Raw genomic sequence first — 51,602 nt, forward strand, 5'->3', positions numbered from 1 at the left:
CGCCAGGTCGGCCCGGTCGCGCCACATGGCGTGCCAGCCGTCCGCGCCCAGCAGCGGCAGCCGGTCGGTGGCGCTCGGGCGGGTGCCCGGCAGCCGCCGCGCCGCCCGGTCGACCACGTCCTGCGCCATCACGCGATAGGTGGTGAATTTGCCGCCCGCCACCAGGAGCAGGCCCAGCAGCGGCTCGACCACGGCGTGCTCGCGCGACAGGGCGGACGTCTCGTCGCGCTCGCCCGAGAGCAGCGGGCGGAGGCCTGCGTACACCCCCTCGATATCCCCAGCGGAAAGCGGTCGTTCGAGAACAAGATTGACCTGATCGAGCAGATATTCGATGTCCGCGGCGGACGCGGCCGGGTGGGCGCGGTCCAGTGCCCACTCGGTGTCGGTGGTCCCGATGATCCAGTGCCCGCCCCATGGGATCACGAACAGCACGCTCTTGGGCGTGCGCAGAATCAGCCCGGCCTCGCCCGTGATCGCCGAGCGCGGCACGACCAGGTGCACGCCCTTCGAAGCCCGCACCCGCAGGCCCACCCGCGCATCGGGCAGCCACGACGACACGTCGTCGCTCCACACCCCGGTCGCAGCGATCACCGTGCGGGCCCGGATGGTAAAACCCTGATCCACCACCACTCCGGTCACCTCGCGCGCGTCGCGGGCAAGCCCGACCGCCTGCACACCGGTGACCACGGCGGCGCCGAGGCTCGCGGCCGTGCGCGCCAGCGTCACCACGAACCGCGCGTCATCGACCTGCCCGTCGTGGTAACGGATCGCGCCCGACACCGCGCTTTCCTTCAGCGACGGGAACAGCCGACGCGCCCCGGCCGCGGTCAGGTGCTTGTGCAAGGGCATGCCCCGCCCATGGCCTGCCACGCCCGCGAACGCGTCATAGAGCGCAACCCCGGCGCCGTAGTAGGCTCGATGCCACGCCTTGCTCAGCGGGCCGTCCTCGGGCAGCGGCACCAGAAACGGCACGGGCCGCACGAGATGTGGAGCCAGCAGCGTCGCGAGCAGGCCGCGCTCCCGCAACGCCTCGTGCACCAGCGGAAACTCCAGCTGCTCCAGGTAACGAAGGCCGCCATGGATGAGTTTGGACGATCGCGACGACGTGCCGCTGGCCAGGTCGCGCGCCTCGATCAGGGCGACCCGCAGCCCACGCGAGGCGGCGTCGAGCGCCGCGCCGGCACCGGTCACCCCGCCACCCACGATGAGGACGTCGAACTCCTCCTCACGCAGCCGGCGCAGGTCGGCTTCCGCCCGCCGGGGAGACAGGGCGCCCGCGGCGTAGCGGGACTCGCTGCGGTCTCGCATGCAGCCACGGTACCGTGCGGACGTGACCGATCCGACCTGGTATCAATCGCCGCGCAGTCCCTCGCATACCGGTGCCATCGTCTCGGCCGTATTCCTGGGGATCTGGCTGGTCTTTCTGGCCGTCGCCGGCCAGGCGACCGGGTGGTTCGCGGCCCAGATCATGATGGCCGTCGGGGTGGAGATGCCCGCGCTCGTGTGGCCGATCGGGGGGCTTGTTCTCGCCATTTTCGCAGGGGTACCTTCCGTGCTCCTCGCCACGCTGACGAAGCACACGCCGTCGCGGTCGGCGGGTCGGGCGTGGGCGATCGGCAGCGGGCTGCTGGCCGCGGGGACGGCCCTGCGCGCGCTGCCCGGCACGCAGAACGTGTGGTTCCTGGCCGCCTTCACAGTGATCGTCGCGATCGCGGCGTTCGTGCTGCGCCGTGGTCCGTGGGGATTCTCGGGCTGGGGCGTGGTGGCCGGTTTGCTGGCGCTGGCCCCGTTTCTGTGGGTGGGCGGGCTCGGCGGCTGGCTGGAGACGTTCTTCGCGCTGACCGCGTCGGCGGGGCTCGGCCTGCTCGCCGCGTCCACTGTGGACGATGGCTTCTGGGCGGTCTACGACAGGTCCAAAGCCCAGCGCGTGGTGGTCGGCGGGCTGGTGGCGGGCGTCGCGCTGACGCTGTTGGCCGCCGCAGCGGGCGGCAACGGGGCGCAGGTCCTGCTCATCCTCGTGCTGCCGCCGCTGGCGTTCGCCGCGGCCGCGCTCAGGCGGGCCTGGCCGATGATCGGGGTCGCGGCGTTCGGGCCGCTGGGGTTCGTCGACCCGGTCGAGGTCAACCTGTTCCTACTCGAAAACGAGATCACCTATTGGGCAGCGCTCGCGGCGGGCGCGTCCCTGGTGATCGGCCTGCTGGTGGGCGTGGTTTATCTGCTCCCGCTCAACCCGAGGGCCGGTGTGGCGGCGGCGATCGTCGCGACGCTCGGCGCGGGCACGCTATATGCGGTTGGCGGCCAGCCGGGCTTCTACGGCGACCAGTTGTTCGTGGTCATGAAGGAGCAGGCGTCGCTGGCCGGCCTGCCCACGACCACCGGGGTCGGCGCGGGCCGCGACGCCCGGGTGACGGCCGTCTATCAACAGCTGGTCGAGCACGCCAACCGCACGCAAAAAGACCTGCGCGGCGAACTCGACCGGTTCCGCCTGCGCTACCGGCCGTACTATCTGGTCAATGGCATCATGGTGACCGGCGGCCCGGAGACACGGGCGTGGCTTGCGCTGCGCGACGACGTCGACCGTGTGCTGCTCGACCAGCGCCTGCGCCCCCTGCCCCGGCCGATCCCGGCCTCGCGCGGCGACGTGACCGCACCACCCGACCGTCCACAGTGGAACGTCCAGATGGTCGGCGCTACGCAGGCGTGGGATCAGGGCCACACCGGCCGTGGCATTGTCGTCGGCGGTTCCGACTCCGGCGCGGACCTGGAGCATCCCGCGCTGCGCGGCAACTTCCGGGGCGGCGACGACTCCTGGTTTGACGCGTGGAACAACAGCAGGACCCCGAGCGACCGCAACGGCCACGGCACGCACACCCTCGCCACGGCCGTGGGCAGGCAAAACGTCGGGGTCGCGCCCGACGCCCAGTGGATCGCGTGCGCCAACCTGGACCGTGGGCTCGGCAGTCCCTCGCTGTATCTGGACTGCCTGCAATTCATGCTCGCGCCGTTCCCGCACGGCGGCGACCCGTTCACCGACGGGCGCCCCGCACGGGCACCGCATGTGCTGACCAACTCGTGGGGGTGCCCGCCGGTCGAGGGGTGCGACTACGAGACCATGCGCCCGGCGACCGACGCGCTCGCGGCGGCCGGGATCGCGTTCGTCGCCGCGGCGGGCAACGAGGGCGACCGGTGTGGCTCCATCAACGACCCGCCCGCGCCCGACCCGGCCGCCTTCACGGTCGCGGCGGTCAACGAGGCGGGCCAGGTGGCGCCGTTCTCCAGCCGTGGTCAGCCTGCGTCGGGCAAGCCCGACATCTCCGCGCCCGGCGACGAGGTGCTCTCCGCCATGCCCGGCGGCACGTACGCCAGACAGAGCGGCACGTCGATGGCCACGCCCCACGTGGCGGGAGTGATCGCGCTGCTGTGGTCGGCCCGGCCCGCCCTCGTGGGCGACCTGGATGCCACCTATCGCCTGCTCGAAGACACCGCGGAGCCGGTGGTGGGCACACCGACGTGCGGCGATGACGAGGACGCGGGCGCCGGGATCGTGAACGCGATGGCCGCCATCGGGTAGCCCGCCCGCGCAAGAGGGCGCGACTCGCGAACACCGCGCCGCCATCGGGTAGTCTCGCCAGCCGTGTACACACCCGCGCACCGAGCAGCAGTCATCGAGCTCGCCAAACGCTGCCTTTTGCCGCAAGACGCCGCGGAGGCGGAGGCGATCGTCGACATCCTGACCCGCGCCACATTCGGCGCCGTGTCCGAAGTGGACGGCAAGCTGCAGGGCGTCGCGCTCGCCAGCGCGGGACACAAGGACGAGGCCGTCGCGCATCTGGACCTGCTGCTGGTCGACCCGGCCGTGCGCAGGCAGGGCATCGCCCGCGGGCTGCTCGCCGACGTCGAGCGGCAGGCCAAGAAGCGCGGGCTCGGCACGATCAAGGTGGCGGGCAATGCGCCCGATTACGCGTGGCCGGGGGTGGACGTGCACTACACGGCCGCGATCTGCGCGCTGACCGCGGCCGGGTACACCCACGAGCGCACCGCCTGGAACATGACCGCGCAGCTGCCGGTCAAGCCGCGGCCCGCGCGCCCGGCGCCGGAGGGCGTGGTGATCCGGCGCGTGGCAGAGGCCGACCTGGAGCTGTTACTGCCCATGGTGCACGAGCAGTGGGGTCCGGCTTGGACGGTCGAGGTGGAGCGCGCCTTCTCCAAGGGTGGGGTGCACGCGGCTTTCCGGGGCGAGCATCCCATCGCGTTCGCGGCGTGGGGCGGGTGCAGGCCGAGCTGGTTCGGGCCCATGGGCACGCTGCCGGCCGCCTCGGGGACCGGCCTCGGGAGCGTGCTGCTTCGGCTGTGCCTCGACGATCAGGCCGCGCTCGGGCTCACCAGCGCCCAAATCGGCTGGGTCGGCCCGGTGCCGTTCTACGCCAACGCCGCCGACGCCATCATCGACCGGGTCTTCTTCCTCTTCACCAAACAGCTTTAGCAGAGTTTTCGCGCATTGGTGCGTTTTTCATCGCTTAGCTCTCAAAGGCGGCTTCGTCCGAGACGATAGTGAAATGCTGGACGAACGGCCGGCTGAAACCCGCCACCACGCGGGCGCCGCTATCATGATCGCCGCTGCGGCCGCCGTGGGTGGTTTCCTTTTCGGGTACGACACGTCCGTCATCAACGGCACGGTCGACGCCCTGAAGCGGGAGTTCGCGCTCGGCAGCGTGGTGCTCGGGTTCGTCGTGTCGTCGGCGCTGCTCGGCTGCGCGGTGGGCGCCTGGTTCGCCGGCCCGGTCGCCGACCGGGTGGGGCGCGTACGGGTCATGCTCATCGCGGCCGCCATGTTCATCGCCAGCGCGATCGGCTCGGGCCTCGCGTTCGCGGCGTGGGACCTCACCATCTGGCGTGTCGTCGGCGGGCTGGGCGTCGGTGCGGCCAGCGTGATCGCGCCCGCGTACATCGCCGAGATCTCCCCCGCGCACATGCGCGGACGGCTGGGATCGTTGCAGCAGTTGGCCATCGTGCTGGGCATCTTCGTCGCGCTGCTGGTCGACTACCTGCTCGCACAGGCCGCGGGCGGCGACCCGGGCGCATCCGTGCCGTGGGGCGGCGCGGCATGGCGGTGGATGTTCGCGTCCGCCGCGATTCCGGCGATCGCCTACGCCGTGCTCGCTTTGAAAATCCCCGAATCTCCGCGGTACCTCGTGCGGCGCGGCAAGGACGAGCTGGCCCGTGCCGTCTTGAGCAAGGTCGTGGGTGGCGATGTCGATCTGCGCATCCGCGAGATCAAGCGGACGCTCGCCGGTGCGGCCGATCAGATCCGGATGTCCGTCCTGAAAGGACCCCGCCTCGGGCTGCTGCCCATCGTGTGGGTGGGCATCCTGCTATCGATGTTCCAGCAGTTCGTCGGCATCAACGTCATCTTCTACTACTCCGCGTCGCTGTGGGCGTCGGTCGGGTTCAGCCAATCCCACGCGCTGCTCATCACCGTAATCACGAGCGTCACCAACATCGTCACCACGCTGATCGCCATCGCGCTCGTCGACCGGATCGGCCGGAAACCCTTGCTGCTCATAGGCGCGGCCGGCATGGTGCTCACCCTGGGCGTGATGGCCTGGTGCTTCTCGCACGCCACACAGACCGTCAACGTCCTTGGCGAGACGGTCACGAAACTCCCGCCCGGCATCGACAAGGTCGCGCTCGTCGCCGCCAACCTCTATGTGGTGGCATTCGGCATGAGCTGGGGCCCGGTCGTGTGGGTGCTGCTCGGCGAGATGTTCAACAACGTCATCCGCGTCACGGCCCTGGCCGTCGCCGCCTCCGCCCAATGGGTCTCCAACTGGCTGATCACCGTGACCTTCCCGGCGCTGTCCGACATCGGGCTCACCCTCGCCTACGGCCTCTACGCTTCGTTTGCCTTGCTGGCCTTCATCTTCGTGGCACGGGCAGTCCGCGAGACCAAAGGCCGCGAACTCGAAACCATGTAGCCGTCACCCGTGCTCCAACGGGCGCAGGTGCTCGATCGTGACACGGTGCTGCTCGGTCAACCGCTGGGCGATCAACGAGCGGTGGCAAGCCTCAGGATCGCGCTCAACGCAGAACAGCGCCGCGATCCCGCTACTGGGTAGCGCCGACACGATCGGCGTGAGGTCGGCGCGGTCGAGGATCTCGGTGGTGTAGCGGCGGGTGTACTCGGCGGCGAGCTCGCGGCGCGAGCGCTTGCCGACCCCGTGGCGGTCGTCCTCGGCGTACTGGAGCTGACGTAGCTCGGTGGTCGGGGCGAGCTCAGGGTGGTGCTCGTAGGCGATCCGGGCCTGGGCGAGGGCCGCCTGCAGCCGACGTGAGTTCGCCCAGGCGTACTCGGGTCCGCGGACGCCACGGCGCTGACGTACGTCGAGCAGCAGGCGGACGTTCGCCTCCCGCAGTCGTTGGAGGAAGGACTCGCCGTCGAAGCCATAGACGCCGATTGTCGTCATCCTGAGCACCGAATCACCCACCTGCCTGCTGCTCCTGCCGGTTCATGGCAGCTCTGGGCGGCGTCAGATGATGCCGCCCAGAGCAATGACGCTAGGGCCGGGCGGCGACGGCTTCGACCTCGAACAGCACGTCGGGCGTTGCCAGGCTCGCGACCCCGATCAGGGTTTGCGTGGGTGGCTTCGAACCCCAGACCTCCTGCACCGCACCGGCTATTGGCCCGAGCTTGCTGACGTCGTGGTTCACCACATACGTCCTGAGCTGGACGACGTGGCTGAGGTCGAGCCCATGCGCGGCAAGAGCGACGCCGATGTTGCGGAAGGTCTGCCGCACCTGCTCGGCGAAGTCGGCCGAGACGACCGCGCCGTCCGCGCTCGATCCGTACTGGCCCGCGACGAGCACCAGCTCCGTGCCGGCCGGGATGGCGGCGGTGTGGCTGTAGCCGTACGGAACCGGGTCGTGCAAACCGTCCGGGTTGACGATGGTATGGGACAACTGGGTCACCTCTCCTGTGTGATGGGCGCGCTTCTTGCGCCCGGTTAATGGCCGTCCCGTGGCGTTCACGAGACGTGGTCGGGATCTATTGCCGCACCACGGACATTGATCGATATCAACCCTGACTGGGCGCAGGCGGGCTGTCGTCCGTGCTTGCCGAGAGCGCGAAGGCGAGCTGGGCGAGGACGACATCGCGATAGTCCATGTCCTGCGGTGCTTGTTGGCCCAGGACGACCGGGTAGAGCTGACCGACAATGGTCGCCACGACGACCTCGACAATCGCAGCGACTTCGAAGCGCGGCGTGAAGGCGCCGCCTTCGACGCCTCGCCGCACCGCGTCAATGAACGGTTCCCGGTACTGCTTCGCCAGTTCGGCGGCATGTTCCTGCAACTCGGCGTCATGGGCGGCGGCGGTCCAGAACTCCATGAGCATCCGCCAGGTCACGACGCTCGTGGACAGGCCCCGATCGACCATCGCCACCAACTGCTGCCATGGGTCGTCGAACCGTGCCGCAAGCTCATGCATGGCAGCGACGGCAACGGAAGTGGCGCGCCGCATTGCCTCGATCAGCATGTCCTCGCGCGAACCGAAATAGCCCTGCAAGGTGCTGACCGCCACCCCCGATGCCTCGGAGACGTCAATGAACCGAGTGCCTGCGTAGCCGCGGTCGGCGATGACCGCGATCACCTGGTCGAGCACGAGCGTGCGCCTGGCACCGCCCGCGCGGCGCGTGCGACTGGAACCCGAACCGCTCATGTCCATACCGTATCACGATACGGTATGGACATGAGCGCTGCGGGCACGCGCGCCATCGCAGCCGGATCAGGCGCGATGCGGCTGCGCCGCGTTTCCCACACTGGCGCGTCGCTCAATCGGCTCGTTCGCCCTACCGATGGGGCGAACGAGCCGGAGTCGTCGTTCAGGCCGCGTAGGTGAAGAATCCGTTGACCGGGGCCGCGATCGTGCTCAGGTTGCTGACCCGGTCGAGGACGACGACCGGCAGTGTGCGGTTGGTGTTGCTACCGTCGCCCAGCTGCCCGTCGCCGTTCTGGCCCCATGCGTGGACTACGCCGTCGGAGCGCAGCGCGATGGCATACTCCGCACCGCTGGCGATCTTTACGATGCCGGTGAGGTTGTGTACCTGGACGGGGATGTTGTGCTGGTTGGTGGTTCCGTCACCGAGCTGGCCCTCGCCGTTCCAGCCCCAGGCACGGACCGTGCCGTCCGTGGCGAGTGCGTAGCTGCTGCGGTTGGCGGTGTCGATCGCTTTGATTCCGGACAGCCCAGTCACCGTGACCGGGAGGTTGCGGTCGGCGGTTGTGCCGTCGCCGAGCTGCCCGGTGGCGTTCCAGCCCCAGGCGCGGACGGTGCCGTCGGCGAGCACCGCCATGCTGTGCGCGTATCCGCCCACGACATTGCGCGCGTTGTTGATGCCGGCCACCGCTACCGGGTTGTTGCGGTTGGTGTTGCTGCCGTCGCCGAGTTCGCCGTTGCTGTTGAGGCCCCACGCGCGCACCGTTCCGTCGGTCAGCACCGCCAGGCTGTGGTATCGGCCCGCCGAGATGGCCACGACGCCGGTCAGGCCCTCGACTGGGACGGGGGTGTAGCGGGTGGTGTAGCTGCCGTCTCCGAGCTGCCCGTATCCGTTGTGGCCCCAGGCCCACACCGTGCCGTCGGCCGCCAGCGCGAGATTGTGCAATCCACCGGCCGCGATCGCGATGATATCTTTCAGTTCCGAGACCACGGCCGGGACGGCACGGTTGGCGTTCATGCCGTCGCCGAGCTGGCCCCAATAGTTCCAGCCCCACGCCACGACCGTGCGGTTGGCCAGCAGCGCGAGGCCGTGCCCGTGGCCGTCAGCGCCCGCGGCCAGGTCAACGATGTCCGCGTCGGTCAGACCGGCCATCTTTGAGGGCCGCCAATGGTCGGCCGTGTCGGTGTCGCCGAGTTGCCAGGTGTCGTTGGTGCCCCACCCCAACACCTGATCGAATTTCGCGTGGGCAGGCGAGACCGGCAGCATCATTGCCATGGCCGTCGCTGCGCCGATCACGAGACCGCTCAGGGCTTTGCGGGTTGGCAGTCCGGCTAGGTTCAGCTTCATGGGGGTGCTCCTTGGCTAGTAGCCACATCGGGGTAGGCGAAAAGGCGTGCAGCCTCTTGCGCATAAGGAGCATATCGGGCATTTCGACTAAAGGCGTCCCCCGTCAGGGGGCCTCCGAGGCTTCTGAAGTGTTTATGGCGAACGAAAAAGTCCGGCGCCCCCAATGGGACGCCGGACTCTTGTCTTGCGTGCGGAACTTCTTAGAAGTCCATGTCTCCGCCGCCGGGGCTGGCCGGGGCGGCCGCAGCCTTCTCCGGCTTGTCCGCGACGACGGCCTCGGTGGTGAGGAACAGGCCCGCGATCGAGGCCGCGTTTTGCAGCGCCGAACGGGTCACCTTGGCCGGGTCGATGATGCCGACCTTGATCATGTCAACGTACTCGCCGGTCGCCGCGTCGAGGCCGTGCCCGATCTCCAGGCTGCGCACCTTCTCCGCGACGACGCCGCCCTCGAGGCCCGCGTTGACGGCGATCTGCCGCAGCGGGGCGTCGAGCGCCACCTTCACGATGTTGGCGCCGGTCGCCTCGTCGCCCGAGAGGTCGAGCTTCTCGAACGCGGTCTTGCCGGCCTGCACCAGCGCAACGCCGCCACCCGCGACGATGCCCTCCTCGACGGCCGCCTTCGCGTTGCGAACGGCGTCCTCGATGCGGTGCTTGCGCTCCTTGAGCTCCACCTCGGTGGCCGCGCCGACCTTGATCACCGCAACGCCGCCGGCCAGCTTGGCCAGGCGCTCCTGCAGCTTCTCGCGGTCGTAGTCGGAGTCCGACTTCTCGATCTCGGCACGGATCTGGTTGACCCGGCCGTTGATCTGGTCGACGTCGCCCGCGCCCTCGACGATGGTGGTCTCGTCCTTGGTGACCACGACCTTGCGGGCGCGGCCCAGCATGTCGAGCCCGACCGAGTCGAGCTTGAGGCCGACCTCCTCGGAGACGACCTGGCCACCGGTCAGGATCGCGATGTCCTGCAGCATGGCCTTGCGGCGGTCGCCGAAGCCCGGAGCCTTGACGGCGACGGACTTGAAGGTGCCACGGATCTTGTTGACGATCAGGGTGGCCAGCGCCTCGCCCTCGACGTCCTCCGCGATCATCACCAACGGCTTGCCGGACTGCATGACCTTCTCGAGGATGGGCAGCATGTCCTTGACGTTGGAGATCTTGTTGTTAACGATCAGCAGGTAGGGGTCCTCAAGGACCGTCTCCATGCGCTCGGTGTCGGTGATGAAGTAGGCCGAGATGTAGCCCTTGTCGAAGCGCATACCCTCGGTGAGCTCAAGCTCAAGGCCGAAGGTGTTGCTCTCCTCGACGGTGATCACGCCTTCCTTGCCGACCTTGTCCATCGCCTCGGCGATGATCTCGCCGACCGTGGTGTCCGCGGCGGAGATCGACGCGGTGGACGCGATCTGCTCCTTGGTCTCCACGTCCTTGGCGAGCTTGGAAAGCTCCTCGGCCACGGACGCAACCGCGGCCTCGATGCCGCGCTTGAGCGACATCGGGTTTGCTCCGGCCGCGACATTGCGCAGGCCCTCGCGAACCAGCGCCTGGGCCAGGACGGTCGCCGTCGTCGTGCCATCACCGGCAACGTCGTCGGTCTTCTTCGCGACCTCCTTGACCAGCTCAGCGCCGATCTTCTCGTACGGGTCTTCGAGCTCGATCTCCTTGGCGATGCTCACACCATCGTTGGTGATGGTGGGGGCACCCCACTTCTTCTCGAGCACGACGTTGCGGCCCTTCGGGCCCAGCGTCACCTTCACGGCATCGGCGAGGATGTTCATCCCCCGCTCGAGGCCGCGGCGCGCCTCTTCGTCGAACGCGATCATCTTGGCCATAACGGCGTTGTCCTCCTGGACAAATCGCAAGGTCGGACGGCTGGCCCGCGACGACCGACTGCCACCATTCGGCAGCCCCACCGCCCCGACTCTGGTCTTGTTCATTGGCACTCACCCAAGGCGAGTGCCAATACCCTGTTTAGCACTCTCCCCACCCGAGTGCAAGCCGATCGCGCTAGAGCCGCCTGATCAAATGTCCACCAGTGAGGGCAGCACCAGGCACGAAGTGGGTGACCAGAAGGATGATGAGCAGCAGGCACGCCGACGGCGCCGCACGACCGCGCCCGCACTGTGGACCATCCGGCCACGCCCAGGCCGGGAATCTTGACCAACGGGTCATTCTCCAGCGTGAATGCCGGATCGACGCCTCACAGGCCGACTCCGGTGGCAGAATCCCTGCGGCACACCAGATGGCGGTTCGGGCGATGAGTATGGATTCAAGTGGGTCGCTCCCGTGAGCGGCAAAAGCGAGAGGCGGCCTCGTCGTGAGGCTCGCCTCTCGCTCTGCGTCAGAAGTCTTTAAGTCTTAAAGTATTTCGGCTCGTCAGCCGATAACCCGGACCTGCTCCGCCTGCGGGCCTTTTTGGCCCTGTGCGATATCGAACTCGACGCGCTGTCCGTCCTCAAGCGTCTTGTAGCCGTCGGCCTGGATCGCCGAGAAGTGGACGAAGACGTCCGGACCTCCATCGACGGCGATGAAGCCGTAGCCCTTCTCGCTGTTGAACCACTTGACGCTGCCCTGTGCCACTGTGCACTTCCTCACTTCGTTTGTGCTGGGCCGGGTGCGATCCCGTCCCTCGGCCGCAATACGACCGTTCCCGCACGCTACACGAAGGGGTGGCCCCTCGCACAGACCCAAAATTGATAACGGCCGGAGCGGAGGAGCCTGACCAGGCCTTATGCAGGGGTCGGCCGTCGAGACTGGACGATCCGGAAGCGCGATGCCACAAATGCCCCATCTGTGAGCGTGGCATTCGCGGCCGGGTTGGCGCCTGAGGCGTGGAAGTCGGAGAACGCCGCCGACTGGTTGACGAAGACCCCGCCGGTGAGGTTTTCGGAAAGGTGGACGCCGACGTCTACCGCGGCCTTTTCCATTTCCTCCAGTACCGCGTCGGACGTGCTGTAGACGGCCGCGGTCAGTGCTCCCTTCTCGCCGATGGTCTCGCGGAAGATGCGCACGCTGTCCTGAGTGGACTCGGTGGGCACGGCGAAGCTGACCGGGCCGAAGCACTCGCTGGCATACCCGTCGGTCGCCTTCACAATCAGTGGGGTCCGCACGACGGCGTCCGGATAGGACGGATGCGCGATCGGCGCCGAGTCGAGCATGACCTCGCCCATGCCGCGCGCCCGGTCGATCCGCCCCGGAATCTCGTCGTTGACGATCGCGCCGGTGAGCTCGACCGCCTTGGCCGGATCGGCGAGCATCGACGAGACGGCCGCGCCGATCGCTCGTACCACATCGTCAAAGTTTTTATGGCCTTGATCGGTCTGGATGCCCTGCGCCGGGATGAGCAGGTTTTGCGGCGTGGTGCACATCTGCCCGCTGTAGAGGATCAGCGAGAACGCCAGGTTGCGCGCCATCCCGTCGAGGTTGTCGGTCGAGTCGATGACGACGGTGTTGACCCCGGCCTTCTCGGTGTAGACCTGCGCCTGGCGAGCGTTTTGCTCCAGCCAGTCGCCGAACGCGGTCGAGCCGGTGAAGTCGATCAGTTTGACCTCGGGCCGCAGCGCGAGCTCCTTGGTCACGGGCGCGTCGACGGTGTCGACGGCCAGCTGCACGGTGTTGGGGTCGAGGCCGGCCTCGGCCAGGACCTCCCGCGCCACCTGCACGCTGATCGCGAGGGGCAGCACGGCGCGCGGGTGCGGCTTGACGATCACCGGGTTGCCGGTGATCAGCGATGCGAACATGCCCGGCCACGAGTTCCAGGTCGGGAACGTGTTGCAGCCGATCACGAGCCCGATGCCGCGCGGCGCGAGGTGGTAGGTCTTGTCCAGGCTGTCGGCCTTCTTGACCCAGGTCACCGAGCCGACCTGGCGCGTCTGCTCGGCGTAGCCGTAGGCGATCGCCTCCAGCGCGCGGTCCAGCGCGTGCGGCCCGCCCGCCTGGAACGCCATGACAAACGGCTGCCCGGTGGTCGCGTGCACGGCGTTGGCCAGCTCGAAGACGCGCTTGTGCAGGCGCGCGAGGATCTCCAGGCACACCCCGGCGCGTCCCTGCGGCCCGGCGTCGCGCCAGCCCGGCAGCGCCTGCCGGGCGTGGGCGATCAGCGTGTCCACAGGGGTCTGTGGATAACTCACGCCGAGCGCGATCCCCAGCGGCGACTTCTCGGGCGCGACCCGCTGCGCGGCGGGCTGGTCAAGCGGGAAGTCCTTGCCCAGCAGGGCCTGGAACGCCGCCCTGCCCTCGGGGACGGCGGTCTCGCCGTAGACCTTGGGGCTCGGCGACTCGGAATAGGCCGACCAGTACGAACGCTCGGAGATCGCCCGGAGCGCGGTGGTCAGAAGCTCCTCATGGGTGGAGAAGAAGTCCATGTACACATCATGCCGGACCGGTGACCGAGCGCACACTTGAACGTGTTCAAGTCATGTCCTACGCTCCACTTGAACACGTTCAAGAAAGAGGGACACATGGACGCCAAGCTCTGGATGTACCTGGCTTACCTGGCCATCACCGTCCTGTTGACCATCTGGGTGGCGCGCACGCTGTTCGCCAATGGACAGATCTTCCTGCGCGACGCCTTCGCCAGCGAGGAGATCGCCACCGCCGTCAACAAGCTCCTGCAGGTGGGCTTCTATTTGATCAATTTGGGGTACGTGGCCCTGTTCATGCAGACGTCGGAGCGCATCATCACGCCCACCGACGCGATGGAGACCGGAGCGTGGAAGCTCGGCCTCATCATGCTCGCGCTCGGTCTCATGCACGTGCTCAACATCCTCGTGCTCAGCCGGTTCCGTAAGCGGTTCCAGCAACAGAACCTCGCGCAACTCGCGCCGCCCCCGCCGCACCGCGCGCCCCGCTTCGCGCCGGACGCGCCCGGCCTAGCCGCACCTCAGTAGCCACCAACCAACGGGGGAACGGGGCCCACCCCGGTTGGGCCCCGTTCGGCCGAAGCGGAGGAACCCATGAGAACCGCATTGATCGTCATGGCACTGGGGCCAATGACCGTGATGTTCCTGATCGCCCTCGCCCGCCTGCTTACCGACAAGGCGGATAAGGTTGACGATCGATAACCGAGGGCTTGCCCGAGGGGAATCAACAGGCATGCGCCGCGGAGCGAAGCGGAGGGACGCCATTGAGTGAACTTGGGCGCGGCGAGCAGACCCGCAAGCTGATCGTGGACACGGCCGTGCGGCTCTTCGGCGAGCTCGGCTACGAAAAAACCACGATGCGGGCCATCGCGAGCGCCGCAGGCGTATCGGTCGGCAACGCCTATTACTACTTCCCGTCCAAGGAATCGCTGGTGCAGGAGTTCTACCTGCAGATACAGCGGGCGCACCTGGCCGCCGTGGAGCCGATCCTCGCCTCCGGCGGCGGGTTCGCCGACCAGCTCAAGGCGATCCTGCACGCCGCGGTCGACGTGTGGGCGCCACACCACCAGTTCGCGGGCAAGGCGATCGGCCTGGCGGCCGTGCCCGGCTCGCCGATCAGCCCGTTCAGCAAGGAATCCGAGCCGTCGCGCGAGATGGCACTGGACGTGTTCCGGCGGCTCGTGGCCGGCACGAGCCAGAAGATGGACCCGCGGCTGCGCGAGGAGCTGCCCGAGATCCTCTGGCTCGGGCAGATCGGGCTCGTCGTCTTCTGGGTGCACGACTCTTCCCGCGGGCAGTCGCGCACCCGGATGGTCATCGACCGGGCGGTGCCCTACCTGGACGACCTGATCGGGCTGTCCCGGATGAAGGTCCTCCGGCCGATGACCAATCGCGCGCTGGAGCTGATGCGCCTGCTGGTCACAGCTCTCGTTGCCAGTTCTGGAACGCGAACAGCGGGCGGAAGCCCATCTCCTCGTTGATCGAGATCATGTAGCTGTTCTCGGCCGCGTTGAACGTGTCGATGACCCGCACGCTCGGTTCGTGGGCCAGGAAGTAGCGCAGGTTTTCCACCTTGACCAGTGCGCCGAGGCGGTGGCCGCGGTGGCGCGGCTCCACGATGGTGATCTGCTGCCAGCCGTGCCAGTCGAGGTCGTCCGTGGCCAGCGTGGTCCAGGCGACCAGGGCGTCGGACTCCTCGTGCACGACGCCGGTGTGGTAGCTGGTCCGGCCGCGCGCCATCGCCACCCGCTCGATCTCGCGGACCCGTTGCGCGTCAACCTTTTCCGGCTCCATGACGACGTCGCCCATTGGCGCGTCCTCGATCAGGCGCGAGTCGAGGTAGGCGATATCGTCCACGTATTCCTCGGGCGCGGTGTCCTTCCACTGCACGAGGCGGTAACCGGATGCCTTGGCCTTTGCGGCTTCCAGGAGTGCGTCGAGCTTCGCATTGTCCAGAGTGGACAGGTCGAAGCGGCGCATGACCTCGGGCAGGTTGGCACTCTGCAGGCCCAGCGCCTGGACGAAGGCCGGGCCCGCGCCGCCGTCGTGCGCCTGGATGCCCGGCAGCGCCCACACCGTGTTGGTCAGGAGGTGCCCGCGATCGTTGGCGCGCGCCCGCTCCAACGCCTTTTCATACAGCGCACGGCCGATGCCGCGGCGGCGCATCGCTGGTACCACCTCGATGTGAACGGAAATGTTGTTGAGGTTTTCCAGCGTCGGGAAGTTCAGCTCCATCCGGGCGACGGGCTCGCCGTCGAGATAGGCGACATAGCCCTCCACCCGCCGGCCCACCCACCCATATTTATGCCACCCGTGGGCCATGCGTTCCGTGAGCTGCGGGAAGCCGGGCAGGTCGTGCCCGGCGGCGGCCTCCGAGACCTTGATGGTGGCCTTGATGGAGTCCGGGTCGAGGTGCGAACTCTGGACAATCGAGAGCGTCATTTTTGCAATCCTTAGATTTCGCGCTGCCAGTTTTGGAAGGCGTAGAGCGGGCGGAAGCCCAGCTCCTCATTTATGGAGATCATGTACCGGTTTTCGTCCGCGTTGAACGTGTCGATGGCCCGGATGCCGGGCTGGGCGGCGCGGAGGTGGCGCAGGTTTTCCACCTTGATCAGCGCGCCGAGCCGACGGCCGCGGTGATCCGGATCCACGACCGTGATCTGCTGGAACGCGTGCCAGTCCAGCGTGCCGTCCTTGCTGAACGCGGTCCACGCGACCATCCGGCCGGACGCCTCGTGCACCGCGCCCGTGTGGTAGCCGATCTGGTCGCGCGCCCGGTTGGCCGCTTGGAAGGCCAGCATGCGGTCCGGGTCGACCCGCGCCTCCTCCAGCTGGAGACTGCCGTGCGGTGCGTCGGCCGTCAGGCGCGCGAAGAGCCGGGCCAGATCGTGGACATGCTCCGCCGGGTGTGGGTCGGTCCAGCTCACGAGGCGGTAACCGTCGGCTTTGGACCGTGCTGCGGCGGCCACGGCATCGAGCGCGGCGTCGTCCACGGCGGACAGGTCGAGCCGCCGCACGACATCGACGAGCGCGGTGGAATAGCCCAGCGACTCGGCGAAGCGGGCCCCGTCGAGGTTGGGCGCCGGGATGCCGGGCAGGTCCCACAGCGTCCAGCCCAGCATGCGCTTGCGGCCAAGCTCGGCCGCACGCCGCAGGGCGAATTCGTGCATCCGGCGGCCGATGCCCTGACGGCGCGCGGACGGTGCCACCCAGAGGTCTAGATGGATGTTATCGAGGTTCTCCATGGTCGGGATCTCGAACACGATGCGCCCGACCGGTTGGCCCGCGCGCCACGCGAGATAGCCCTCGACGTCCTGATCCGGGAACGTCACGGTGAGGAACCCGCGCGCCATGTCGGGCGTGGTGTCACGCCACAGCGGCAGGTCGTGATCGCGAACCTGCCGCATGACGTCACACCACGCGTCAATGGCCGCGTGGTCGTCGCCGGAAACGCGGGTGAAGTCGAGCTGCATACCCGCCAGAGTGCCGGGCGCGGCAGCCGGGCGCACCCGAATTACGAGCCCGGCTACGAGACCAGGCCGGCCTCGCGGGCGGCGCGCAGGGACGGCTTCACGCGATAGGTCGGGCCGGCCTGACCGGCGACCGCGTCGAGAGTCTTCAATCCGTCACCCGTGTTGTAGATCACGGTCTCCAGCTGCGGGTCGAGTTTGCCGCTCGCGATGAGCTTGGCGGCCACGGCGGTGGTCACGCCGCCCGCCGTCTCGGCGAAGACACCCGTGGTGCGGGCCAGCAGCCCGATGCCGTCGCGGATCTCGTCGTCGTTGGCGTAGTCCATCCAGCCGCCTGTGCGCCGCACGGACTCCAGCGCGTAGATGCCCGCCGCCGGGTCGCCGATATTGAGCGACTTGGCGATGCCGGTCGGCTTCACCGGCACGATCTCGTCGGACCCGCGGTGCAGCGCGGTCGCGATCGGGTTGCAGCCCTCGGACTGCGCGCCGAACACGCGCCAGCCACCCTCGGGCGCCACGGCCAGACCGCCCGCGACCAGCTCCTCGAACGCCTTGTCGATCTTTGTGAGCAGCTCGCCGGAGGCCATCGGGATCACCACCTGGGCCGGGATCCGCCAGCCGAGCTGCTCGGCCACCTCATAGCCCAGCGTCTTGGAGCCCTCGGCGTAGTACGGCCGGACGTTGACGTTGACGAAGGCCGTGTCCTCGAAGTCGTCGGTCTCGACGAGCTCGGAGCAGAGGCGGTTGACATCGTCGTATGAGCCTTCGATCGCGACCAGATCGCCACCGTAGACCGCGGTCATCACGACCTTGCCGGGCTCGAGATCGTACGGGATGAAGACGATGGAGGGAGCACCGGCACGGGCGGCATGCGCGGCCACCGAGTTGGCCAGGTTGCCGGTGGAGGCGCAGGCATAGCGGGTGAAGCCGAGCGCCTTGGCCGCGGTGAGGGCGACCGACACGACCCGGTCCTTGAACGAGTGGGTCGGGTTGGCCGAATCGTCCTTCACCCACAGCGGGGCGCGCAGGCCGATCTCGGCCGCCAGCGCGTCGGCCTTGACCAGCGGCGTGAACCCCGGGTTGAGCGTCACGCGCTGGGCCTCATCCTGGCCGGCGGGCAGCAGGCCGGCGTAACGCCAGATGTTTTTCGGGCCCGCCTCGATCTGCTCGCGGGTGACCGTGGCCAGCGCCTCGCGGTCGTAGAAGACCTCCAGCGGGCCGAAACACTCGAAACAGGCATGCTGCGCGGCGATCGGGAAGCGGGCGCCGCAGCCGCGACACTCCAGCCCGAGCGCGGGCGAGTTGAGGCCGAGCGGGGAGGAGACAGCAAGCGACATGAAGATTCCTCTCATCTTTCCGGACAAACGCCGTCCGGTCGGAATTGGCACCAGCCCTATGAAAAAGGTGGTTGCCGGAGCTTCAACGGGCCGTTCCCTCAGCTCCTCTGGATGAGGCAGTATTCGGTTGTGCCGCTCACTTTACACACGCGAGATCACCATGTGGGGCCGGCTCCCATGGTGTGAGACCAGCCCCACACAGCCCTGTGGGGAGGGGACGGACCTGTCGCCTCCGCTCAGAGGGGGCGGCCCGCGAGTGAGGCTCGAGGTCCGGTTGAACGACTCGCTCGATGAGGGTCGTCCCGGACGGTAAGGCCGGCAATTGCGTGACGTAAGAATCGTGTAAACGGGCGACGGTCCAATCTGGACTCTCGTCGGCACGGCGCGCGGCCACCGGTACCGGCTGAACCACACCAGAGCAAGCGCACACATGCAGCAGCAGCGCAGCTTGGAGGCCATCCGCCAGGCGTGGGACGAGGCGGAACGGGGCATGCCGATACATCGGCGTGATCTGCTCGTCCCCGGCGGTGATCCGCTCGCGCGTGGTGCCGTGTCTCAGCTGGTGACGTCCTTGCGGGTGAAGCGCCAGTACGCGATGCCCCAGAACAGGGTGGCGTAACAGATCGCCGAGATGGCGCCCTTGACGATGCCGTCGAACTGCACCGGCGAGCTGAGCAGGCCGAGGTAGGCCCGCACGAAGTGGGTGGGAAGGAAGTTGCGCAGCTCGCCAAGCGCCGTGATCTGGTCGAGAATGCTGGACACGATGAACAGCAGCACGGCGCCGCCGACCGCGCCCAGCGGGGCATCGGTGAGCACGGACAGCAGGAAGGCGATGCCCGCCACCACGAGCAGCGTCACCGACAGGTAGCCCACGACACCGAGCAGCCGCAGCACCCCTTCGCCCGTGGGCACGTCGGCCGAGACCCCCGACTGCAGGGGATTCCAGCCGTAGCGCAGCGTGCCGAGCGCCAGCGCGGTGCCGGTGAGCGTGATGACAGCCAGCAGCGAATAGGTGAGCGCCACGGCGAGTTTGATGCTCAGCAGGCGCCCACGCGGCACCGGGATCGCGAGCAGATATCGCAGGCTCCCCCAGCTGGCCTCGGACGCGATCGTGTCGCCGTGGAACAGCGCGAAGATGACCACGAGCAGGAACGACGACGACACGAACACGGTGAACAGGGCGAAGTTGAGCCCGCCGACGACCGCCACATCAATGATGGACGCGAACGCCCCGTTGCCGTTGTCGTCGTCCCCTTCGCCGCCGATCTCGAACGCGATCAGCAGCACGACCGGCAGCAGCACCATGAAGCCGAGGGCCAGCTGGGTGCGCCGCCGTCGCCACTGCCGCACGAACTCACTCGCGAACGACAGTGTCCTGGTTGGACTGTAACCCTGCGCAGCGCCGTTCATCGGTCTCCACTTCCCGCCGTCGAGGTGCCCACCAGGGCCAGGAACGCGTCTTCCAGCCGCCGCCGCGGTGTCACCCGGTCGATCCCGACACCGGCCTGCACCAGCGACGCGATCGCCTCGGCCCGGCTGAGCTCGCCGAGCTCGACCACCAGCGAGCGGCTGCCGTCGAGCGCGTAGGTCACGCCGTCGAACCGGTCCAGCGTCTTCTGCGCCAGGTCCACATCGGACACGTCGAACACCGTCGTCGGCGTGTCCCCGACAATCTCGTCGACCCGCCCGGACGCGACAACCACGCCCTTGTGCATCACCACCACGTGGGTGCACGTCTGCTCGACCTCGGCCAGCAGGTGGCTGGACACCAGCACCGCTCGCCCGTCGGTCGCGTAGCGCTGCAACACCCGCCGCATCTCCGCGATCTGCGGCGGATCGAGCCCGTCCGTGGGCTCGTCGAGCACGAGCAACTCGGGTAGCCCGAGCATGGCCTGTGCCACCGCGAGCCGCTGCTTCATGCCGTGGCTGTAATCCTTGACGCGCCGCCCGATGGCGTCGCCCAGCCCGGCAATCTCCAGCGCCTGCTCGAACTTGGCGTCTTGCCACGGCCGGCCGGTCGCCTTCCAGTAGGCCCGCAGGTTTTGCTCGCCGGTGAGGTGGGGCAGGAACCCGGGCCCCTCCACGAGCGCGCCGATGCGCGACAGCACGGGCGCGCCGGGCGCCAGCCGCTGCCCGAAGATGAGCACATCGCCCGCTGTCGCCTGGGTCAGGCCCATGAGCACACGCAGGCTCGTCGTCTTGCCCGCACCGTTGGGCCCGAGCAGCCCGACCACCTGTCCACGTTGGACAGTGAAGTCGATCCGCTCGACCGCCACGAAGCTGCCGTAGGTCTTGCGCAGCCCGCGCACGTGCAGCGGCGTGTCGGCGTGCTCGGCCACAACCGTCCTATCCCGACGGCGCAGGCGCATGCGGGCCAGCACGACGCCCACGATCGCCCCGACCGCGAGCAGCGCGACCAGACCTATGAGCAGATAGAGCCAGAACGCGTCGGCCGTCGCGATGGGCACAGGCGGCACGATGGGCAGCGTGACCGCGCCATCGGCCGCCACCGTGTAGACCATCGGCTGCGCCGGACCCAGATAGGACTGGTCGGACGTGGCGATCACGACCCGCAACCGGTGCCCGTCTTCGATGTTGCGCACGATCGCGGGCAGCGTGACGGTCACCGGCTGGGCCTGCGCGATATCTGCCGGCAGCCCGGTCAGCCGGACCGGCGCGATCAGCCCGTTGCTCAGCGAGGGCTGATTGTTTTGGTCGACGACATAAAGCTTGACGAACAGCACCGCCTCGCCCGTGGGCGATGCCGCCCGGATGTGCACGGTCGGCGAGCCGACGACGTTGTGGCTGCCGCGCAACGGTTCGGAGACCCAGTTGCCGTGCTGGCCGGGCAGGTCGGCGGTCACGCCGTTGAGCACCGACGACAGCGCGCCCGCCTGCGGCAGCGACGAGATGGCGGCCGGCGTGCCGTTGGGCGGGTTGGCGATCGCCTGCGGCGGACCGGCGATCGGCACGCTTGCCGTGTCGACGCCGCCAAGCCCCGGGTAATCGTCGTAGGAAAAGCCGGTCGCCAGGCTGCCCCGCTCCAGCGGGTCGAGCCCGGCGATGCTGGAGTAGGTGAAGCTGCCCGACGGCGCCTCACCCGCGCCCTTCACGTAGTGGTCAAACCATTGCAGCGTAAGGAACTTTACCCGGTTTTGGTCTGAGGTCGGGCCCGTGCCGCCGTCGTGGCCGCCGGTGAACCACGCGACGCGCACGTTGGCCCCGGTGATGCCCTTGGCGTTGGCATCGGCCTCGGACAGCGGGAACAGCGAGTCGGCCTCGCCCTGCACGAGCAGCGTGGGAGCCTTGATCCGGCTCAGCGTGCCGGCCGGGCTGCGCGTGGCAAGCAGTGCCTTGGCCGTGTCGTCGAGCGTGCCCGACTCGGCAACGCGCAAATAGGTCTCGCAGATGTCGCGCGCCCATCGTCCACATTGGGGATTGCCGGGCACCGGTTGCTCCGCGGCACCGCGCGCCAGCAGGCCACCACCACCGGCCGGCAGACCGCGCGAGATGCCGGCGCTGAAGAAGATGCCCGCCCACGACTTCTTGAACACGCCGCCGGTAAACAGCGAGTTGCCCAGGTCGTTCCACGTGATCATCGGCACGATCGCGTCGACTCGCTGGTCCTGCCCGGCGAGCAGCAGGGCGAGGGCGCCACCGTAGGACCCGCCCATCACGCCCACGCGCGGGTCGCCCGAGCCGTCGAGCCGCACCTCCGGCCGGGTCGCCAGCCAGTCGAGCAGCCCCTGCGCGTCGCGCACCTCGTGCTCGGGCGAGTTGAGGTGGATCTGTCCGGTGCTCGCTCCGAAACCCCGGGCCGTCCAGGTCAGGACCGCATAGCCCCGGCCGGCGAACTCCTTCGCATCCTCCGCGACGCTTTCTTTGGTACCCCCGAAACCATGGCCGAGCAGGAGGGCCGGCACCTTTTCGGAGGTCTTGGGCAGGTAGAGCCGGGTGTCCAGGGTGACGCCGTTGACGCTGAGGCGCTCGTCATGCGACGTGTAACCGGGGTCGGCGGGCCACAGAGCCCAGGTCACGACGCCCGCGAGCACCGCGACCGCCACAAGCAGAGAAACCCACCGCCGTTTGCGCATGATGGCAACAGTACGACGCCCCTACGTCACTTCCCTCCAAGGAAATCCCTGTTTCAGCCAACTTTCAGCTATCCCGCGTCGAGCGCTGCCCACCCATCGCGGCCCCGAACAGAGCTCCGTTTAGGCCAAGCCGTGCTCGTGGCGCGGTTGTGGTCGGCCGCGGAGCGGTCCGCGCACAACCGCGGCAGGGATTATCTGCGGCTGCGGGCTCGGGCCCGGCTGCCGCGCAGCCGGCGCAACCGCCCGACGAGGACCGGCTCGTGCTCCAGCGCCAGCGGATTGTCCAGCAGCGCGTTGAGCAGCTGGTAGTAGCGCGTCGCGGACAGGTCGAACCGGTCGCGGATGGCCTGCTCCTTGGCGCCGGCGTGCCGCCACGACTGCTTCTCGAACGCCAGGATCTCCAGCTCGCGATCTGTCAACGAGGGAGGCGCAGGAGCGTCGGCGACCTCGTCGGGCGACACGACCTCGTCGGGCGAAAGGTCGCTATCGACGTCGTCGTCGACCTCCCGCCGAGGCGAGGGGATCCCATGACGAAGCGCCTTGTCCACGTTAAACGAGTCTATTGGCCTTCATCAGATCAATGAACCCCCGTGACGAGGTTGAGGCTTTGTTCTGCGACACAGATCGACACCCGCTGGCCCCAGGCCGGCGTGAGCCGGTCGGTCTCGATGCCGTCGGCGAAGCAGACCAGCTGCTCGCCCTCGCTCACCAGTTCAAGCGACTGTCCCTCGGCCAGCAGGCCCGCCGTCAGGCTCGCCCCCGTCGCGGGCGATGGCCAGGCCTCCCGCACAAACCAGCACAGCTGAGCCGCCGTCGGCGCGGGCAACTCCGGCGGCCCCATCCGCTCCCGCGAAATGGAGGCGCACCAACCGGTCGCGCCCGTGCCCGTCCCGACAACCACGCCCGAAGACGAATGCCGCTCGCGCCGTCCCTCCGGTGTGGACAGCGAGTACCGCGCGGACTGATGCGAGCCGTGCCCGAAGTAGATCTCGTTGAGCCCGATCAATCGCTGCCCGTCGTCGAGCGTGGCCGCGGCCATCGTGCGCCGCTCGTGAGCTGCCCGTCCCGCCGCGACCGCCGCGAGCACCTTGCCTATCGAAGCGGCCGTCACACGCACGAGCACACCGGCGTTGCGACCCGGCTCGGGATCGACGCCGATCACCGGCTGGCCGGACAGGTACTTCGCGGCGTTCGCGACGAGCCCGTCCTGCCCGACCGCCACCACGATGTCCTCCGGGCCGAACAGGAAACGCGGAAGGTCATCCCGGTCGACGCCGCCGCGCCGCCAGTTCGCCGGAATGGCCGCGCTGGCCTGTGTCAGAGCATTTTCAAGAGCGTCATGCCTTTCTTGTACCTCCTCCAGCCCGCGATTTCGCTGACGAAGGAAATACGCGGCCGCACCGCGCGTCCCGTGCCGGTCGAGCAGCTCGCTGAGCTCGCTGCGCCGGGACACGACCACCACCCGCGGCGCGAGCGTGCTACTCATCGGGCGTGCGCGCCCCGGCCAGCTTCGCCAGCAGCTGGCTCAGCACATCGGGCGTGATGGTCAGCGCCTGGATGTCGGGCAGCCGCCCCGCGAACCGCTGCACCGTGAGCGCCTGCAGCACACCCGGCGGCAGATCGCGATAGGCGCCCACCCGCGCGACCTCCTTGTCGGCCTCGGCGAGGCCGATGACGCGCACGCCGTTGGCCTTGGCGTCGGCGAGCACCCGCTCCCGCTCGGCCTCGCCCTGGGCGGTCGCCAGCTGCGCGGCCGCGTCGAGCTCGGCCTGCCTGCGCGTGTTCGTGCCATGCTGTTCGACCAGCTGCTGCTCCCGCCGCGCCAGCTCGATCTTGTTTTGCAGCTCGTTTTCGGCGATGGCCCGCTCCTGCTCGACCGCCTGCGCGCGCCGGGCATAGGTGGCCCGGTCGGCCTCGGCCTGCACGGACTCGCGCGTCGGGGTTTGCAGCGCCCGTTCGAGCTCCGGCTCCGGCCGGATCGCCACGACCCGCGCGCTGACCACGGCCACGCCCAGGTCGGTCAGGCGGGCGTCGGCGGCGAGCGCGGCGGAGACCGCTTCCCGTACCGGAGAAATTCCAGCGGTGAGCGCCTCGGCGAGCGGCAATCTGGCCAGCAGGTCGAGCGCCGGTTGCTGGGCCAGCTCGGCAAGTAGGGAGGCAATCTGGTCCAGCGGGCGGGCGCGGGCGGCGCCCGTGTGGGGATGGATGGAGAAGTCCAATCTGGACGACGCCTGCTCGGGCGACGCGATCCTATACGTGACAGTCGCTTGCACGGTCACGTCGGTGAAATCGCTGGTGCGCGCGTGAAACAGCAGTGGCAGTTCCCGGTCGTCCACCGGGACCTCGCTGAGCACCGCGGTCAGCGGGCGGTACCAGAACGACAGCCCCACGCCCTCGCGCTTGACCTGCCCACGCACGTGATGGCGCACCCAACTGGTGGGCGTGCTGCGCAGGTGCCGCAGAAAGAACCGTCTCGAAATATCGGCCATGGGGGTAGCGCCTTTCAAGACCAAAGTTGACCATGAACTTGCGGACACGACACGCCGTCGAGAATGGACTTGAGTTCATGATCGGCGCGGCGGGTGGGGACGGCCCCGGACGATGTCCGGGGCCGCGTCCAATCTAGACAGCCGGCTATGCGATGTCGCGCCGACGGATCGACCAGAACGCGATGGCGGCGATGACCAGCGCCAGGCCGAGGCCGAGCAGTCCGGAGTCGGTGTAGGTCAGGACCTTCTGCGGCGCGTCACACCCGTTCGGCCCGCACGAGACGCTTCCGGAATAGTCGGTCAGCGTGATCTGCTTGTTGAGCCAGGCGGTCATGTGCACCGGGATGAGGTATTGCTCGGCGTATGCCACCCGCGCGATCTGCAGCACGATGCTCAGGCCGATCTGCCCGACCACGATGACACCGATGGCAAGACCCATCGCCAGCGCCGTGTGCCGGCCGATCGAGGCGATCGTGAAGCCGAGCGTGGCGAACAACAGGATCATCCCGATGCCGCGCAACCCGGACAGCCCGAACGATTGCCACGTCCCGCTCGTCATGCCGTTGGTGTCGCCGCGATACTGCCCGGTGAGCCACAGCCCGCCGGTCCACAGCGCGAAGGTCACCACGCCCACGATGGTCATCCCGCCCAGCAGCACGCCGAGCTTGGTACCCAACACACTCATTCGCTTGGGACGCCACGTCAGCAGGTTCATCATCGCTCCGGAGCTCCATTCGGCCCCGACGAACGTCGCTCCGATCAGGAACGCGATCATCGCCATGATGGCCGCCCAGATGATCAGCAAATCACCGAAGGCCCCCTTGAAGCTGAAGCTCGGCGGCAGGAGATGCTCGCCTTGGAACCACTCCCGCTGCGGCGGCACGCACGTCTCGGCAGGGCGTCCGGAGCTCTCACACAGCGCCTTGTCCCGCGTCTCCCAGTCTTTGATCGCCTGCTGGTATTGCTGCTCGGCCTGGGCCTCCGCCGCCGCGATCGCCTGCGGCGTGGATTTTTGGTGGCTGAAAAAGATGCCCGCGAAGATCGCGGCCAGGATGAGCACGCCGATCACCAGCGACCATTTGGTCATGCGGCGCTTGAACAGACGGCGGTTTTCCGCCTTGACCAGACTCATGCTTGCGCTCCCGCCGGGTTGGCCTCGTTCGCCTCGCTGGAAACCTTGACGCTCTGATCGACCGGACGGTGCTGCCCCGGCACCGGCGCCGTGCCGGTCAGCTCAAGGAACACGCTCTCCAGGTCGGCGCCCACCGGCGTGAGCTCGGAGACGTACAGCTGCCGCTCGGCCAGCATCCGGGAGATCGAGGCGGGCTTGTCCACACCCGACACCAGCAGATGGCCATTATTCTTCTGGTACCCGATGCCTGCGGCGCTGAGCACCTGCCCGGCCGCCTCCAGGTCGGCCGGGGTCTCAAACGCCACTCGCACCTGCCCGGTCGAGTACGCCGCGAGCACCTCCGACACCGGTCCGGCGGCGACGCGCCGGCCCAGCGAAATGATGGTCACGTGGTCACAGATGATCTGAATCTCGCTCAGGATGTGGCTCGAAAGCACCACGGTCATGCCGCCCGCGGACAGGGTCGCCATCATCTCGCGCATCTCGCGGATGCCGCCCGGGTCGAGCCCGTTGGCCGGCTCGTCAAGGATCAGCAGGCGCGGCTGCTTCAGCAGCGCCGACGCGACCGCCAGGCGCTGCTTCATGCCCAGCGAATAGGTCTTGACCCGCTCCTTGGCCCGCTCGCGCAGCCCCACCAGCTCGAACGCCCAGTCCACACGCGACTGCGGGAGGTTGCCCGCGTCGCACAGCAGCGAGAGCGTGTCGCGCGCCGTGAAGTTGCCGAAGAACTGCGGGCTCTCGACGATCGCGCCCAGCTGGTGGATCACCTGCGGCAGCGCGGCGGGCAGCTCCTGCCCGAACACGCGCATCTCACCGCCGTCCGCACGGATCAGGCCAAGCAGCGTGCGCAGCGTCGTGGTCTTGCCGGACCCGTTGGGACCGAGGAATCCGTGCACCTGACCGGCTTCGACGTGCATGTCGAAGCTGTCGAGGGCGCGTCTGGGGCCACCGCGCGATCTATATGTCTTGCGTAGGCCATTGATCTCGAGTACGGAACTCATGCGGGCACCATACAGAGTATGCACAACCGCTGTCAGGCCGCCCTTCTTTTCGCAGCAGGTTGGGTGGCAGCTTCGTGATCAACCCAACCTGCCGAATTTTCCGGGTGGCGGTGTGGCGGCCGAAGGCCGACATCTCCGAGCCGGAATTGCCGGCCGCAAGAGCACGGCTTCGCCGGAACAGGGTTAAACCCTGCGCGACTTATGCCCCTGCGCGACTTATGCCCTACGCGACTATCACTTTGATGCCGGCGGCGCGGAAGGCGGCCACCTGCTCCGGGTCGGCGGTCGAGTCGGTGACCAGCGTTTCGACCCGCTCCACCGGGCAGATGCGGGCGAACGCGTGGCTGCCGAGTTTGGACGAGTCGGCGATGATGACGACACGTTTGGCCCGTGCGACCATGAGCGAGTTCATCGCGGCCTCGCCCTCGTGATGGGCGGCCGCGCCGAGCTGCATGTCGATCGCGTCGACGCCGAGCAGCGCGAGATCGAGCGTGACCTCCCGCAGGATGCCCCCGCCCAGCGGGCCGACGAGCTCGAACGATTGCGGCCGCACGACGCCCCCGGTCACCACGACCTTCATGCGCGAGCGGACCAGTAGCTCGTTGGCGATGTTCAGCGCGTTGGTGACGACGGTCAGCTGGGCGCCGTCGGTGGTCGAGTTGAGCTCGGGCCGCACGGCCAGCGCGCGGGCGACCTCGGTCGTGGTGGTGCCCCCGTTGAGCCCGACCACCATGCCGGGGCTGACGAGGGCCGCGGCGGCAAGGCCGATGCGCTGCTTCTCCGCCGAGTGCTTTGCCGTCTTGTACCGCAGCGGCAGATCGTAGGACACGCCGTTGGCCACCGCCCCGCCCCGCGTCCGGGTGATCATCTGCTGCTGGGCGAGCTGGTCGAAGTCGCGCCGGATGGTCGCCTGGGACACGTCGAGCCGCTCGGCCGCGTCCTCCACGGTGATGCGGCCGGTGTCCGTCAGCAGCTCCAGCAGCGCATTCCAGCGGGTGTACCGATCCACTCAACCTCCAACTGCGCAATGTGTGCACAATAATGCGCGAAACTGGGTTTTACAAAGCTCGGTTCTGCGCGAAGCTTGCCTGACCTTCAACCGCCCGCGCAGAATTACGCGCGAAACCATGGACTTTCGAACGGATACGCGCATGTCACATGTCTCGGAGGAGATCGAGAGCCAGCCCGAATGCTGGCGCCGCGCCGCCACGCTCAGGCCGCCCGCGCTCCCGCGACCAGGCGAGCGGGTCGCGGTGGTGGGCTGCGGCACCTCCTGGTTCATGGCCATGGCCTATGCCGTGCTGCGCGAGGCCCGCGGCGAGGGCGAGACCGACGCCTTCGCCGCGTCGGAATTCCCGCGCGGGCGGGCCTATGACCGCGTGCTCGCGATCACCCGGTCCGGCACGACAACGGAGGTCCTGGACCTCAAGCCGGACACGGTGATCGTCGGGGACGAGACGAGCCCGATCTCGCGGACCGCCGCGAACGTGATCGCGCTGCCCTGGGCGGATGAGCGGTCGGTGGTGCAGACGCGGTTCGCGACCACGGCCCTGACGCTGTTGCGCGGCGAGGACCTGAGCGCGGACGCCGCGCGGGCCTTGGCCATGCCCTTGCCCGTGGATGTGGAAACGCTTGAACAGGTTACGTTTGTCGGCCGTGGCTGGACCGTGGGGCTCGCCCACGAGGCCGCGCTCAAATGCCGGGAGGCGGCCGTGTTCTGGGCCGAGTCCTACCCCGCCATGGACTACCGGCACGGACCCATCTCGATTGCCGGGCCGGGGCGTGCCGTGTGGGCGTTCGGGGACGTGCCGGACGGGCTGGGCGAGCAGGTGCGGGCGACGGGTGCGGCGTTCGTGCATGAGCCGGGCCTTGATCCGATGGCGCACCTGATCGTGGCCCAGCGGCTGGCCGTGGCGCTGGCCGCGCATCGCGGGCTGGATCCGGACGCGCCGCGCCACCTCACCCGGTCGGTGATCCTTCGATGACCGTGATTTCCATAGACGTCGGCGGTACGGGGATGAAGTGCGCGCTGGTCGACTCGGCGCACCGGGTGATCCACTCGGAGCGGCACCCCACCGGGCGGGAGCGCGGGCCCGCTGCCGTGATCGAGACCATTTTGGACGTCGCAAGTGGACTGTCGGCACGGGCCGCGGTAACCGCTATCGGAGTCGTGGTGCCGGGGGTTATCGACGAGGCGAACGGCATCGCCGTTTATTCGTCCAATGTGGGCTTTCGCGATGTCCCGTTGCGCGACATCGTACAAAATCATCTTGGGGTTAAAGCGGTTCTTGGGCACGATGTGCGGGCCGGGGGGCTGGCGGAGGCACGGCTCGGCGCGGGGCGGGGAGCCTCGCAGGTGCTCGTCGTCCCGATCGGGACCGGGATAGCGGCGGCACATGTGGTAAACGGTGTCGTGGCAAGTGGTGCGCACGGGGCGTACGGCGAGATCGGGCATATTGTCGTGCGGCCGGGTGGGCCCAAGTGTGGGTGCGGGCAAAACGGTTGCCTGGAAGCGGTTGCGTCGGCCTCGGCGCTGGAGCGCCGCTATTTCGAGCTGTCCGGTGAGCATGCCACGGCGGCGCAGCTGTCGGCCCGGCTCAAGTCCGATCCGGTGGCGGATCGGGTGTGGCGCGAGGCGGTCGATGCGCTCGCCGATGGGCTGCTGACCGGCCAGACGCTGTATGACGTGGAGCGCATCGTGATCGGCGGCGGGCTCGCCGAATCCGGGCCGCTCCTGCTGGCTCCGCTGCGCCGGGCGCTCAAGAAAAAGGCGACCTTCCAGCGGGTCCCCACCGTCACGAAGGCCAAACTGGGCGACGAGGCGGGATGTCTCGGCGCCGCACTGCTCGCGCTGGAGGCGGCATGACCTCGGTTACTGGGCGCATTGTCACGCCCAAGGGCGTCGTGGAGGGCCGGCTGAGCGTGCGCGACGGCCGGATCACGACGATAAGGAAGGCCGCGGGCGTCGAGAGCCAGTGGGTGCTCCCGGGTTTCGTGGACATCCACAACCACGGCGGTGGCGGGCACACGTTTACCACGGGCGATCCCGACTCGGCGCGGGGCGCGGCGGCGTTCCACTTAGGACACGGCACCACGACCCTGCTCGCGAGCCTGGTCTCGTCGCCGTTCGAGGTCATGAGGGAAGCGGTTACAGCGTTCGCGCCGCTGGTGGCCGATGGGGTCATCGCGGGTGTCCACTTTGAAGGCCCGTACCTCTCGCACGCCCGGTGCGGCGCGCAGAATCCTTCGTATCTCAGGGATCCCGACCGGGCCGAGCTGGCCGAGCTCATCAAGCTCGCCGAGGGCTCGCTGCGCATGGTCACTATCGCGCCGGAGCGGCCCGGTGCCCTCGACGCCATCGCTGCGCTGCGCGAACACGGAATTGTCGTAGCCATCGGCCATACTGATGGCACCTTTGAACAGGTGCGGTCGGGCATCGCGGCGGGAGCGACGGTCGCGACCCACCTGTTCAATGGCATGCGGCCCATGCTGCACCGGGAGCCGGGGCCGATCGTCGCGCTGCTCGACTCTCCGGAGGTGGTTTGCGAGCTTGTCGCCGATGGCGTGCACCTGCATGACGCCGTGCTGGCCTTCGCCGCGCACGCGGCCGGGCCGGGGCGCACCGCGCTCATCACCGACGCGATCGACGCGGCCGGGATGCCCGACGGCGAATACGACCTGGGCGGCCAGACCGTGGTCGTCGCCGACCGGGTGGCGCGGCTGAAGCAGGGCGGCTCGATCGCGGGCAGCACGCTGACCATGGATGCCGCGCTCCGCCAGGCGGTGGGCGCCGGGCTGTCCATTGTGGACGCTGCGCAGATGGCGGCGACCACACCGGCCCGCGTGCTGGGCCTGGACAAGCGCACGGCCCCCGGGTGCGACGCCGACCTGGTCGTGCTCGACGACGACCTGCACGTGCTGCGCGTCATGCGCGCCGGGGCCTGGCAGTGACCGGCGCCGCGGCCGACCCGCTTCCTGTGGCTTACCAGCCAGGGCCGACAGTAAAGTCCGGCCCGTCCGGCGTGTCCACCAGCTCCCACCCAAACGACCGCAACCCGATGCCGTCGCGCGCCCCGAACTGCAGCAGCAGGTCCTTTGTGGACCCGTCGGGGAGCTCCGCCGCGACGCCGGCGAACAGTTCGGCGGGCGACATGCCGAGCATCCCCGCCACCACGTGCGGCAGCGAAAGCCCGATCATCGTGTCGCGCGGATCGTCGACACCCTCCTCCACACCCAGTGCCATGGCGAGCAGCCCCCGCCGCAGCAACTCCGGGGACCTTTCCCGCAGGGCGATGGTCTGCATCCGGTACCCGTAGCGGCCCAGGGCGAGCCGATCGCGTTCACTCAGCCGTCCCCTGCTGTGCAGCAACTCTTCGGCGTGGGTGTCGAGGTCGCCCGGGATCCGCTGGAGATTGGGTGAGTACTTCACTCCGAAGACTATGCCTGCTGGGCCGGCGGACCGCACCTCCGCCGTCCCAGCAACCCCGTGGCATCCAGGATGCAAAGGGGCGGGCGCGGACCATCCATAAAGGACGGTCGCGCCCGCTGGCCCACCCGGCACCCGCAGGGCCGCAAGATCCCCGTTGGCCATAGACTGACCGACTCCGCGGTTCTGCCCTGCGTCAATATTTTCGATGGTGATGGGTTGAGCCCGGAAGTGCCGCGGTGTATGCAGACGTATGCAGACAGCCTTTGGAGGCAGCGATGGGCGAGACGTTCGGTGCGGCACTAAGACGGCTTCGCGGTGAAATGTCGCTGCGCCAGTTGCAGAGCCGCACCCAATACAGTGCCTCCTACCTGTCCGAACTGGAGCGTGGCATCAAGACCCCCACGACGAAGGTCGCCGAGCGCTGCGACGAGGCCCTAGGCGCGGACGGGAGTCTGGCGAGGCTAGCGCATACATCCACTGCACGGAACATTCACGTTGCGGTCAAAAAACGGGATGATGGGGTAGGCCAGGTTCCCATCAAGGAGCTCGCAATGACCGCTGAGGAGTCCGCACAGTTCATCCGCCGGGCTGGCACGTCCGCTAGCGCAGAGCTGATCGAGCAGCTCAGCGACGAGGTGCGCAGCCTGGCCATCGACTTTGTGAAACGCCCGCCGTACGCGGTGTTCGAGCCCATAGCCAAACTCCGGCGCGAGGTGTTCTCGATCCTGGACAGCCACGTCCGGCCCGAATACCTCTCCGACCTCTACCTGCTCGCCGGACAGCTCACCGGTCTGCTGGCTCACGCCAGCGCCGACCTGGGCCAACCGCTGATCGCCGACGCGCACGCCCGGACCGCGTGGATGTGCGCCGACCTGGCCGGGCACAACCCGTTACGCGCCTACGTCCGGTGGATCCAGAGCAACATCGCCTACTGGAGCGGCGACTACAGCCGCGCCGCCGAGACCGCGCAGGCCGGACAGCGCTACAGCTCGGCCGGGTCGAGCAAGCTGCGGCTCGCCAGCCAGGAGGCCCGCTCCTGGGCCGCGCTCGGCGACGCGCAGCAGGTCACGCGGGCGCTGCAGGTGGCGCAGAGCGCACGCGACAATCTTCCCGCCCGCCCCACCGAGGCGGGCGTGTTCTGGTTCAACCCCGGCAAAGCCGCCTACTACGCGGCCGAGGCGTGGCTCGCGCTCGGCAGCCAGGCCAACGCCCGGCGTGCCCTGATCGACGCCGCCGAGGCCAGCGCGCTGCTCACGGCCGAGGACGACCCGTGTCCCGAGCTGGTCGCCGCCGCGCACCTCGACCTCGTGTCGGCCCACCTGGCCCTTGAGGAGGTCGAGGCGGTCTTCGACCAGCTGCCCCAGGTGCTCGACCTGCCCGCCGAGCGCCGGACGGTCCCGGTCGTCGAGCGGGTCAACAAGATCGGCCGAGGGCTGGAGGGGGACCGGTTCGACTCTTCGGTGACGGCCGCCGATCTTCGTGAGAGGATCGCATTGTTCATGGCTTATCCCGCCACGCGTGAACTCGAAGGGTGATCGCCAGGAGGTAACGTGCCCGCTCAGGTGTCGGTCTGCGGGCCTCGGCACTGTACTTCAGAGGACGAGGCCAACGCCTTCCGGGTGGGCCAACTTCTGGCGGAGCGCGGGATCACGGTCGTCTGCGGCGGTGGCTCGGGTGTGATGGCGGCGGTCGCGGCCGGGGTGCGCTCGAAGAACGGTCAAGTGATCGGCGTGCGGCCGGGCGACGACCCCGACGACGCGTCGCCCGACCTGTCCGCGGTGATCGTCACCAACATGGGCGAGGCCCGCAACGCCATCATCGTGTGGTCGGCCGACGCGGTGATCGCCATCGGCGGGTCGTGGGGCACGCTGTCGGAGGTGGCCCTGGCGATGCGCCGGGGCGGGATCCCGGTGGTGACGCTCGGCGGCTGGCGCATCTCCGATCAGCACGGCAGACCCGTCGCGGGCCTGCTCGAAGCGCACTCCCCGGAGTCCGCCGTCGAGCAGGCATTGGCAGGGATCGAGTTGCACCCGTCCCGGAGACGGGCGCCCTGACCTACTCGCTCTGCTGCACGTGCAGCGCCATGCCGTCGAGCACGCCGGTCAGGTTGACGAACGGCATGGGGTCGACCACCTGGTATTCGACCGTGATCGTGTGGTTGCCGGGCCCCACCCGCTTGCACGCCTGCAAGGCGTTGGACTGACCGACGTCGGTGTTGAACGTGTGGTCACCCAGCGGGGGCTCCATCTCGACGTTGTCCAGCAGAATCCTGACCAGGATCTCGTCCGCCGGCAGTGTGTACGAGAAGTTCGGGTTGGTGAGCCTCGCGTCAGCCGAGAACTGCACCAAAATGTGGTCGGTCTGGTCGTTGGGCACGACGAAGTTGACCTGCATGCCGGGGATCGCGGTCCAGCCCGTCTCGGCGATGGTCAACGCATTGCTGTCGGTGCGGACGAACACCCGCTTCTGCGTGCCGCCGTCGCAGTTGAGCACGTCATTGACCACGACGTCGTCGGGGACCGCCTGCGCCTGTCCCGCCGTCACCGCGCCGACCACCAGCGCGGCCAGCGCCGGCAGCAGCCATAACTTCCTCCTCGAAAGAATCATGCGAGGAGATTGACACGCGCCGATCACGGTGGCGTCAGCGTCGCGTCACGGCGTACGTGAGGCAGCCGACCGCCAGCACGGCCACACCCGCGATCACCGAACCGGGCGGCAGCGTGACGGCGAGCAGGACACAGCCCGCAAAGCCCAGGGCGGCAACGGCTTTCAGCCACCACCTGCCGCCAAGCGTCCACGCCGACAGGTTGGTGATCGCGTAGTACGTGAGCACGGTCAGCGACGAGAACCCGATCGCCCCACGGATGTCCGCGAGCAGCACCACCGCGATGACGACCGCCGCGAGCACGAGTTCGGCGATCCACGGTGTGCGCCACTGCGGATGGACGCGGTCGAGCACGCGCGGCAGGTCGGCCCGGCGGGCCATGGCCAGGGTCGTGCGCCCCACGCCCGCCAGCAGGCTGAGCAGCACACCGCACACGGCGATGCCCGCGCCTACACGCACCACAATGGACAATTGCGGCACGACCTCGGCCAGTGGCGCCGTGGACGCCGCCAGCCGCGCCATGCCAAGCACGCGCACGCACACGATCGCCACGAGCAGATAGAGCACGAACACGACGCCCAGCGCGACCGGCACCGCGCGGGGGATCGTCCGCTGTGGCTCGACGACCTCCTCGCCGAGCGTCGCTATCCGGGCGTAGCCCGCGAACGCGAAGAACAGCAGGCCGGCCGCTGCCAGCGGGGTCGGCGAGCCCAGTGACACCGCTTGCGCCGTACCGGATGAGAAGGAAAAGAAGATGACGGTGAGCAGGACGGCCACGGTCACGGCGACCAGAACCTTTGTCGCTAAAGCGGTTTTGGTGACCCCGCGCAGGTTGACGGCCGTCAGGGCGACCACCGCGGCGACCGCGACCACCCGCGCCTGCTGCGGCCAGAGATAAAACCCGATGGTGAGGGCCATGGCGGCGCAGCTCGCGGTCTTGCCGACGACAAAACCCCACCCCGCAAGGTACCCGGCAAAAGCCCCCAGCCGTTCGCGCCCATAGACATACGTCCCGCCCGACTCCGGATAGCGGGCGGCCAGGCGCGCCGAGCCGGTCGCATTGCACGCCGCCACCAGCCCGGCCAACAGCAGCGCGGCGAACAACGCGGGCGCGGTCTTCGCCGCCGCGGCGGCAGGCCCCCACACCACGAAGACACCGGCCCCGATCATCGCGCCGAGTCCAATCACGACGGCGTCGACCGGTTTGAGCCTGCGCGCCAAGCTAGTCACGGCGACACTCTACGGACCGGCTTGGGGCTTGCGCGGCGGAGCGGGCGGAGTGTTTCGGGGAAGGCCCTTGCCATTATTCGATCGATGAGCAGACCCAGCGCGACGGCCGCGAGCCCATCGGTGAGCCAGTGGTGGCCCAGATAGGTGGTGGTGCATACCACGATGATCGGCGGGATGACCTGCAACGGGCGGGCGGGCACCAGCTTTTGCGCACGGGCGATCACACCCCACCACACGATCGCGTTGACCACGTGCCCGGACGGGTAGCTCATCGTGTACGTCGCCTGCTCGTTGAAGAACTCCACCGCATTGGGCAGCACGCTGTTGGGCGAATCCCGGTGCGACCAGATCTTCAGCGGCCCGATCGTGAGATAGGTCAGGGCGAATGCCACCGCCCAGGGCAGCGCGTTGCGCCAGTCCCTGGTGCGCCAGAGCAGATACAGGGTGAGCCCACCGGCCAGGATCCACGCGACCACGACCCCCTGCCCAAGCTTGTTGAGCACGACGGCGATCGCCTCGAGAAAGGAGTACTGATGCGCCTTGACGAACGCGCGCACGCCCTCGTCAAGCCCGGCGGTCCACCCTTTCGCGGCGGCAAGCGTGATCAACCCCAGGGCAAGCGCAAGCGCCACCTCCGGCCAATAGCCTATGATCCGCCGCATCGGATCACCTCCGCAGCGCGGCAGCGCGTCGCGAGAGTGATGAAGGAGCCGGAGTCCCGGAGCCTCGCGGAGGAAGTCGGCGCATCGGCCAACATTAGAGCAGGTGTTGGACCTGCGGGTAAATGCGATCCATCCGCACGCCGGAGTTCGGGCAGCCACCGAAGTGATGCAGCGCGACCACCCGATGCGTTTCGCGCGCCAGCACCGGCGAACCCGACGAACCACCCTCGGTGTCGCAATAGTATGAGATGTCGGTGTCCGCCGCGTACCCCTCGTAATACGGCTCGTCCACCGCGCAGTTGCCCATCGCGATCATCGCGGGCTTGCCGCCCGGGTGCTGCGGCACATACAGCTCCTCCCCACGGGCGGGCCGCCGCACATCCAGTTCGAGATAGCCGAATTTCTCCACCGACGAGAAGTTCGACACACTGAAGATCGTGTAATCGAGGGTCTTATCGCTGGCCAGCACCTCGCTCAGCCACACCTTGGTGGTCCTGAACACCGCATATCCGCCGCACTCCGCGCACTGGTAGTTGAACCAGACCTCCGTGTCGGCGGCCTCCTCGGGCGTTCCCACGCAGTGGTAGTTGGTCATCATCCGGTTGCTCGGGCCGACCCGGAAGCCCGTGCACAGCTCGGTCCCCTTGATCAGCATCCGAGCCACCGCCTTGGCGTTGCCATACGCCACCGGATTGGTCGTCCGGTAGCACACCGCGTCGGTCTTCTCATCGGGGCCGCAATTAGATTCTTCTTTTCTGGTACGCGTTCCGCGCGCCACCCGATCGACGACCCCATCGCCACGCACCACGACCATGTCCGCGCTGATCGACATCGCCCACCCGGGCCGGTCCACCCGGTGCGACTCGGCACCGTCCACTGTGCTCACCGTCACCGGCCCATCCACCCGCGCGAAGTGCAGCTTGACGTATTCGGCGCCCGGATAGCGCAGGGTCTGCTGACCCGTGATCACCTTGCTGATCCGCTGCACGAGCCCATCGGGGCCCGTTTCCGTCAAGACGCCGGCGTTGGCCGTCCCCGCCAGCACAACCAACGCCACGATCCCGATGATCCAACTGAGAGTCCGTCGCACGCATGTGTAACGAGCCACCGGATAATGCAGTGCTTCGGCTAAACGGTCATGCTACTTACGTGCGCATCACCTCCGCCCTCGTCGACCCGGCGCTGATCGACCTGCCGTGGTCCATCCCGCTCGAACAGTGGCCCGCCGACCAGCTGGTTGCCCTGCCCCAGGGCATCTCCCGCCATGTCGTGCGGTTCGTGCGCCTAGGCGGCACGGTCTACGCGGTCAAGGAGACCCGCGAGCGGATCGCCGAGCGGGAGTATGACCTGCTCCGCGCGCTCGAACGGCTGGGCGCCCCGGCCGTCGAGGCGATCGCGATCGTCGCCGACCGGGTCGACGAGCTGGAACCGGTGCTCGTGACCCGGCACCTGCAGTTTTCCCTGCCCTACCGGGCGCTGTTCTCGCACACGCTGCGCCCGCAGACCCTCGACCGGTTGCTCGACGCGCTCGCGGCGCTGCTCGTGCGGCTGCACCTGCTCGGCTTCTTCTGGGGCGACTGCTCGCTGTCCAACACGCTGTTTCGGCGCGACGCGGGCGCCTTCGCCGCATACCTGGTCGACGCCGAGACGGGTGCGCTGCACCTGCGCCTGTCCAACGGGCAGCGCGACGAGGACCTGGAGATCGCGCGCACCAACATCTTCGGCGAGGCGCTCGACCTGCAGGCGGCCGGGCTGCTGCACGAGAGCATCGATCCCGAACACGTTTCCGACGACGTGGTCCGGCGCTACGAGATCCTGTGGCACGAGCTCACCCACGAGCAGGCCGTTCTCGCCAGCGGGACGACCGACTCGCGGCGGCAGATCGACAAGCGCATCCGGCGGCTCAACGAGCTCGGCTTCGACGTCGAAGAGGTGGCGATGTCGATCGTCGAGGACGGCGGCGAACGGCGGGTCACGCTGCGCCCCAAGGTCGTCGACGCCGGCCACCACACCCGCCGCCTGCTGCGCCTGACCGGCCTGGACGCGGAGGAAAACCAGGCCCGCGCGCTGCTCAACGATCTGGACGCCTACCGGGCCGAGTCGGACATCCCGGACGAGGCGCAGGCCGCGCACCGCTGGCTCACCGAGGTGTTCGAGCCCGTGATCCGGGCCGTGCCGCCGCACCTGCGCGGCAAACTCGAACCACCCGAGCTGTTCGTTCAGGTGATCGGGCACCGCTGGCAGCTGTCCGAAAGTGCCGGGCGCGACGTCGGCCTCGCCCCGGCCGTGCAGTCGTTCCTGGCCGACGTCCTGGTGCACCGCCCAGACGAACAGGCGATCCTCGGCTTTGATCCGGAAGAAGTGTGATTTCATCCGGTACCCTGGGCGACTCCCCCGGTCGCAAAGGAAGTCAATGCGTTGGATCTCCCGTGCCGCCATGCTCACCCTCGGCGTGGCGGTGGCGCTCACCGTGGCCGCACCCGCGAGCAACGCGGGCACTCCGCTCAACCCCTCGGTCGTGCCCGCCGACTTCGCGTCGGTGATGGGATACGAGCCGGTGTCGGCCACGCTCGCCGACGGCACGGTGCGGCTGGTCAATCCCAAGGGCGCGTGCTCGGTCCCGGGCCAGGGGCGGCCGTTCGACTTCGAGGTGGCCTGCCAGGCGCACGACTTCGGCTATGACCTGCTGCGCTACGCCGCGCGCACCGGGACGCCCACGCCGCCGTCCACCCGCGCGGACATCGACCACCTTCTCGTGCACGACCTGCACGTGCAGTGTGCTCACCAGGAGGCTTGCGACGCGACCGTCGTGGTCTACCAGGCGGCGGTCGAGTTCAACTCCTGGCGCCAGGTCTTCGGCCCACCCGTCTCGTCCTCCGGCCTGCCGCGCACCGCGGGCCTGATCCTGCTCGGCCTCATCGGCGTCTTCGCGCTGATCAGACGACGGCAGCGGCTTGGCGCAGCAGGCGGGTTAGCCCATCGCGGGTACAGACCGCGGTGAGCTGATCCAGCGCCCGCAGTCTGGTCGCCTTCTGCGGGTTCCACTGTGGACGCGGCTCTCCCACCGGTTGGTGCGCGATCACCCGCACCGCTCCGGGGTCGTCGGCGGTGTCCAGGGGCGCCCCGTCCAGCGCGGAATCCTTCGTCACGATCACCTGGGCGAGCAGCAGCACGCGCCGGCCGACCGAGATCGTGCCGATCACCTCGCGGTCCATCAGCGCCTCGGCGAACGCCGGGGCCGCCACATAGGACACGCTGCTGGACAGCTGCAGGTCGAGCGTCTTGCGCGCCCGCGCCGCCAGATCCTCGTCGAACAGGCGCACCAGAACCCTCAGCCCGGGTTGAAGGTTGCGCCCGTGCAGCGCCGCCTCCAGGTTGATCACGTCGGTGCTGGCGACCGCCATCATCGCGCGGCAGCGATCCACACCCGCGCTGCGCAGCGTCGTCTCCCGGCTGGCATCGCCGATGATCACGGGGATGCCGAACTCGGCGGCGAGCGGGATGCCGCGCGCGTTCTCGTTGTGGTCGATCGCGACCACGGGCAGCCCGCGATCGTGCAGCAGGCGCAGCACCCGCGTGCCCACACCGCCCATGCCGACCACGACGACATGCCCCTCGCGCGGCTGCGCCAGCCGGCCCTGTGCCACCGCGATGCGCGCGTTGACCACCCCCTCAACGATCAGGGCCGTCACGAGCGGGACCAGCGCCAGCCCGGCGATCCCGATGAACAACTGCAGGACCTGCTCGAAGCGGGTCAGGTCGTAGTTTTCCTGTAGCCCGCCCAGCGCGGTGACGACCGTGAGATAAAACCCCTGCCAGGTGTCGATCTTCAAGTCCTGCCAGGCCAGCAGCGCACCCGAGACGACCAGAATCGCGGCGACCGTGAGAAAGGCCATGCCCAGCTTGCGCGAGAACAGCGCGCGCACGAAGGTCCAGGCTCCCTTCATGCCCCACCATCGGCGGCGGCGATTGTTGCCCAGCCGCACGGTGCTGATCAAATCTTCGGCCTCCGGACTGACCGCCTCGGCAAGGACCAGGTTGGCGCGCGCCGAGTCGGCCGGAAGCAGCGCGGGCCCGCCGAGCGCACCGGTATCGGCGAGCCCGCACACGATGTCCTGCGGTGGCACGTCGCCACGCCGGGCCACGATGAGCGTGCGCGACGCCACGTGTACCGGGTTGGCCGCCACCTCGCCCAGCGCCGTGGCGATGAGCGCGGGCGCGGCGATCTCGGCGTCGGACAGCACCCTGCAGTCGCCGAGCAGGTTCTCGATCCCCTGACCCAGGTGCGTGTTGTACATCCGGACCACGATGCGCAGCTTCGGCGCCAGCTCGCGGGCCTGCAGGGCGACGTGGATGTTGCCCACGTCGTCCTGCACGGTGAGCGCGAGCCCCGATGCCGTGGCCACATCCGCCTTGATCAGCGCCTTCTCGTCCACCCGCTCGACCACGACCAGTCGTACCCGCGGCAGCTCGGTGAAATCGCGGGCCGCCCGATGCTCCTGCTTGGTCATTAACACCACAACGTCGGCGCCGTAGCGCCGGCACAGCTGGTCGGCGAGCCGGTAGGCCAGGCCGTCCGAACCGTTGATGACAAAGTGTCCACCGCGCGGGCGCCGACCGGTCAGTGAAGGGAGGGGAAGGGGCACCAACGGATGGTATCGGTCACCGTCCAAGCAGCCATGGTCGCTTCGAGCGCGACGATTTGCCCGCTTTCGTCGTTGCACCAACGGACGAATGCACCAGTCGGCGGCGTCAACGCCGAGCCGTGTACCGGTAAGCAATCGAATGGATGGACATGAATAAGTGGTTGTACCGCGCCGCCGGCGCCGTTGGCGTCGCGAGCGGCACCCTGCTGTTGACCAGCGGCGTTGCCCACGCAGAGACGGAAACTACGGTTGACCCGCAGGCGATGCGCGAAGGCGTCGCGGAGTTCTTCACCCCCGACGGCCCCCGCGAGGAGTTCCTCGGCGGCCTGCTCGGAGGCGGGGACAAGGGCGGCGGCGGCAGTCCGCTCGGTGGCCTCACCGGAAGCTTGACCGGCGGGCTCGGCAAACTCACCGGCGGCACCGCGGGCAACAGCCTGCTCGGCGGGCTCACCGGGGGCGGCCCGCTGTCCGCGCTCACGGGCGGCCTCACCGACCCCGCCGCCACACCCAAGACGGTCACCGGCAGCCCGACCAACGGCGGCGGCCCTGTCGGCGCGGTGACCGGCACCCTGACGGGCAGTCCGGTCGCCGGCAGGAACGATCAGGTGCAGGGCCTCGACCCTGCAGTGAGCGGCGCCCTGACGCAGAACCGCCTCCCCGGCTCGCCCGCCGATGTCACCGCGCCCGCGCCCCGGGGCACCGGCGCGGACAAGAGCAGCCCGCGCCCCACGCCGCCCGACCTGGATCCCGGACGGAAGGTCAACGACGCGGCCGGACCGATGTTCTCCGCGGTACTCGCCGACGCCCTCGCCAGGCGCTTGGGCAGGCCCTCGCCCGTCACACTGCCCGCGCCGGCCTTCGAACCGCCCGCGCCCGCTCCTACGCCGTCGAACTCGGACGAGGAGCGAGCCTTCGCCCGGGAAGAGGCTCTCCCGCTGATGGACGGGCTGCCGTTGGTCGGCCCACTGCTCGGGGGCGAAGGCCCGCTGGGCAACATCGTCACCGGTCTGCTGGGCGACCTGCCGATCGTCGGCGGCCTGACCCCCAGGGCGCCCGCCGCTCCCGCTGTCCCGGCCGCTCCCGCGGCTCCGATCGCCCCTCCGGTTGCTCCGGGGGCTCCGTCTGTGCTGCCACTGCCACCCGTCGCCCAGCCGCCCTTGCGGGCGATTCCCGGGCTGGACGATCGGGCCCCGCAGGCGCCGGCTGACGACTCGCAGGCACCCGCGGTCGACCCGGCATCGGCACCAGGCAAGCCCACCGGCGACAAGAAGCACCGGTCTGGGACGCACACCGGCAAGCACCGGGCCACCGAGCGCCCCGAGGTTACCGACCCGCAATATCTGGAGTCGGGTTCGTTCCCGCTCCTCGGCTCGATCGCGAACTTGAACCTTCCGCTGAACCTGCCCCTATTGGGCGATCTCCTGTAGAGAACGAGAGCGACACCGCTGCCTGATTCGCTCTCGCCGAAAGAAAAGTGGGGCCGCCGTCGCGGCCCCACTTTTTCATGCTCTGCCAGGTCAGATGCGCACACCCGTGGTGGCGTGGAACGCGTGGTGGTGATCCGTGCGCGGCTTGACGAACACCGTGTCGCCAAGGTTGGGCATCGTGCGGCGGTCGGTCGCGACCACGAACCGCTCCGAGTCGCCGTTGATCGCGGCGTGCCCGTAGACGTTGGCGCCGGAGCCCAGGTCCTCGACCAGGTCCACGACGATCGGCATGCCACCCTCGGTGGCGGACACCAGCTCGCACTCCTCGGGCCGGAAACCGACGGTCACCTTGCCGTCGCCGCCCTCGGCACGCGCCTTGGCGATCTGGTCGCGGCTCAGCGGCAGGATCATCTGGCCGAAGATCGCGCCCTCGTCGGTCAACGCGACGGTCTTGATGTTCATGGCGGGCGACCCGATGAAGCCGGCGACGAACACGTTGGCCGGGGTGTCATACAGGGCACGCGGCGTGTCGCACTGCTGCAGGACGCCGTCGAGCAGCACGGCCACCCGGTGACCCATGGTCATGGCCTCGATCTGGTCGTGCGTGACGTAGACGGTGGTGATGCCCAGCTGTGACTGCAGCGAGGCGATCTGCGAACGGGTCTGCACCCGCAGCTTCGCGTCCAGGTTGGACAGCGGCTCGTCCATGAGGAACACCTGCGGCTCACGCACGATGGCGCGCCCCATGGCCACACGCTGGCGCTGACCACCCGACAGGGCCTTCGGCTTGCGGTTGAGGTAGTCCTCGAGCTGCAGCATCTGAGCCGCCTTCTTCACCCGCACGTCGATCTCCGACTTGGGCGTCTTGCGCAGCTTGAGCGCGAAGGCCATGTTCTCGTAGACCGTCATGTGCGGGTAGAGGGCGTAGTTCTGGAACACCATCGCGATGTCGCGCGACTTGGGCGGAAGGTTCGTCACGTCCTTGTCGTTGATGTAGATCGCGCCGTTGTCGACGTCCTCCAGGCCGGCGAGCATGCGCAGGCTGGTGGACTTGCCACAACCGGACGGGCCGACCAGAACCAGAAACTCGCCATCGCGGATCTCAAGATCCAGCTTGTCGACGGCGGGCCGCTCGGTGCCGGGGTAGTGCCGTGACGCCTGAGCGTAGGTGACCGTAGCCATAGGGGTGTGCTTCCTTTCACCGGCAGGAACGTGCCGGACGATCCGAGTAAAAGGCGGAACTTGTGACCGCCAACGTAACCGTGCAACGTCTCGTTAACAAGTCTGCGGATCATTATTTGGTACGGCGCCGCCGTAAACCGGTCGCCAGGGTCGATTTCGCCCGGCTACCCTGCCACACGTATCATCGATCCGCACGCCCGGTTAGCTCAATTGGCAGAGCATCCGCCTTGTAAGCGGAAGGTTAAGGGTTCGAGTCCCTTACTGGGCTCGAGCTGGCTCACCCTGCTCGTTGACCTCCAGTCAACTTCGCAGTGCGCCGCTATGCCAACCCCGGACTTATGCGGTCCCAGTGATGCCTACCGCCGAGCGTCAGCTTTCCTCGCGCCTGCCGGAGGCCGTCGCCGCGACCTGCGTCGAGTTCGTCCTCGGGGAGCTGGCCGGCAATCCGCAGCCGGTCGGACCCCTTCGCGCGCCATTCGAGGGGCATTGTCGAGTCCGCCACCGGATCGGCGAGGGCCAGAAGGTGGCCTACGTCTTGGACATCGACCACCGGCGCGATGCCTATCGGTAGCCCGGCACGAGCTCCTCGGGAAAGCCCTGCAGCGCGACCGGACGGCGAAAGCGCTCGACGGAGGCCGGGCCGACGGAGGTGGACCACGGGGCGGAGGTGGCCGGCCAGGGCCCGCCGTGGTGCATGGCGTCGACGACGGCGACACCCGTGGGCACGCCGTTGAAGATGATGCGCCCGGCCCGGTTCATGAGTGCCGGCAGCAGGTCCCGCACCGAGTCGTGATCGTCGTCGGCGGCGAGGATCGTGGCCGTGAGCGAGCCGTCCCAAGCGGGGATCGAGTCGCCCACGTAGATGACGACCGACGGCCCGAAGTGCTCCTCCAGGAAGGACGGGTCGAACTCGTGCGCCACGAGCGCGAACGGACGCGGGTCGGAGTCGCCGGCGTAGACGCGCCCCAGCCCGGAGGCCTGCTCCAGCCAGGCCGCGTGCGCCGCGGCCATGGCCGGCGTGAGCATGCGATGGGTCTTGCCCGTGGCCACCGCCTCCGCCAGCGAGACGGCGAACTCCTCCGAGGGCGTGACGACCAGGTTGGGTTTCGTGCACAGCTGGCCGGACGAGTTGGTGACAGACGCGGCGAGCGCCGACACGTCACCGTCGTATGACGGGAGCACGAAAACCGGGTTGAGCGAGCCCATCTCCGCATAGACCGGTATCGGGTCGGGCCGCGCCGCGGCCGCGTCCATCAGTGCCCGCCCGCCCGCGAGCGACCCGGTGAACCCGACGGCCCGGATGCGCGGATCCCGCACGAGCTCCAGCGACTTGTCGGCCCCGCCGTAGACGAGCTCGAACTCGGGCAGGGCCGCGGCCCCGACCGCCCCGAGCAGCTCGGCGGTCTTGGGTTGTGCCGGGTGGGCCTTGACGACCACCGGGCATCCGGCCGCCACCGCCGACCCGGTGTCGCCGCCGAGCACACCGAACGCCAGCGGAAAGTTGGACGCGGCGAACACGGCGACCGGCCCGACGGCCACCGGTACGGTGGTGATCCCCGGCGACGTGCGCCGCCACGGCGTCGCCGCGTAATCGCTGAGCATCCGCAGCTGCCCGGTGGTGCGCTCCAGCTCGGCCCGCAGGCGCGGTTCGAGCAGGCCGGTCTCGTCGCCCACCACCTTGACGATCTCATCGGCACGCAGATCCAGCACTTCTGCACACTTATACAGCGGAGTCATCACGGAACGCCTTCGCTAACGAGGACAACAGCGGAGCCGGGTCGGGCATCAACCCCAAATGATAGAGGGCCGCCCGGACGCACCACCCGTGGCCAGCTGCCGCACGTGCTCGTGCAGTTTCTCCACCGACGCGCCGAAGGGCGGCAGCGCCGACACATATGCCTGCATCCCCACCGGAGCCGAAGACCCGAGCGGCCAGCACCGCGCCGGAACACTGTCCACATCGGACACGAGACCCGCTCGACGAATGCCGGATCCCCGATCACGTCCACGGATCGGCATGCGCCGAAATCACCACACCGGCCTCTTCCACGCGGGCTGAAACTGCCGCATGCAAGCGGTGTCATCGCGCTGCCGAATCCCACACCGCGCGTAGTGGGAAGCCAGTCGTGCCAACTGATCCCGGTCCAGCCGCACACCCGCTCTACCTTGCCAGCCGCGAGTCGCGCGACACCTTGCATGTCATCTCGCGCGTCGGCCGGCGCCTGCCCACCCACATCACGGCGCTGGGCCAGGCACTGCTCGCTGAGCTCACGCACGAGGAGGTGGACAAGGTGCTTCCGTCCACTTTGGAGTCCTACACGGCCAACTCCATCACCGACCGGGCCGCCCTGCACGCCGAGATTGCCGCGGTGCGCGACCGCGGCTGGGCCGTGGAACGCGAGCAGGGCACACCGGGCGTGGCGTGCGTGGCGGCGGCCGTGCACTACCGCATCCCCGCCACCGACGCGATCGGCTGCTCGATGCCCGCCCCGGCCGCGACCGACAAGGAGATCCAGCGCGTCGCCAAGGCGGTCATGCAGCACACCACCGCCCTGGCCACCACCCTGCGCCGGGCCGGGATCCGTTAGTCCGCCCCGCCCAACGGCACGTCGCACCACTGCCCGCCCACCCGGTTGAGCACCGGATCGTTCACGAAATCGGGCTCGCCGTGCTCGGCGATGAGCTTGTCCGCGTGCTCCTCGGCATCATCCTGCGGGAAATAGCCGATCGCCTCGCCCTCGGCGAGCGACCACCATCGGCGCGTGTTGCGGCTGATCCCCCACACAATTCGAAACCCCGGCGACGGCGCCGACAGACACGCCTCCACCAACCGTCCGCCATCGGCGGGCGACAACCACATCGCCAGCCCGCGCAGCCCCGGCGGCGCCGGGGACCACAGCCCGATCCGCAGGCAGATCACGTCCATGCCGAACCGGTCCGCATACAGCCGGCCACACGCCTCCATGGCGACCTTGCTCCAGCCATACAACGTGTCGGGCCGCCCGGCCACCTCGGCCGCCAGCGGCTCACCAGCACGCGTGTGGAACCCGGCCGCATGATTCGACGACGCCACCACGACCCGCCCCACTCGATGAGAACGCGCCGCCTCAAACAACACATGCGTGCCGTACATATTGGACTCGATGACGTCGCGCACCTGCGACTCCCGGCTCTGCCCGCCGAGATGCACGATCGCGTCGACGCCGTCGACCGCCTGCGCCACAAACCCCGGATCGGTCACCGACCCGATCATCACCTCCTCCGACGGCAGAACATCGTTGGGTTGCTTGACGTCCAGCAGCCGGACCGTGCGCCCCGGCTTGGTGGCCAACAGCGGACGAAGCAACCTGGCGACGTTGCCCGCCCCACCGGTAAGCAAAAGCCTCTCCACCCGAAAAGCGTACAACATATTGTCATTTGTCCACATATGTAGACGGCATAAGATGGCCATATGAGGATCGAGCGCGACACCATGGGCGAGATCGAGGTGCCCGACGAGGCTCTGTGGGGTGCCCAAACCCAGCGCGCCATAGCCAACTTCCCGGTCTCGGGCACCACCCTGCCGCCACCCCTGGTCATCGCCCTCGCGCAGATCAAGGAGGCCTGCGCGCTCGCCAACAAAACCACCGGCGCACTCGAGCCCGACCTCGCCGACGCCATCGCCAACGCGGCCCGCCAGGTCCAGACCGGCGACTACTCCGCACACTTCCCACTCGACGTCTTCCAGACGGGCTCTGGCACGTCCACCAACATGAATATGAACGAGGTCCTGGCCCGCCTCGCCACTCAGGCCCTCAGTCGCCCGGTCCACCCCAACGACCACGTCAACGCCTCACAGTCGAGCAACGACGTCTTCCCCTCCGCGATCCACCTGGCCGCGCACAACGAACTTCAGGCCCGCCTGCGCCCCGCCTTCCGCGAACTCGTCCACACCCTCGACACCAAGGCGGTCGAGTTCACCCAGATCGTCAAGTCCGGCCGCACCCACCTCATGGACGCCACACCGGTCACGCTCGGCCAGGAATTTTCGGGCTACGCCCAGCAAATAAGGCGCGCATGGCAACGGATCGACTCAGTCCAATCACGACTCACCGAGCTCCCCCTCGGCGGCACAGCCGTCGGCACGGGCGTCAACACCACGTCCGCCTTCCGGCGCGCCGTCTACGACCACCTACCCGGCATGACCGAGGCCGAAAACCACTTCGAGGCGCATGGCGCCCGCGACTCCCTGGTGGAGCTGTCCGGCCAACTCCGGGCCGCTGCCGTGTCGCTCTACAAAATCGCCAACGACATCCGCTGGATGGGCTCGGGCCCCCGCGCGGGCCTGCGCGAAATCCGCATCCCCGACCTCCAGCCCGGCTCCTCGATCATGCCCGGCAAGGTCAACCCGGTCATCTGCGAATCCGTCCGCCAGGTCTGCGCGCAAGTCATCGGCAACGACGCCACCATCGCCTTCGCCGGCTCCCAGGGCGACTTCGAGCTCAACACCATGCTCCCCGTCATCGCCCACAACCTCCTAGAGTCCATCCACCTCCTCACCACCGTCACCACCCTGTTCGCCACCAAGTGCATCTCCGGCATCGAGCCCGACGAGGAAACCCTCCGCAGTTACGCCGAAGGCTCCCCCAGCGTCGTCACCCCCCTCAACCGCTACCTCGGCTACGAAGAGGCCGCAGCAATCGCGAAGCAGGCCCTCGCCGAATCCAGGTCAATCCGCGACGTGGTCATCGCCCGAGGCCACGTCGACCGCGGCACCATCACCCTCGCCCAGCTCGACGAGGCCCTCGACGTCCTTGCCATGACCCGCCCACCCGCATGACCACCACCGGCACCCTGCGCCTGGTCACGACCAGCGGCCACCCACCGCCAAGCTCCATCCCCGACACGGCGGCAGCCCCACCGCAGCTCACTGAAGCGGCGGCGGGATGTCCGTTTTGAGGACTAAAAACGCTCTTGCCTCGTCCTCGAAACGGACATCCCGCCGCCGCCGCACCATGCCCAGCCGACGGGTTCAAAACCTAAACCCCGCGCCGCCGCGCCACCTCAGCCAACGCCACCGCCCCCGCCACCGAAGCATTCAACGACTCAACCTCCGACAGCATCGGAATCCGCACCCGCAGATCGCACGTCTGCCCGACCAGCCGCGACATCCCCCGCCCCTCGGACCCGACCACGACAATCAGCGGCCCAACCGCCGCCTCCAGGTCATACAGCGAGGTCTCGCCATCGGCGTCCAGCCCGACGACGATGAACCCTTCGCCCTGCGCCTGTTTCAGCGCCCGGGTCAGGTTGGTCACCTGTGCGACCGCCATCCGTGCCGCCGCACCCGCGCTCGTGCGCCACGCCGTCGCCGTGACGCCCGCCGACCGCCGCGCGGGCAGGAACACGCCCTGCGCCCCGAACGCCGCCGCCGACCGGATCACCGCCCCGAGGTTGCGCGGGTCGGTCACCCCGTCGAGCGCGACCAGCAGCGGCTGCGGGCTCTCCAACGCGACCGCGAGCAGGTCTTCGTAAGGTTCGTACGCGAACGGCGGCACCTGTAGCCCGATGCCCTGATGCAGCACGCCGCCCGTGAGCCGGTCGAGCTCGGCCCGGCTGATCTCCAGGATCGCGATGCCCCGGTCGGCGGACGTGCGCACGCTCTCGCTCACGCGATCATCGATGTCGATCCCCTGGGCCACATACAGAGCCGTCGCCGGCACGTGCGCGCGCAGCGCTTCGACCACCGGATTGCGCCCAACCAACAGCTCCGGCGCCTCCTTGGGCGTCGGCGCCCTGCGCCCGGGTGCCACCCGCGGCCCGGCCGAACGCCCGGGAGTCGCCTTGCGCGGCCCGGTCGCGCCGCCCCAACCCTTGCCCCACGTGGTGTCCTTGGTGCCGGGCTTGCCCACCTTGGGCAGGCGCCCCTCGGCCTCGGCGGCGCGGCGCTCCTTGTCCTGCTTCCAGGCGGTGCGCGCGGGCAGCTTCTCCGTGCCCGAATAGCCCTTGTGCCACGGGCGCTCTTCGGCAGGCAGGGTCTTGCCCCGCCCCTTCAGCGTGTCGCGCCCCTTGCCCCCGCTGCCCTTCGGCGCCCCCTTCTTGCTCGTCTTGCGCAGCCCTCCGCGCCGCGACGTGTTTCCAGCCATAAATTCAAAGCCTCGCAATCGTCCATCGTGGACCGTGTGGCGTGTCCTCGACGACGACACCCGCCTGCTTCAACTGATCCCGGACCGCGTCGGCGGCGGCCCAGTCCTTGCGCTCGCGCGCGGCCGTGCGCTGCTGCAAAGCCAGCACCACCAACGCGTCCACCGTCTCGCGCAGCCCCCGGTCGTCGCCGGACGCGAACGCCGGATCGAACGGATCCAGCCCGAGCAGCCCGAGCATCGCCCGCGCGCTGCCGAGCGCGCCGCGCGCCTTGTCGACCTCACCGCCGGCCAGCGCCGTGTTGCCCTCGCGCACCACCTCGTGCAACGCGGCCAGCGCCGCCGACGTGTTCAAATCGTCGTCCATCGCCTCGGCGAACTCCGCGCACACGACCGTCGGCGCCGTCACCCCGGCAGCCTCCGTCGCCCTTAGGATAAAACCTTCTATCCTTTGGTACCCGGAAGCGGCCTCCTCAAGCGCGCCCCAGGAAAACTCGATCCGAGCCCGGTAGTGCGCGGCGAGCATGTAATAGCGCAGCTCGACCGGCCTGATCCCGCGCTCCCGCACCGCCGCCACGTCCACCACGTTGCCCAGCGACTTGGACATCTTCTCCGCACCGAGATCGAGCATGCCGTTGTGCACCCAGAACCGCGCGAACGGGTGCCCCACCGCCCGCGACTGCGTCATCTCGTTTTCGTGATGCGGGAACACCAAATCGGTCCCGCCACCGTGAATGTCGAACTCGGGCCCCAAAAAGCGATAGGTCATCGCCGAGCACTCGATGTGCCACCCGGGCCGGCCGCGCCCCCACGGCGACGGCCAGTATGCGTCCTGCGGCTCGGTCGCCTTCACGCCCTTCCACAGCGCGAAGTCGCGCGGGTCCTTCTTCGCCCGCTCCGGCCCGTCCGTCGCCGGCTCCATCTCACCCGGCTTCTGCCGGGAAAGCTGTCCATAGTCGGGATAGGACTGGACAGAAAAGTACACGTCCCCACTACCATCCGGCGCCACATAGGCGTGCCCGCGCTCGATCAGCATCGCGATCAGCTCGTGCATCTCGGGGATGGTCGCGGTCGCGCGCGGCTCATAGGTCGGCGGCAGCACATTCAACGCCCGATAGGACGCGCCCAGCAGCACCTCGTTTTCATAGGCGATCGACCAGAACGGCCGACCCTGGTCGAGCGCCTTCGCCAGAACCTTGTCATCGATGTCGGTGATGTTGCGCACGAACGTGACCTCGTATCCCGAGTGGACGAGCCACCGCCGCAACACGTCATAGCTCACACCGGAGCGAAGATGGCCGATGTGCGGGCCCGACTGGACGGTGAGACCACACAGGTAGATCGACGCCCGTCCAGCCTCGCGCGGCTCGAAGTCGCGCACCTGCCGGGTCAGCGTGTCATACAGTCTCAGCGCCACCCTGCAAGGATACGCGGCAGCTGCGACAGATTTTCGATGACCGCGTCGGGTCGCAGCCGTCCTGGCACCGGCTCGCCAAGCGGGTTGAGCCACACCGTCCTGATGCCGAACCCGGCCGGCCCCACCACGTCGTGCTCGTAGCTGTCGCCCACATAAACGATCTCGCTCGGCGCACACCCGGCCAGCTCGATCATCCGCTCGTAAAACGCGCCCGCGGGCTTTTTCGGTACCCCATCAATCAATGCATAGAGCTCGAAGTCGAACGCACCGCCCAGCCCACACCGCTCGGTCATGCTGTTGCCGTTGGTCGCATATCCCACCCGGAAATCCGTGCGCAACTTGCCGAGCACCTCCACCACCCCGGGAAACGGACGCGAGTGCGCATAGCGCGTCTCGAAGAACAGCTCGGCAACGCGCTCGACCTCCGCCTCACGCCCGGCCCGCGACAGCGTGTGCCGCAGCGCGGCCCGCCGGATCTCGGCCGCCGGCAGCTCGGGCATCCGCCTCCAGAAGTCGGCCCCGTCCTGCGAGAACACCTCGAACGTCAGGCTCGGCTCGCCGACCGCCGCCACGACGGCGGTCAGCGCGGTCTCCACCGCGTGCGTGGTGTCAACCAGAGTCTGATCGGCGTCGAACGCCACGGTGGCAATCACCTGAGAAAAGTACCCTGTGCTCGTGGATACCGCGCAGACATTGGATCGCGGCCTCCGGCTGCTCGGCCTGGTCGCAGACGCTCCGGGCGGTGTCACTGTGACGGAGGCCGCAGCCCGGCTCGGTGTCGGGCGTGCGGTGGTCTACCGCCTGGCCGCCACGCTCACCGAGCACGCCCTGGTCCGCCGCGACGCGCAGGGCCGCCTGCGCATCGGCGTCGGCCTGCTGCACCTGGCCCGCCGGGCCCAGCCCCTGCTCGCCGACGCCGCCCTGCCCGCCCTGCGCCGCCTGGCCGAC

General features: G+C 68.6%; 48 protein-coding genes, 1 tRNA gene and 1 riboswitch. Of the genes, 18 read left to right on the plus strand and 31 right to left on the minus strand.

Features of this window, described 5'->3' with window-relative positions; genetic code table 11:
* Positions 1–1,308, minus strand: a 1,308-nt coding sequence (locus DM816_RS08855; RefSeq protein WP_162907261.1) for a glycerol-3-phosphate dehydrogenase/oxidase, incomplete at its 3' end; no start/stop codon positions are given.
* A 22-nt stretch (positions 1,309–1,330) separates the two neighbouring features.
* On the opposite strand from DM816_RS08855, the gene DM816_RS08860 reads away from it, so the two are divergent.
* The 3 genes from DM816_RS08860 to DM816_RS08870 all read left to right on the plus strand — a co-directional run bounded on the left by DM816_RS08860 (position 1,331) and on the right by DM816_RS08870 (position 5,975).
* Positions 1,331–3,571, plus strand: a complete 2,241-nt coding sequence (locus DM816_RS08860; protein ID WP_246001734.1) for a S8 family serine peptidase — start codon at positions 1,331–1,333, stop codon at positions 3,569–3,571.
* A 63-nt stretch (positions 3,572–3,634) separates the two neighbouring features.
* Positions 3,635–4,483 (plus strand): GNAT family N-acetyltransferase, encoded by an 849-nt coding sequence (locus tag DM816_RS08865; RefSeq protein ID WP_117209668.1) that lies wholly within the window; start codon positions 3,635–3,637, stop codon positions 4,481–4,483.
* 73 nt (positions 4,484–4,556) lie between these two features.
* Positions 4,557–5,975 carry a sugar porter family MFS transporter gene (locus tag DM816_RS08870; protein ID WP_117209669.1) on the plus strand — a complete coding sequence of 473 codons (1,419 nt, stop codon included), beginning with the start codon at positions 4,557–4,559 and terminating at the stop codon, positions 5,973–5,975.
* Between the two features lie 3 nt (positions 5,976–5,978).
* Here the strand turns inward: DM816_RS08870 and DM816_RS08875 are convergent, their stop codons facing one another.
* The 7 genes from DM816_RS08875 to paaN all read right to left on the minus strand — a co-directional run bounded on the left by DM816_RS08875 (position 5,979) and on the right by paaN (position 13,414).
* The gene (locus DM816_RS08875; RefSeq protein ID WP_246001736.1) at positions 5,979–6,464 is read right to left on the minus strand and encodes a DUF488 domain-containing protein; all 486 of its coding nucleotides are present in this window, start codon (positions 6,462–6,464) and stop codon (positions 5,979–5,981) included.
* Positions 6,465–6,555: 91 nt separating this feature from the next.
* Complete coding sequence (locus DM816_RS08880) at positions 6,556–6,957, minus strand: RidA family protein (RefSeq protein WP_117209711.1); 402 nt, start codon at positions 6,955–6,957, stop codon at positions 6,556–6,558.
* A 115-nt stretch (positions 6,958–7,072) separates the two neighbouring features.
* Positions 7,073–7,720, minus strand: coding sequence for a TetR/AcrR family transcriptional regulator (locus DM816_RS08885; protein WP_211588601.1), 648 nt, complete (start codon positions 7,718–7,720; stop codon positions 7,073–7,075).
* A 157-nt stretch (positions 7,721–7,877) separates the two neighbouring features.
* Complete coding sequence (locus tag DM816_RS08890; protein ID WP_117209671.1) at positions 7,878–9,059, minus strand: RCC1 domain-containing protein; 1,182 nt, start codon at positions 9,057–9,059, stop codon at positions 7,878–7,880.
* 200 nt (positions 9,060–9,259) lie between these two features.
* Positions 9,260–10,882, minus strand: coding sequence for a chaperonin GroEL (groL, locus tag DM816_RS08895; protein WP_117209672.1), 1,623 nt, complete (start codon positions 10,880–10,882; stop codon positions 9,260–9,262).
* A gap of 544 nt (positions 10,883–11,426) precedes the next feature.
* A complete protein-coding gene (locus DM816_RS08900; protein WP_117209673.1) occupies positions 11,427–11,630 on the minus strand; it encodes a cold-shock protein in 204 nt (67 codons plus the stop codon).
* Positions 11,631–11,779: 149 nt separating this feature from the next.
* A complete protein-coding gene (paaN, locus tag DM816_RS08905) occupies positions 11,780–13,414 on the minus strand; it encodes a phenylacetic acid degradation protein PaaN (protein WP_117209713.1) in 1,635 nt (544 codons plus the stop codon).
* A gap of 96 nt (positions 13,415–13,510) precedes the next feature.
* Here paaN and DM816_RS08910 point away from each other — a divergent pair, with 96 nt between their 5' ends.
* Complete coding sequence (locus DM816_RS08910) at positions 13,511–13,939, plus strand: hypothetical protein (RefSeq protein WP_117209674.1); 429 nt, start codon at positions 13,511–13,513, stop codon at positions 13,937–13,939.
* A gap of 236 nt (positions 13,940–14,175) precedes the next feature.
* Complete coding sequence (locus DM816_RS08915; protein ID WP_117209675.1) at positions 14,176–14,892, plus strand: TetR/AcrR family transcriptional regulator; 717 nt, start codon at positions 14,176–14,178, stop codon at positions 14,890–14,892.
* On the opposite strand, the gene DM816_RS08920 is transcribed toward DM816_RS08915, so the two are convergent.
* The 11 genes from DM816_RS08920 to DM816_RS08970 all read right to left on the minus strand — a co-directional run bounded on the left by DM816_RS08920 (position 14,831) and on the right by DM816_RS08970 (position 27,943).
* Complete coding sequence (locus tag DM816_RS08920; RefSeq protein ID WP_117209676.1) at positions 14,831–15,853, minus strand: GNAT family N-acetyltransferase; 1,023 nt, start codon at positions 15,851–15,853, stop codon at positions 14,831–14,833. The two genes, DM816_RS08915 and DM816_RS08920, sit on opposite strands and share 62 nt — an antisense overlap.
* 11 nt (positions 15,854–15,864) lie before the next feature.
* Positions 15,865–16,884 carry a GNAT family N-acetyltransferase gene (locus DM816_RS08925; RefSeq protein WP_117209677.1) on the minus strand — a complete coding sequence of 340 codons (1,020 nt, stop codon included), beginning with the start codon at positions 16,882–16,884 and terminating at the stop codon, positions 15,865–15,867.
* Positions 16,885–16,937: 53 nt separating this feature from the next.
* Positions 16,938–18,218: a threonine synthase gene (gene thrC / locus DM816_RS08930; protein ID WP_117209678.1), complete on the minus strand. Its 1,281-nt coding sequence runs from the start codon at positions 18,216–18,218 to the stop codon at positions 16,938–16,940.
* 8 nt (positions 18,219–18,226) lie between these two features.
* Positions 18,227–18,336: riboswitch (SAM riboswitch) on the minus strand.
* 437 nt (positions 18,337–18,773) lie between these two features.
* On the minus strand, positions 18,774–19,628 hold the full coding sequence (locus tag DM816_RS08935) for an ABC transporter permease (protein ID WP_117209679.1): 855 nt from the start codon (positions 19,626–19,628) through the stop codon (positions 18,774–18,776).
* Positions 19,625–22,312, minus strand: coding sequence for a CocE/NonD family hydrolase (locus DM816_RS08940; protein WP_117209680.1), 2,688 nt, complete (start codon positions 22,310–22,312; stop codon positions 19,625–19,627). Before DM816_RS08940 ends, DM816_RS08935 begins: the two co-directional genes overlap by 4 nt.
* 191 nt (positions 22,313–22,503) lie before the next feature.
* A complete protein-coding gene (locus DM816_RS08945; RefSeq protein ID WP_246001737.1) occupies positions 22,504–22,860 on the minus strand; it encodes a DUF3263 domain-containing protein in 357 nt (118 codons plus the stop codon).
* 29 nt (positions 22,861–22,889) lie between these two features.
* Positions 22,890–23,798, minus strand: a complete 909-nt coding sequence (locus DM816_RS08950; RefSeq protein ID WP_117209682.1) for a diacylglycerol kinase catalytic domain-containing protein — start codon at positions 23,796–23,798, stop codon at positions 22,890–22,892.
* On the minus strand, positions 23,791–24,801 hold the full coding sequence (locus tag DM816_RS08955) for an SPFH domain-containing protein (RefSeq protein WP_117209683.1): 1,011 nt from the start codon (positions 24,799–24,801) through the stop codon (positions 23,791–23,793). The genes DM816_RS08950 and DM816_RS08955 overlap by 8 nt, the downstream gene beginning before the upstream one ends.
* A 145-nt stretch (positions 24,802–24,946) precedes the next feature.
* Positions 24,947–25,933, minus strand: a complete 987-nt coding sequence (locus DM816_RS08960; RefSeq protein ID WP_117209684.1) for an ABC transporter permease subunit — start codon at positions 25,931–25,933, stop codon at positions 24,947–24,949.
* Entirely contained in the window at positions 25,930–26,934 is a 1,005-nt protein-coding gene (locus DM816_RS08965; RefSeq protein WP_117209685.1) for an ABC transporter ATP-binding protein, read from the minus strand. Before DM816_RS08965 ends, DM816_RS08960 begins: the two co-directional genes overlap by 4 nt.
* A 223-nt stretch (positions 26,935–27,157) precedes the next feature.
* Positions 27,158–27,943, minus strand: coding sequence for a DeoR/GlpR family DNA-binding transcription regulator (locus DM816_RS08970; RefSeq protein ID WP_117209686.1), 786 nt, complete (start codon positions 27,941–27,943; stop codon positions 27,158–27,160).
* Positions 27,944–28,085: 142 nt separating this feature from the next.
* Between DM816_RS08970 and DM816_RS08975 the strand changes: the two genes are divergently transcribed.
* From DM816_RS08975 to nagA, 3 genes are read left to right on the plus strand one after another with little or no spacing between them, the layout of a single operon-like run.
* A complete protein-coding gene (locus DM816_RS08975) occupies positions 28,086–28,919 on the plus strand; it encodes an SIS domain-containing protein (protein WP_117209687.1) in 834 nt (277 codons plus the stop codon).
* Positions 28,916–29,800, plus strand: coding sequence for an ROK family protein (locus tag DM816_RS08980; RefSeq protein WP_117209688.1), 885 nt, complete (start codon positions 28,916–28,918; stop codon positions 29,798–29,800). Before DM816_RS08975 ends, DM816_RS08980 begins: the two co-directional genes overlap by 4 nt.
* A complete protein-coding gene (nagA, locus tag DM816_RS08985) occupies positions 29,797–30,885 on the plus strand; it encodes an N-acetylglucosamine-6-phosphate deacetylase (protein ID WP_117209689.1) in 1,089 nt (362 codons plus the stop codon). Before DM816_RS08980 ends, nagA begins: the two co-directional genes overlap by 4 nt.
* A gap of 31 nt (positions 30,886–30,916) precedes the next feature.
* Here nagA and DM816_RS08990 read toward each other — a convergent pair whose 3' ends face one another.
* Positions 30,917–31,363, minus strand: coding sequence for a hypothetical protein (locus DM816_RS08990; RefSeq protein WP_117209690.1), 447 nt, complete (start codon positions 31,361–31,363; stop codon positions 30,917–30,919).
* A gap of 275 nt (positions 31,364–31,638) precedes the next feature.
* Here DM816_RS08990 and DM816_RS08995 point away from each other — a divergent pair, with 275 nt between their 5' ends.
* A complete protein-coding gene (locus DM816_RS08995) occupies positions 31,639–32,898 on the plus strand; it encodes a helix-turn-helix domain-containing protein (RefSeq protein ID WP_117209691.1) in 1,260 nt (419 codons plus the stop codon).
* Between the two features lie 15 nt (positions 32,899–32,913).
* Positions 32,914–33,417: an SLOG cluster 4 domain-containing protein gene (locus DM816_RS09000; RefSeq protein ID WP_117209692.1), complete on the plus strand. Its 504-nt coding sequence runs from the start codon at positions 32,914–32,916 to the stop codon at positions 33,415–33,417.
* A 1-nt stretch (position 33,418) separates the two neighbouring features.
* Here the strand turns inward: DM816_RS09000 and DM816_RS09005 are convergent, their stop codons facing one another.
* The 4 genes from DM816_RS09005 to DM816_RS09020 all read right to left on the minus strand — a co-directional run bounded on the left by DM816_RS09005 (position 33,419) and on the right by DM816_RS09020 (position 36,917).
* Positions 33,419–33,970, minus strand: coding sequence for a hypothetical protein (locus tag DM816_RS09005; RefSeq protein WP_117209693.1), 552 nt, complete (start codon positions 33,968–33,970; stop codon positions 33,419–33,421).
* Between the two features lie 34 nt (positions 33,971–34,004).
* On the minus strand, positions 34,005–35,198 hold the full coding sequence (locus DM816_RS09010) for an APC family permease (RefSeq protein ID WP_117209694.1): 1,194 nt from the start codon (positions 35,196–35,198) through the stop codon (positions 34,005–34,007).
* Positions 35,195–35,860, minus strand: coding sequence for a phosphatase PAP2 family protein (locus DM816_RS09015; protein ID WP_117209695.1), 666 nt, complete (start codon positions 35,858–35,860; stop codon positions 35,195–35,197). The genes DM816_RS09010 and DM816_RS09015 overlap by 4 nt, the downstream gene beginning before the upstream one ends.
* 94 nt (positions 35,861–35,954) lie before the next feature.
* On the minus strand, positions 35,955–36,917 hold the full coding sequence (locus tag DM816_RS09020) for a trypsin-like serine peptidase (RefSeq protein ID WP_246001741.1): 963 nt from the start codon (positions 36,915–36,917) through the stop codon (positions 35,955–35,957).
* Positions 36,918–37,009: 92 nt separating this feature from the next.
* Here DM816_RS09020 and DM816_RS09025 point away from each other — a divergent pair, with 92 nt between their 5' ends.
* Both DM816_RS09025 and DM816_RS09030 read left to right on the plus strand, forming a co-directional pair.
* Complete coding sequence (locus DM816_RS09025; RefSeq protein WP_117209697.1) at positions 37,010–38,227, plus strand: DUF4032 domain-containing protein; 1,218 nt, start codon at positions 37,010–37,012, stop codon at positions 38,225–38,227.
* A 46-nt stretch (positions 38,228–38,273) separates the two neighbouring features.
* Positions 38,274–38,861, plus strand: coding sequence for a phospholipase A2 (locus tag DM816_RS09030; RefSeq protein ID WP_117209698.1), 588 nt, complete (start codon positions 38,274–38,276; stop codon positions 38,859–38,861).
* On the opposite strand, the gene DM816_RS09035 is transcribed toward DM816_RS09030, so the two are convergent.
* Positions 38,797–40,506, minus strand: coding sequence for an NAD-binding protein (locus DM816_RS09035; protein ID WP_162907262.1), 1,710 nt, complete (start codon positions 40,504–40,506; stop codon positions 38,797–38,799). The genes DM816_RS09030 and DM816_RS09035 overlap by 65 nt on opposite strands.
* Before the next feature lie 149 nt (positions 40,507–40,655).
* Here DM816_RS09035 and DM816_RS09040 point away from each other — a divergent pair, with 149 nt between their 5' ends.
* Complete coding sequence (locus DM816_RS09040; protein WP_117209700.1) at positions 40,656–41,933, plus strand: hypothetical protein; 1,278 nt, start codon at positions 40,656–40,658, stop codon at positions 41,931–41,933.
* Between the two features lie 90 nt (positions 41,934–42,023).
* Here DM816_RS09040 and DM816_RS09045 read toward each other — a convergent pair whose 3' ends face one another.
* Positions 42,024–43,115, minus strand: a complete 1,092-nt coding sequence (locus DM816_RS09045; RefSeq protein ID WP_117209701.1) for an ABC transporter ATP-binding protein — start codon at positions 43,113–43,115, stop codon at positions 42,024–42,026.
* Between the two features lie 195 nt (positions 43,116–43,310).
* On the opposite strand from DM816_RS09045, the gene DM816_RS09050 reads away from it, so the two are divergent.
* Both DM816_RS09050 and DM816_RS09055 read left to right on the plus strand, forming a co-directional pair.
* A tRNA-Thr gene (locus tag DM816_RS09050) sits at positions 43,311–43,383 on the plus strand.
* Between the two features lie 84 nt (positions 43,384–43,467).
* Positions 43,468–43,686, plus strand: a complete 219-nt coding sequence (locus tag DM816_RS09055) for a type II toxin-antitoxin system RelE family toxin (protein WP_117209702.1) — start codon at positions 43,468–43,470, stop codon at positions 43,684–43,686.
* Here the strand turns inward: DM816_RS09055 and DM816_RS09060 are convergent.
* Positions 43,677–44,852, minus strand: coding sequence for an aldehyde dehydrogenase family protein (locus DM816_RS09060; protein ID WP_117209703.1), 1,176 nt, complete (start codon positions 44,850–44,852; stop codon positions 43,677–43,679). The genes DM816_RS09055 and DM816_RS09060 overlap by 10 nt on opposite strands.
* 389 nt (positions 44,853–45,241) lie before the next feature.
* Here DM816_RS09060 and DM816_RS09065 point away from each other — a divergent pair, with 389 nt between their 5' ends.
* Entirely contained in the window at positions 45,242–45,703 is a 462-nt protein-coding gene (locus DM816_RS09065; RefSeq protein ID WP_246001743.1) for an IclR family transcriptional regulator, read from the plus strand.
* Here DM816_RS09065 and DM816_RS09070 read toward each other — a convergent pair.
* Positions 45,700–46,506, minus strand: a complete 807-nt coding sequence (locus tag DM816_RS09070) for an NAD-dependent epimerase/dehydratase family protein (RefSeq protein ID WP_211588602.1) — start codon at positions 46,504–46,506, stop codon at positions 45,700–45,702. The genes DM816_RS09065 and DM816_RS09070 overlap by 4 nt on opposite strands.
* Before the next feature lie 60 nt (positions 46,507–46,566).
* Here DM816_RS09070 and DM816_RS09075 point away from each other — a divergent pair, with 60 nt between their 5' ends.
* Positions 46,567–47,934 (plus strand): class II fumarate hydratase, encoded by a 1,368-nt coding sequence (locus DM816_RS09075; RefSeq protein WP_117209706.1) that lies wholly within the window; start codon positions 46,567–46,569, stop codon positions 47,932–47,934.
* A gap of 199 nt (positions 47,935–48,133) precedes the next feature.
* Here the strand turns inward: DM816_RS09075 and rlmB are convergent, their stop codons facing one another.
* Genes rlmB through DM816_RS09090 form a run of 3 tightly spaced genes read right to left on the minus strand, consistent with a single transcriptional unit; the run spans position 48,134 to position 51,307 of the window.
* Positions 48,134–49,240 carry a 23S rRNA (guanosine(2251)-2'-O)-methyltransferase RlmB gene (rlmB, locus tag DM816_RS09080; RefSeq protein WP_117209707.1) on the minus strand — a complete coding sequence of 369 codons (1,107 nt, stop codon included), beginning with the start codon at positions 49,238–49,240 and terminating at the stop codon, positions 48,134–48,136.
* A 4-nt stretch (positions 49,241–49,244) separates the two neighbouring features.
* Positions 49,245–50,654, minus strand: a complete 1,410-nt coding sequence (gene cysS, locus DM816_RS09085; RefSeq protein ID WP_117209708.1) for a cysteine--tRNA ligase — start codon at positions 50,652–50,654, stop codon at positions 49,245–49,247.
* On the minus strand, positions 50,645–51,307 hold the full coding sequence (locus DM816_RS09090; RefSeq protein ID WP_162907263.1) for an HAD family hydrolase: 663 nt from the start codon (positions 51,305–51,307) through the stop codon (positions 50,645–50,647). Before DM816_RS09090 ends, cysS begins: the two co-directional genes overlap by 10 nt.
* A gap of 22 nt (positions 51,308–51,329) precedes the next feature.
* On the opposite strand from DM816_RS09090, the gene DM816_RS09095 reads away from it, so the two are divergent.
* Positions 51,330–51,602: helix-turn-helix domain-containing protein (locus DM816_RS09095; protein WP_170318797.1), on the plus strand; the 273-nt coding region annotated here is incomplete at its 3' end.

Origin of the sequence: Allorhizocola rhizosphaerae (assembly GCF_003426775.1) — a bacterium.
GTDB classification, from domain to species: Bacteria; Actinomycetota; Actinomycetes; order Mycobacteriales; family Micromonosporaceae; genus Allorhizocola; species Allorhizocola rhizosphaerae.

Bases quoted from the DNA above. Each gene is read 5' to 3' on its own strand.
- DM816_RS08870 (WP_117209669.1), top strand. From the start codon at position 4,557: ATGCTGGACGAACGGCCGGCTGAAACCCGCCACCACGCGGGCGCCGCT.
- DM816_RS08875 (WP_246001736.1), bottom strand. From the start codon at position 6,464: ATGACGACAATCGGCGTCTATGGCTTCGACGGCGAGTCCTTCCTCCAA.
- DM816_RS08885 (WP_211588601.1), bottom strand. From the start codon at position 7,720: ATGGACATGAGCGGTTCGGGTTCCAGTCGCACGCGCCGCGCGGGCGGT.
- DM816_RS08890 (WP_117209671.1), bottom strand. From the start codon at position 9,059: ATGAAGCTGAACCTAGCCGGACTGCCAACCCGCAAAGCCCTGAGCGGT.
- groL (WP_117209672.1), bottom strand. From the start codon at position 10,882: ATGGCCAAGATGATCGCGTTCGACGAAGAGGCGCGCCGCGGCCTCGAG.
- paaN (WP_117209713.1), bottom strand. From the start codon at position 13,414: ATGGACTTCTTCTCCACCCATGAGGAGCTTCTGACCACCGCGCTCCGG.
- DM816_RS08910 (WP_117209674.1), top strand. From the start codon at position 13,511: ATGGACGCCAAGCTCTGGATGTACCTGGCTTACCTGGCCATCACCGTC.
- DM816_RS08920 (WP_117209676.1), bottom strand. From the start codon at position 15,853: ATGACGCTCTCGATTGTCCAGAGTTCGCACCTCGACCCGGACTCCATC.
- DM816_RS08925 (WP_117209677.1), bottom strand. From the start codon at position 16,884: ATGCAGCTCGACTTCACCCGCGTTTCCGGCGACGACCACGCGGCCATT.
- thrC (WP_117209678.1), bottom strand. From the start codon at position 18,218: ATGTCGCTTGCTGTCTCCTCCCCGCTCGGCCTCAACTCGCCCGCGCTC.
- DM816_RS08935 (WP_117209679.1), bottom strand. From the start codon at position 19,628: ATGAACGGCGCTGCGCAGGGTTACAGTCCAACCAGGACACTGTCGTTC.
- DM816_RS08940 (WP_117209680.1), bottom strand. From the start codon at position 22,312: ATGCGCAAACGGCGGTGGGTTTCTCTGCTTGTGGCGGTCGCGGTGCTC.
- DM816_RS08950 (WP_117209682.1), bottom strand. From the start codon at position 23,798: ATGAGTAGCACGCTCGCGCCGCGGGTGGTGGTCGTGTCCCGGCGCAGC.
- DM816_RS08955 (WP_117209683.1), bottom strand. From the start codon at position 24,801: ATGGCCGATATTTCGAGACGGTTCTTTCTGCGGCACCTGCGCAGCACG.
- DM816_RS08960 (WP_117209684.1), bottom strand. From the start codon at position 25,933: ATGAGTCTGGTCAAGGCGGAAAACCGCCGTCTGTTCAAGCGCCGCATG.
- DM816_RS08965 (WP_117209685.1), bottom strand. From the start codon at position 26,934: ATGAGTTCCGTACTCGAGATCAATGGCCTACGCAAGACATATAGATCG.
- DM816_RS08975 (WP_117209687.1), top strand. From the start codon at position 28,086: ATGTCACATGTCTCGGAGGAGATCGAGAGCCAGCCCGAATGCTGGCGC.
- DM816_RS08980 (WP_117209688.1), top strand. From the start codon at position 28,916: ATGACCGTGATTTCCATAGACGTCGGCGGTACGGGGATGAAGTGCGCG.
- nagA (WP_117209689.1), top strand. From the start codon at position 29,797: ATGACCTCGGTTACTGGGCGCATTGTCACGCCCAAGGGCGTCGTGGAG.
- DM816_RS08995 (WP_117209691.1), top strand. From the start codon at position 31,639: ATGGGCGAGACGTTCGGTGCGGCACTAAGACGGCTTCGCGGTGAAATG.
- DM816_RS09005 (WP_117209693.1), bottom strand. From the start codon at position 33,970: ATGATTCTTTCGAGGAGGAAGTTATGGCTGCTGCCGGCGCTGGCCGCG.
- DM816_RS09015 (WP_117209695.1), bottom strand. From the start codon at position 35,860: ATGCGGCGGATCATAGGCTATTGGCCGGAGGTGGCGCTTGCGCTTGCC.
- DM816_RS09030 (WP_117209698.1), top strand. From the start codon at position 38,274: ATGCGTTGGATCTCCCGTGCCGCCATGCTCACCCTCGGCGTGGCGGTG.
- DM816_RS09040 (WP_117209700.1), top strand. From the start codon at position 40,656: ATGAATAAGTGGTTGTACCGCGCCGCCGGCGCCGTTGGCGTCGCGAGC.
- DM816_RS09045 (WP_117209701.1), bottom strand. From the start codon at position 43,115: ATGGCTACGGTCACCTACGCTCAGGCGTCACGGCACTACCCCGGCACC.
- DM816_RS09055 (WP_117209702.1), top strand. From the start codon at position 43,468: ATGCCTACCGCCGAGCGTCAGCTTTCCTCGCGCCTGCCGGAGGCCGTC.
- DM816_RS09060 (WP_117209703.1), bottom strand. From the start codon at position 44,852: ATGACTCCGCTGTATAAGTGTGCAGAAGTGCTGGATCTGCGTGCCGAT.
- DM816_RS09075 (WP_117209706.1), top strand. From the start codon at position 46,567: ATGAGGATCGAGCGCGACACCATGGGCGAGATCGAGGTGCCCGACGAG.
- rlmB (WP_117209707.1), bottom strand. From the start codon at position 49,240: ATGGCTGGAAACACGTCGCGGCGCGGAGGGCTGCGCAAGACGAGCAAG.